At 63.8% G+C, this 57,671-nt stretch carries 21 protein-coding genes, 1 pseudogene and 2 riboswitches (1 of these 24 only partly in view); of the genes and pseudogenes, 12 read left to right on the top strand and 10 right to left on the bottom strand.

The annotated features are described in order from the left end of the window. Positions 1 to 159: 159 nt before the first annotated feature. Positions 160 to 717, top strand: a complete 558-nt coding sequence (locus ACXX81_RS12325; protein WP_209981214.1) for an NADPH-dependent FMN reductase — start codon at positions 160 to 162, stop codon at positions 715 to 717. 66 nt (positions 718 to 783) lie between these two features. Here ACXX81_RS12325 and poxB read toward each other — a convergent pair whose 3' ends face one another. From poxB to ACXX81_RS12305, 4 genes are all read right to left on the bottom strand, one after another. Continuing rightward, the gene (gene poxB, locus ACXX81_RS12320) at positions 784 to 2,508 is read right to left on the bottom strand and encodes a ubiquinone-dependent pyruvate dehydrogenase (RefSeq protein ID WP_458571761.1); all 1,725 of its coding nucleotides are present in this window, start codon (positions 2,506 to 2,508) and stop codon (positions 784 to 786) included. A 148-nt stretch (positions 2,509 to 2,656) separates the two neighbouring features. Next, the gene (locus ACXX81_RS12315) at positions 2,657 to 3,904 is read right to left on the bottom strand and encodes an MFS transporter (RefSeq protein WP_458571760.1); all 1,248 of its coding nucleotides are present in this window, start codon (positions 3,902 to 3,904) and stop codon (positions 2,657 to 2,659) included. Positions 3,905 to 4,535: 631 nt separating this feature from the next. Continuing rightward, a complete protein-coding gene (locus ACXX81_RS12310; protein ID WP_003235539.1) occupies positions 4,536 to 5,030 on the bottom strand; it encodes a DUF934 domain-containing protein in 495 nt (164 codons plus the stop codon). Then, entirely contained in the window at positions 5,014 to 6,672 is a 1,659-nt protein-coding gene (locus ACXX81_RS12305) for a nitrite/sulfite reductase (RefSeq protein WP_209981222.1), read from the bottom strand. The genes ACXX81_RS12310 and ACXX81_RS12305 overlap by 17 nt, the downstream gene beginning before the upstream one ends. Positions 6,673 to 7,096: 424 nt before the next feature. On the opposite strand from ACXX81_RS12305, the gene ACXX81_RS12300 reads away from it, so the two are divergent. Continuing rightward, complete coding sequence (locus ACXX81_RS12300) at positions 7,097 to 8,164, top strand: ABC transporter substrate-binding protein (RefSeq protein ID WP_209981224.1); 1,068 nt, start codon at positions 7,097 to 7,099, stop codon at positions 8,162 to 8,164. A 36-nt stretch (positions 8,165 to 8,200) separates the two neighbouring features. Here the strand turns inward: ACXX81_RS12300 and metH are convergent, their stop codons facing one another. Next, positions 8,201 to 11,911 carry a methionine synthase gene (metH, locus tag ACXX81_RS12295; protein WP_458571759.1) on the bottom strand — a complete coding sequence of 1,237 codons (3,711 nt, stop codon included), beginning with the start codon at positions 11,909 to 11,911 and terminating at the stop codon, positions 8,201 to 8,203. A 161-nt stretch (positions 11,912 to 12,072) separates the two neighbouring features. Here metH and ACXX81_RS12290 point away from each other — a divergent pair. Continuing rightward, a pseudogene (locus ACXX81_RS12290) lies at positions 12,073 to 12,254 on the top strand (fatty acid cis/trans isomerase); the annotation flags it as partial. 23 nt (positions 12,255 to 12,277) lie between these two features. Here ACXX81_RS12290 and ACXX81_RS12285 read toward each other — a convergent pair. Further along, the gene (locus tag ACXX81_RS12285; protein WP_458571758.1) at positions 12,278 to 16,321 is read right to left on the bottom strand and encodes a hypothetical protein; all 4,044 of its coding nucleotides are present in this window, start codon (positions 16,319 to 16,321) and stop codon (positions 12,278 to 12,280) included. A gap of 182 nt (positions 16,322 to 16,503) precedes the next feature. Here ACXX81_RS12285 and nfuA point away from each other — a divergent pair, with 182 nt between their 5' ends. Further along, a complete protein-coding gene (gene nfuA, locus ACXX81_RS12280; RefSeq protein ID WP_003190728.1) occupies positions 16,504 to 17,088 on the top strand; it encodes a Fe-S biogenesis protein NfuA in 585 nt (194 codons plus the stop codon). A gap of 145 nt (positions 17,089 to 17,233) precedes the next feature. Here nfuA and cobM read toward each other — a convergent pair whose 3' ends face one another. The 4 genes from cobM to ACXX81_RS12260 form a co-directional block, all read right to left on the bottom strand. Continuing rightward, positions 17,234 to 17,980 carry a precorrin-4 C(11)-methyltransferase gene (gene cobM / locus ACXX81_RS12275; RefSeq protein ID WP_209981229.1) on the bottom strand — a complete coding sequence of 249 codons (747 nt, stop codon included), beginning with the start codon at positions 17,978 to 17,980 and terminating at the stop codon, positions 17,234 to 17,236. Positions 17,981 to 18,047: 67 nt separating this feature from the next. After that, entirely contained in the window at positions 18,048 to 18,440 is a 393-nt protein-coding gene (locus ACXX81_RS12270; RefSeq protein WP_231421807.1) for a cobalamin biosynthesis protein, read from the bottom strand. Then, positions 18,437 to 19,129 carry a CbtA family protein gene (locus tag ACXX81_RS12265; RefSeq protein ID WP_458571757.1) on the bottom strand — a complete coding sequence of 231 codons (693 nt, stop codon included), beginning with the start codon at positions 19,127 to 19,129 and terminating at the stop codon, positions 18,437 to 18,439. The genes ACXX81_RS12270 and ACXX81_RS12265 overlap by 4 nt, the downstream gene beginning before the upstream one ends. 11 nt (positions 19,130 to 19,140) lie before the next feature. Continuing rightward, on the bottom strand, positions 19,141 to 19,329 hold the full coding sequence (locus ACXX81_RS12260) for a CbtB domain-containing protein (RefSeq protein ID WP_209981235.1): 189 nt from the start codon (positions 19,327 to 19,329) through the stop codon (positions 19,141 to 19,143). 95 nt (positions 19,330 to 19,424) lie between these two features. Beyond that, a riboswitch (cobalamin riboswitch) is annotated at positions 19,425 to 19,639 on the bottom strand. A gap of 250 nt (positions 19,640 to 19,889) precedes the next feature. On the opposite strand from ACXX81_RS12260, the gene ACXX81_RS12255 reads away from it, so the two are divergent. From ACXX81_RS12255 to macA, 8 genes are all read left to right on the top strand, one after another. Beyond that, entirely contained in the window at positions 19,890 to 21,230 is a 1,341-nt protein-coding gene (locus ACXX81_RS12255) for a M10 family metallopeptidase C-terminal domain-containing protein (protein WP_458571756.1), read from the top strand. A 51-nt stretch (positions 21,231 to 21,281) separates the two neighbouring features. Further along, a riboswitch (cobalamin riboswitch) is annotated at positions 21,282 to 21,481 on the top strand. Positions 21,482 to 21,574: 93 nt separating this feature from the next. Further along, complete coding sequence (gene cobW / locus ACXX81_RS12250) at positions 21,575 to 22,636, top strand: cobalamin biosynthesis protein CobW (RefSeq protein WP_209981239.1); 1,062 nt, start codon at positions 21,575 to 21,577, stop codon at positions 22,634 to 22,636. 3 nt (positions 22,637 to 22,639) lie between these two features. After that, complete coding sequence (gene cobN, locus ACXX81_RS12245) at positions 22,640 to 26,401, top strand: cobaltochelatase subunit CobN (protein WP_458571755.1); 3,762 nt, start codon at positions 22,640 to 22,642, stop codon at positions 26,399 to 26,401. A gap of 336 nt (positions 26,402 to 26,737) precedes the next feature. Next, positions 26,738 to 27,736, top strand: a complete 999-nt coding sequence (locus tag ACXX81_RS12240; RefSeq protein ID WP_322213360.1) for a magnesium chelatase ATPase subunit I — start codon at positions 26,738 to 26,740, stop codon at positions 27,734 to 27,736. Beyond that, on the top strand, positions 27,661 to 28,392 hold the full coding sequence (locus tag ACXX81_RS12235; protein ID WP_458571754.1) for a vWA domain-containing protein: 732 nt from the start codon (positions 27,661 to 27,663) through the stop codon (positions 28,390 to 28,392). Before ACXX81_RS12240 ends, ACXX81_RS12235 begins: the two co-directional genes overlap by 76 nt. Positions 28,393 to 29,755: 1,363 nt before the next feature. After that, a complete protein-coding gene (locus tag ACXX81_RS12230) occupies positions 29,756 to 42,670 on the top strand; it encodes a non-ribosomal peptide synthetase (RefSeq protein WP_458571753.1) in 12,915 nt (4,304 codons plus the stop codon). Next, entirely contained in the window at positions 42,667 to 57,132 is a 14,466-nt protein-coding gene (locus ACXX81_RS12225) for a non-ribosomal peptide synthetase (protein WP_458571752.1), read from the top strand. Before ACXX81_RS12230 ends, ACXX81_RS12225 begins: the two co-directional genes overlap by 4 nt. Positions 57,133 to 57,505: 373 nt before the next feature. Further along, a protein-coding gene (gene macA / locus ACXX81_RS12220) for a macrolide transporter subunit MacA (protein WP_458571751.1) crosses the window boundary here: on the top strand, positions 57,506 to 57,671 show its 5' end (the start). 986 nt of this gene lie beyond the right edge of the window; the window shows 166 of its 1,152 coding nt (coding positions 1-166); its start codon is at positions 57,506 to 57,508; the stop codon falls past the right edge of the window.

Here is a 57,671-nt window from a genome sequence, read left to right as displayed (position 1 = left end):
TACCTATGGGAAAAAAATACTATTCGCTGACGAGTTCAGCCGCTTCCTACACAAGAGTCTGCGAGGCAAACCCGGCGTGAATCGCAAAAAGCTTCTGGTGAACACGCCCCGAAGACTTTATAACTACAGGCTCCTTTAGTCAGACGTCGGGAAACCTCAATGAGCAAGGTCTACACGATTGCCGTCCTGGTTGGCAGCTTGAGAAAACAATCGATCAACCGCAAAGTCGCGCTGGCACTGGCCGAACTGGCCCCTGCCAACCTCAGGTTGAACATTGTCGAAATTGGCGATCTGCCGCTCTACAACGAGGACATTGACGGTGCATCACCGCCGGCAGCCTACAGCACTTTCCGCAGTCAGGTGGGTTCATCCGACGCGGTGCTGTTCGTCACCCCCGAATACAACCGTTCAGTGCCGGCCCCGTTGAAAAACGCGATTGACGTGGGCTCCCGCCCGTATGGCAAAAGCGCCTTCAGCGCCAAGCCCGGTGCGATCATCAGCGTGTCGCCAGGCGCCATCGGCGGCTTTGGCGCCAACCACCATCTGCGCCAGTCCCTGGTGTTTCTGGACGTGTGGTGCATGCAGCAGCCGGAAGCCTACCTCGGTGGGGCCGGGAATGTGTTTGATGAGTCGGGGAACGTGTCGGAAAAGACTCGGCCGTTCCTGCAGGCATTTATCGATGCCTTTGGCCAGTGGGTAGAAAAACACAACGGTTGAGCGACCACTGATATCCAGGGTGAGAGCACGCCTGCTCCCACCCTGGACGATGTAGTCAGCTCAGGATCAGCGCAGCAAGTTGGTCCGTGCCAGTTCAATCACCTCATCCCCACGCCCACTCATCACTGCCTTGAGCATGTACAGGCTGAATCCCTTGGCCTGTTCCAGCTTGATGGTCGGTGGCATCACCAGTTCCTGAGTGGCGGTGACCACGTCCACCAGCACCGGGCCATCGTGGGCCAGGGCGCGGCGCAGGGCCGGCTCCAGGTCTTCGGACTGCTCCACGCGAATCCCGAGGATGCCCATGGCGTTGGACATGGCGGCGAAATCCGGATTCTTCAGCTCAGTGCCCGTGTCCAGATAGCCGGCCGCTTTCATCTCCATGGCGACAAAACCCAGGGATGAGTTATCGAACACGATGACTTTCACCGGCAGGTTCAGTTGCGCCAACGAGATGAAATCCCCCATCAGCATGGCAAAACCACCGTCGCCGGACATCGAAATCACCTGCCGGCCAGGGAACGCCGCCTGTGCGCCAATCGCCTGAGGCATGGCATTGGCCATGGAGCCGTGGTTGAACGAACCGATCAGGCGGCGTTTGCCGTTCATCTTCAGGTAACGCGCAGCCCACACGGTGGGTGAGCCGACGTCGGCGGTGAAGATTGCATCGTCGTCGGCCAGTTCGCTGAGCAGGCGCGCAACGTATTGCGGGTGGATCGGCCGGTCGGCTTTTGACGGCTGTGCGAGGTCATCCAGGCCCTGGCGCGCTTTGTGGTAATGCTTCAGGGAGGTGTCGAGGAAGCTGCGATCGGATTTGCGCGTCAGGCGTGGCAGCAGCGCGGCGATGGTCTCGCCGACGTCGGCGGCGATTCCCAGGTCCAGCGTGGCACGACGGCCCAGGGCCTGCGGGTCGCGGTCGACCTGGATGATCTTCGCGTCGGTCGGGTAGAACTGGCGGTACGGAAAGTCGGTGCCGAGCATGATCAGCGTGTCGCAATCGAGCATCGCGTGGTAGCCGGAACTGAAGCCGATCAGACCGGTCATGCCCACATCGAACGGGTTGTCCCACTCCACATGCTCCTTGCCGCGCAGGGCATGCACCACCGGCGCGCCCAGCGCGTCGGCCAGCGCCACCACCTGGTCATGGGCGCCTGCACAGCCGCTGCCGCACAGCAGCGTGACTTTCTGGCTGCTCTGCAGCATCTCGGTAAGACGCTGCAGGTCTGGCTCGGCCGGCACGCTACGCGGCGCATGCAGGGCCGGCCACGGCTTGAGCTTGGCGTCTACCTCCAGCAGCGACACATCCCCCGGAATGACCACCACCGCCACGCCACGGTTGAGGATCGCCGAACGCATGGCGCGGTGCAGCACCTGGGGCATCTGTTCGGGGTTGCTGACCAGCTCGATAAAATGGCTGCACTCCTTGAACAGCTCCTGAGGATGGGTTTCCTGAAAATAGTTAAGGCCGATCTCCGACGACGGAATCTGCGCAGCGATTGCCAGCACCGGCACATGGTTGCGATGGCAGTCGAACAGGCCGTTGATCAAGTGCAGGTTGCCCGGTCCGCAACTGCCGGCGCACACCGTCAGTTCACCCGTGGCGGCGGCTTCGGCACCGGCGGCGAACGCGGCGACTTCTTCGTGGCGCACGTGCATCCACTCGATGTTGTCCATGGTGCGCAGGGCGTCGGTGAGGCCGTTGAGGCTGTCGCCGGTCAGGCCCCAGATGCGCTTGATGCCCGCCTGTTCAAGGGTGGTCGCCAATTGCTGGGCCAGGTTGATTTTCGCCATGAAGAACTCCAATCGTCAGTGAGGTAAAAAATTTCTGATCAATAGGGGACAGTTCGATCACGGCGAATGCTCCGTTTTTAACGTGAAGATTGCGTCAGGAGAGGCTCTGGCACAGCACTGGAGCGTGCCTGAAGAAGAGCGGAGCGCTTTAAATAGCCTGTTTTTTTAAATGAGTTTTTTGTCCACCTAATAGTAAGGTTGCGCTGACACCCAACAAGCCAGCAAGACAGAAAGCTGCAACGATAATCAGAGTGACGGAGAAGCCATATGTGTCCAGCAGTCCGCCGAAAACAGTATAGGAGATGCCGATAATAACTGAATTAATCAAGTTGGCGAAGGAGAGGCAAGAGGCTCGGATACGTGACTCGACATTGTCATGTATATAGGTTTCGTATGAGGTTTCATAGAGGGCAGGGAGGGACATGATGATAAGAAAGGTTGCAATAGAAGTTATTATCCCAATGTCCAATGATAAAACGAAAAGAAGAAAAGTAGCGGCGATGGTTGTAGTGAAAGCAATGAGGCCGAGCGAGAATCTGGAGCAAACAAAACCAGCCACCATGAACATGCCTGCTGAGATAGCTTCGACGGCAGCATAAATGCCAGCAATGACAGGCACTTCCAAGCCCTGCATGGAAAAAAACGGCTGTCCGTAAATAAACAAAGGGATCGTTGAAAGCTCGAATAGAGCATATCCGATAAATAAAGGTATCAGAAAGGCGCCTTTTTTGGAGCGGAAAAAATGAATGAGCGAAGTGAAGACTCCATCGGCTTCCTTATCGATGAAGTTGCTTTTCTTATGGGGAGTTGATGAGAAGGGCGGGAGTTTTATTTCGGGGATGAATGTCACGACGATGGCGCCAATAATTTTTGATATCGCAAAGAAAATATAAACGGCGTTCCACGATAACGTGTCTTGTAATATACCACCCAGCAGCATGGATAAACCCAGTGACACTGCACCAATAGCGCGGGCTCTTGATAATATCATGGGGTACTCGTCAGCTCGATGGTTGGCCAGTAAGTTGTCATATAACAGTGCTCTATCTGAACCGGAGCCCATGGCAATACTGGCGCCGAATAGACAAAATATAATTGCGAAAGGAATGAAAGATGAAAATAGCAAAAAGCCAATACCACTGAGCGATAACCCTAAAAAACCGATGATAAGAGAGAGCTTGCGTCCGTAACGATCGGCGAGTAAACCAGAAGGTAGTTCCAGTGCGACGGAGGAGAAAAATAAAAAAGATTGAAGGATGCCTATCTCGCCTTGGGTGATTCCAAGTTGCAATAGGTAAAGTACGAATAAACTTCTTTGGACGTCCAAGTTTATAAATATCGAAAGGGAGTAATATAGGTTGTCGTTTTTGTTTTTTAAAATTTTCAATGTGCTCATTTTTATTTGAGTTCTTTGCTTTTGATTTTATAGTGTGGCTGGGTATTGAAGAGGCGGTAATACTTGTGGCGGCGGTGTCTTGCTTGTCTTGTGGCGATTCAGAATATATAGGCATCGCGACTTTACAAGAAAAAATCAGTCGGACGATTCCTGCAACTTCCTACGTACGCGTCCTAAGCGAGGTTAAGTTATTGTTTTTATGGGCGAATGTATGATGCTCGTCTCTCAGGGTTTTTGGTTCTGAAATATTGAGTAATGTATTGTGATTTTCGGCTGACTCAGCGTGTGTTTTTTATCGCCGCCTCGCTGAAGCTGGACAACTTTATAAGACACAAAATGACCTTTCGATCTTAAGTCCTGAAATTTCACCCTAAGTATTGGCTGCACATAAGTCATCTCAGGCAATCTCATCCTTGTGGCGAGCAGGCTTGTCCTGCGTTGGGGTGCGAAGCGCCCCCAATCGAGCAAAACGCGGTGTACCTGATACGGCTCAGCGCCTGGCTTTGGGGCTGCTGCGCCGCCCAACGCAGGACAAGCCTGCTCGCCACAGAGGCTCAGTACGGTGGGTCATATCACCAATGAGCGCCCATAAAAAAGCCCTGGCATGCCAGGGCTTTTTCATTCGTCAGACTCAGCGTCGCCGAAACAGCGGCAGCGGTTCGTCGGTCGCGGCCTGGTACGTCACCGAAAAGTCCTTCAGGCTTTCCAGCGCTTCGTACGGGTCCTTGTCGGCGCGCAGGGCGAAGGCATCGAACCCGCAGCGGCGCAGGTAGAACAGTTGGTCGCGCAGTACGTCGCCAATCGCGCGCAGTTCGCCCTTGTAACCGTAGCGGTCACGCAGCAGGCGCGCGTTGGAGTAGTTGCGCCCGTCGGTGAAGGCCGGGAAGTTCAGGGCGATGACCTGGAAGTGTTCCACGTCGGCACCGATCTCTTCGGCTTCCTCGTCGGCGTCCAGCCACACACCCAGGCCGCCGTCGCGGGCCTTGAGGGCGTGGCCGTGTTCGCGCCACAGCGCCAGCGGCACGATCAGGTCGTCGCAGTTGGAGATGCCATCGAAGCTCGCGTCCTTGGGCAGCAGGTGCCAGGTTTCGTCGAGGACTTCGTTGTTCTTAATGATTCGCTGCATAGACGCGCTCCTTGAACAGGTCAATGCCGATGCGCTGATAGGTGTCGATGAAACGCTCATCTTCGGTGCGCTGTTCGACGTACACATCGATCAGCTTGCCGATCACTTCGGGCATGGCTTCCTGGGCGAAGGACGGGCCGAGGATCTTGCCCAGGCTCGCATCGCGGCTGGCGCTGCCGCCCAGGGACACTTGGTAGAATTCTTCGCCTTTCTTGTCCACGCCCAGGATGCCGATATGGCCGACGTGGTGGTGACCACAGGCGTTCATGCAGCCGGAGATGTTCAGGTCCAGCTCGCCGATGTCGAACAGGTAGTCCAGGTCATCGAAACGACGCTGGATCGATTCGGCAATCGGGATCGACTTGGCGTTCGCCAGGGAGCAGAAGTCGCCACCCGGGCAGCAGATGATGTCGGTCAGCAGGCCGATGTTCGGCGTGGCGAAACCGCCTTCGCGCAGCTCGCCCCACAGGGCGAACAACTGGCTCTGTTCGACGTCCGCGAGAATGATGTTCTGCTCGTGGGAGGTGCGCAGTTGGCCGAAGCTGTAGCGCTCGGCCAGGTCGGCGACGGCGTCCAGCTGCTTGTCAGTGATATCGCCCGGCGCAACGCCGGTGGGTTTGAGCGACAGGGTCACGGCCACGTAGCCCGGCTGTTTGTGCGCCAGGGTATTGCGGGTGCGCCAGCGGGCGAAACCCGGGTGCTGCTGATCGAGCGCCGCCAGCTCGGCGTCCTGATTGCTCAGGGTTTTGTAATCCGGGTCGACGAAGTGCCTGGCCACGCGATGCACTTCGGCTTCGGTCAGGGTGGTCTGGCCGCCGCGCAGGTGTTCCATCTCGGCATCGACTTTCTGCGCGAACACTTCAGGGGTCAGCGCCTTGACCAGGATCTTGATCCGGGCCTTGTACTTGTTGTCACGGCGGCCGTAGCGGTTGTAAACCCGCAGGATCGCGTCGAGGTAGCTGAGCAGGTCCTGCCACGGCAGAAACTCATTGATAAAGGCACCGACCACCGGGGTACGGCCCAGGCCGCCACCCACCAGTACGCGGAAACCCAGCTCGCCTGCGGCGTTGTGCACCGGCTCCAGGCCGATATCGTGCACCTCGATGGCGGCGCGGTCCGAGGTCGAGCCGTTGATGGCGATCTTGAACTTGCGCGGCAGGTAGGCGAATTCGGGGTGGAACGTGGTCCACTGACGCACGATCTCGCACCAGGGGCGCGGGTCGATCAGCTCATCGGCGGCCACACCGGCAAACTGGTCGGTGGTGACGTTGCGCAGGCAGTTGCCGCTGGTCTGAATGGCGTGCATCTGCACGGTGGCCAGCTCGGCAAGGATGTCCGGCACGTCTTCCAGCGCCGGCCAGTTGAACTGTACGTTCTGGCGCGTGCTGATGTGGGCGTAGCCCTTGTCGAAGTCGCGGGCAATCTTGGCCATCATGCGCGTCTGGCGCGAGGTCAGTTGGCCGTAGGGCACAGCCACCCGCAGCATCGGCGCAAAGCGCTGAACGTAAAGGCCATTTTGCAGGCGCAGAGGGCGGAACTCTTCTTCGCTCAGTTCGCCTGCCAGATAGCGTCGGGTCTGATCACGGAACTGCTTGACGCGGTCCTCGATGATGCGCTGATCGTATTCGTCGTATACGTACATATAGGTCCTGTTCTCGGCAAATCTGCGCGCACGGCCGCGCACTCCCAACGGAGCCGGCGCACGATAACAGGTTGCGTTTATGCGCAAAAGTGATGTTTGAGTATATGCAAATAACCAAAATGACTAATGCGAACCGTTATCGCGATACCCACATTTGTCATATGGGCAAGCATGAACTTTACTGTGCTCGAGTCTTGATGCAATCACCTATAAAACCGACAAGAGGCGATGCGATGAGCAATTCTACAAAAGTCCGTAAACCCGGCATTACCGTGGATGCCTGGGCCATTCTGTTCCTGGTTGTGCTGGTGGTGGGCACAGCGCTTTTCTGGGTTGGGCATCCATAACGACCTTTTCGCTGGTGTCTCGATTGCCTGTCGTATTGCCACTATGATGGCGGTCAATATTCAAGGCTTGGACAACCATGTTGAAAGTTCTGATTGCGTGTGTATGGCTGCTCGGCTCGACATGCGCGGCGATGGTCCAGGCGTCGTCCGTGGTGTTTCTCAATCCGGGTATGTCGACGGAAGCCTTCTGGGTCAACTACGCGCAATTCATGCAGGCTGCCGCCACTGACCTCGGCCTGGATTTGCGCGTGCGCTATTCCGAGCGCGTTTCCGACACTACCTTGGCCCAGGCCCGTGAAGCGCTGCTGGGCAGTGCGCGGCCGGATTACCTGGTATTGGTGAATGAGCAGTACATCGCCCCGCAGATCCTGCGCATGGCCGAGGGCAGCGGGGTCAAGTTGCTGATCGTGAACAACGCGCTGACGGCCGATCAGGCTCAACTGCTGGGCACCCACCAGCATCCCGACTGGATTGCCAGCCTGGTGGCCGATGACGAGCAGGCCGGCTACCTGATGCTCATCGATCTGTTGCGCCAGTACGGCCCGCTGGCGCCCGGGGCGTCCATCGACCTGCTGGCATTTTCCGGCAGCAAGACCACCCCGGCTGCGCAGTTGCGTGAGCGCGGCCTGCACCGCGCCCTGGCCGAGCATCCCGAAGTGCGTCTGCGCCAACTGGTCTATGGCGAATGGAACCGCCAGCGGGCCTTTGAGCAGGCCACGCAGTTGTTCAAACGCAACCCGCAGACGGCGTTGGTGTGGGCTGCCAACGATGAGATGGCGCTGGGCGCGATGCAGGCCGTGCAAGCGAGCGGGCGAATGCCGGGCAAGGATGTGCTCTTCAGTGCCGTTAACAGCTCGCCGGAAATTCTGCAGGCGCGGCTGGACGGACGGCTGACCACCCTGGTGGCCGGGCATTTCACGCTGGGAGGCTGGGCCATGGTGTTGATCAATGATCACGCCAAGGGCGTAGACCTCGACGCCCACGGCGGCCGCGATCGCCAGGCAGCCTTGTTCCAATTGATCGATGCCAACCAGGCCCGGCATTTACTCGGGCCGCCGACCGCAGTGGACTTTCGCGCATTGTCGGCGGTGGGCAAGCCCGCGTCCTACCGTTACCCGTTCAGCCTGCAACTGCTGCTTCGCTAAACGCGGGTCGCGAGCAGCACGACTGGCCTGACAATCCTAGTTGTCATAGCCCAGGTTCGGCGCCAGCCAGCGCTCGGTCACGGCCAGATCCTGGCCCTTGCGTGCGGTGTAGCTGTTTACCTGATCCTTGTCGACCTTGCCCACGGCAAAGTACTGGGCCTGCGGGTGGGCAAAGTACCAGCCGCTGACCGCCGCCGCCGGGAACATCGCGTAGTGCTCGGTGAGGAACACGCCGCTGCGCCCGGCGTGCAGTTCGCGTGCTTCGGGGTCCAGCAACTGGAACAACTGGGCTTTCTCGGTGTGGTCCGGGCACGCCGGGTAGCCCGGGGCAGGGCGGATGCCGCTGTACTGCTCCTTGATCAACGCTTCGTTGTCCAGCGCTTCGTCCTGGGCATAACCCCAATGCTCTTTACGCACCTGCTGGTGCAGCCACTCGGCGCAGGCCTCGGCCAGGCGGTCGGCCAGGGCCTTGACCATGATCGAATTGTAGTCGTCGCCCGCGTCCTGGTAGGCCTTGGCCACTTCCTCGGCGCCGATGCCGGCGGTGGTGATGAAGCCGCCAATATAGTCGGTTACACCGCTGGCCTTGGGCGCCACAAAGTCGGCCAGCGAGAAGTTCGGCTTGCCGTCGGTCTTGATGATCTGCTGGCGCAGGTGGTGCAGCCGGGCAATCGGCTGGCCATCGTCGCCGTAGACTTCCAGGTCATCGTCCTGTACCTGGTTGGTCGGCCAGAAACCGAACACCGCGCGGGCACTGATGAGTTTTTCGTCGATGAGCTTGTTGAGCATTTCCTGGGCATCGGCGTACAGCGCAGTGGCGGCTTCACCGACCACTTCGTCTTCAAGGATACGCGGGAACTTGCCGGCCAGGTCCCAGGAGATAAAGAACGGCGTCCAGTCGATGTATTCGGCCAGCACCCTGAGATCGATATTGTCCAGCACCCTGGCGCCGGTAAACGTCGGTTTGACCGGCGTGTAGCTGCTCCAGTCGAACTGCGGCTTCTTGGCGATGGCGGCGGGGTAGCTCAGGCGCTCGGTGCGCGCGCTGCGGTTGGCGGTGCGCTCGCGTACGTCGATGTATTCCAGGCGGGTTTTTTCGACAAAACCGGCCTTCAGTTCCTTGGACAGCAACTGCGTGGCCACACCCACGGCGCGCGAGGCGTCGGTGACGTAAATCACCGCGTCGTTGCTGTACTTGGGCTCGATTTTCACCGCGGTGTGCGCCTTGGAGGTGGTCGCGCCGCCGATCATCAAGGGCAGGTGGAAGTCCTGGCGCTGCATCTCGCGGGCCACGTGCACCATTTCATCGAGGGACGGCGTGATCAGGCCGGAGAGGCCGATGATGTCGCACTTCTGTTCCTTGGCCACCTGCAGGATTTTCTCCGCAGGCACCATGACACCCAGGTCGACGATGTCATAGCCATTGCAACCGAGCACCACGCCGACAATGTTCTTGCCGATGTCATGCACGTCGCCCTTGACCGTGGCCATCAGGATTTTGCCCTTGGCTTCCGGCTTGTCGCCTTTTTCCAGCTCGATGAACGGAATCAAGTGCGCCACGGCCTGCTTCATCACACGGGCGGATTTCACCACCTGGGGCAGGAACATCTTGCCGGCGCCAAACAGGTCGCCAACGATGTTCATGCCCGACATCAGCGGGCCTTCGATCACTTCGATCGGGCGCGCGAACGACTGGCGCGATTCTTCGGTGTCTTCAACGATGTGGGTGGTGATGCCCTTGACCAGCGCGTGCTCCAGGCGCTTGTTCACCGGCCAGCCGCGCCATTCTTCGGTCTCGGCCTCTTTTACGCTGCCGTCGCCCTTGTATTTATCGGCGATGGCCAGCAGGGCGTCGGTGCCTTCCGGGGTGCGGTTGAGCACCACGTCTTCCACGGCATCGCGCAGCTCGGCGGGAATCTGGTCGTAAATCTCCAGTTGACCGGCGTTGACGATGCCCATGGTCAGGCCGTTGCGGATCGCATACAGCAGGAACACCGAGTGGATCGCCTCACGCACCGGGTTGTTGCCGCGGAACGAGAACGACACGTTGGACACGCCGCCGGAGGTCAGCGCATACGGCAGCTCGTCGCGGATATAGGCACAGGCGTTGATGAAGTCGACGGCATAGTTGTTGTGCTCTTCGATGCCGGTGGCGACCGCGAAGATGTTCGGGTCGAAGATGATGTCTTCCGGCGGGAAGCCGACTTCATTCACCAGAATGTCGTAGGATCGTTTGCAGATTTCCTTCTTGCGCGCTTCGGTGTCGGCCTGGCCGGCTTCGTCGAAGGCCATCACCACCACGGCGGCGCCATAGCGCTTGCACAGTTTGGCGTGATGAATGAACTGCTCCACGCCTTCCTTCATGCTGATGGAGTTGACGATGCCCTTGCCCTGGATGCACTTGAGGCCGGCTTCGATCACTTCCCACTTGGAGGAGTCGATCATGATCGGCACGCGGGAGATGTCCGGCTCGCCGGCAATCAGATTGAGGAAGGTCACCATGGCCTTCTTCGAATCGAGCATGCCCTCGTCCATGTTGATGTCGATCACCTGCGCGCCGGCTTCCACCTGCTGCAGGGCAACTTCCAGGGCTTCGGTGTAGTTGTCTTCACGGATCAGCCGGGCAAAGCGTGCGGAACCGGTGATGTTGGTGCGCTCGCCGACGTTGACGAACAGCGAGCTGCGATCAATGGTGAACGGCTCCAGCCCCGACAGTCGGCAGGCTTTGGCAATGTCCGGGATCGCACGCGGCGCATAGCCGGCCACCGCGTTGGCGATGGCTTCAATGTGGCCGGGCGTGGTGCCGCAGCAGCCGCCGACGATATTGAGGAAGCCACTTTGGGCGAACTCTTCGATGACCTTGGCCGTTTCCGATGGCAGTTCATCGTACTCGCCGAATTCGTTGGGCAGGCCGGCATTGGGGTGCGCAGACACATGGGTGTTGGCCTTGTTCGACAGCTCTTCCAGGTAAGGGCGCAGGTCGCTGGCGCCGAGGGCGCAGTTCAGGCCTACGGAAATCGGTTTGGCGTGGGCCACGGAGTTCCAGAACGCTTCGGTGGTCTGGCCCGAGAGGGTGCGGCCGGAGGCGTCGGTGATGGTGCCGGAAATCATGATCGGCAGTTCGACATCCAGTTCCTCGAACACACCCTGCACGGCGAAGATCGCAGCCTTGGCGTTGAGGGTGTCGAAGATGGTCTCGATCAGGATCAGGTCGGCGCCGCCTTCGATCAGGCCCTTGGTGGCCTCGGTGTAGTTTTCCACCAACTCATCGAAGGTCACGTTGCGGTAGCCGGGGTTGTTCACGTCCGGCGACAGTGAGCAGGTGCGACTGGTAGGCCCGAGCACGCCAGCGACGAAGCGCGGCTTGGCCGGGTTTTCGAGGGTCTTGGCGTCGGCCACCTGGCGCGCCAGGCGTGCGCCTTCAACGTTCAGTTCATAGGCCAGTGCTTCCATGCCGTAGTCGGCCATGGAGATGCGCGTGGCGTTGAAGGTGTTGGTTTCCAGAATGTCGGCGCCGGCGTCCAGGTAGGCTTTTTCGATGCCGCCGATGACGTCCGGACGGGTGATCACCAGCAGGTCGTTGTTACCCTTGACGTCGCTTGGCCAGTCAGCGAAGCGCTTGCCGCGATAATCCTGTTCTTCGAGCTTGTAGCTCTGGATCATCGTGCCCATGCCGCCGTCAAGGATCAGGATACGGTCCTTGAGGGCTTGGTGAAGGGCTTGCAGGCGAGCGCTACGATCGGACATGGGACTACTCTGGGTCAGGCATTACGGAGGGCGTGAATCATAGCAAACTTGTGCGCATTTGGAGCATGAGAGGGTTTTGCATGAATGTTGCTCATGTTGGCGAGCCTCCTGTCCCAGTAGCATTGCCCTCACTTCAATTGCACGCGTTGAATCGGCGCAGAACGACGCTGTGGGCAGGCAATGACAATGCGCTGCCGAGCATCTGGCGCCACTTCGACGGCGCCTCGGTGACCAAAGGCCTATCGGCGAAGTGCCGCAGACGATGTGGCTGTTCGACTACCCGTTGTGGGAGCGCATCTATGACCAGTTGGCGGTGAGTTTCGATGTGTTCGGCAACGTGACCTCTAGGGACAAACGGTCCAAGTCTCAAACCTCGATCATTCCCAGTTCATCGATCAAGGCTTCGGTCAATGCATCAAGGTCGGCGAAGCGTCGATGGCTGACCGCGCCGAACGGCGCATGATTGACATACGCCTGGGAGCCGTCGGCGAGTACCGCAACTTCCACCGCTGCGTGCTGTGCGTTGATGTAAAGCAACAGAGCCTGGTTGGTGGGCGCCATGACGGTGGTGAAAGTGAACGGGCTGTGTAGGCGAAGGGCCAGTTCATGATCGTTTACGGTGCTGCGCAGGCAAACCTGCAAATCACATCTGTAAAGAAACCGTCCGGAGGGCGCGCGGTAATCGATCAACCTGCCAGGATCATGGGTCACCCGTGTCATCGGCTGGGTGGCAACACGTGTGGTCATTCGGATGCCGATTGCGTCGGTCAACTCGGCCAGCCCGGGAATGTCCTGCATGGTGTTGCAATGACCGACCCCGACGAGGGCTACCCAGCGATGCGGTCCAATGGATGATTGATCGAAATTGATTCTCTTGTAGGCAAAGAAGTTGAACATGGTCACGCGATCAAGGTACTCGGCGAGGGTCAGCGGGTGTGGCAGTTCGAGATCACCTGCTCTATAGAGGTAGCTGGCAGTGGTATCCAGCGCATGGATCGGAATGCCCTGGGCGTGTACCGCTTCGACCAATCGAACGTAGTCGAATGGCGATTGTCCGGCCGCTGGTTCGCCCATGCGTTCAATCCTGCTTCTCAGTAATTGAGGCAATTGATTGTTGGGTGAAGCGTTGTACAGCCTCAGTGCAGCCTGATGCATATCTGTATTGAACACCTCCATGTAGAACGCTGCGACCCCCGCGCGGCTCAGGCTGACTGCGTGTCTGGTCAAATACTGCCGTGTGAGCGGGAACGAATGGTGTTCACCGAAAATCAAGCCTCTACGTTGGCTGAACAACTGATTTAACAAATCATCGGTCGACAGACGCGGGGGCGGCAGGGCGATCGACCTTGAAGGCGCAACGAACGCCCGGTAATAACTTCTGGCATGGCGACGCAATCTTGCCTGAATGCCAAACACATGAAATATCGCTGCGCAATTATCGGTAACAGGGATCACCGGGGGCAGCTTTTCCAGGTTGAAAGACCCTGGCCTCGCCTGATTGACATTCGGTAGCGCGGCGAGGTCGGCGGGTGATAATTCATAGTCCCGATAAGTCGTTTGCAGCGCCGATCTTTCGACAGGAACCATGCCGCCAGGCAATCGGGGCTTCGGTTCGACCTGCCAATGCTTGAGGGAGGCATCCAGTGTCAGTGGATAGCGCAGGGTTTTTCCGGCTGCACCTTCGGGGTGGAGAAAGCGTTGCCCCTGAGCAATGTCGGTCAGGTAGTGCTTGCCGTTGACCCGCACATATTGCTGAACCGACGTCGCGCTCTGGTAGAGGTTGCCGCGGATTCGCTCAAGGGTCAGCGGGTCGACCGCCACGTCCAGCCCGGAAAGATCCGGCGTCGGTCGAAGCGCGGGGACGGCATCAAAACGGGGGGCCAGGAGCGGGCGGCTGCGGGCCCCGGTGATGGACCACAGCGCGCGCGCGGCAGACTTGGAGCGCCCCATCTGTTTGAGCAGCATGAGGGTCCGCGTGATATTGCGTACCGCATTGAAAGCGCTGGTGATGGGTAAAAAGCCGATCAGGTCGATTGCCAAATCGATGCCGAAGGTGACCTTGTTCCACAGCGATTCGCGTTCGACTTCAGCGTTGCTGGTCGACGCCACGTCGGCGTTGTGTCGCAGGGTCCAGACCTGCTGCTCGTACAGTGCATCGCAGACCGGTGCGTTGATCGTCTCGAAGTAAAGGTTATCGAACGGGTTGTAGATGCGGTTCTTGCGCTCCGTGACGCGTGCCTTGCCGAGTTCTGTCAAGTGCTGGAGGACGTAGTCGCGCCATTCGCTGGAGGTGTCCCACTGCAATTGGAGAAACTGCTGCATCGCGGCACTGTCGGTAAATTCCTGAATATCGTGCTCGGCGGGGCACGAGGGAGTGAAAAGGATCACGTTGGGCACGGAGCGGCGATTTTCCACGCTGATTATGAGGCTGTCATTGAGTGAGTAGCCGTTGGCCGTTGCCGGGGAGTTGGCGATAATCAGCGCGCTTGCCACGACCTTGTGCCCACTGACAGTGGTATAGGCGTTGAGCAAAAAGGTCTCGATAATCGCGTTGACCCATTTATAGCCCCTGTTCTCACGGTCTTTCAGGAAGCTGCCGCTGAGCAGCCTGGCGGTCAGTGCCTGGGTTTTCAGGCTGGCGAGATAAGCGCCGCTCCAGGCCTGGCGCAGGGGCTGGCCCTGATCGAGCAGGCGTAACTGCAACAACCGGTCGTAACCTGCGCCCACGTCGAGCTTTTTAATCAGCGATTTGAGGTACGCGTCATCCAGGGTTATAGGCCTGCCGGACGTCGCCTTGCCCTCGGCTGACATCGAAGTGCGTTTACCGATGAGCAACTGGTACACGCTGACATCCCACGGCGTGTTGTTCTTCAGTGCCAGTTGGGTCAGTGTCAAGACCGCCGCACTGCTGGGCCGTGTGGCCGGGTCATCGGTCTGGGGCACATGGTCCACGCCCGCGCCGCCCCCCATGCTGGCGGGGTTGAAGGAGGTGGTGATGTGGACCTGAACCTTATCCGGGACCGTGTCCCAGTCGGGATAATCGCGTTGCAATTGCTGCGTGAGTTGACTGCTGGCGAACGCGTGCAGAGTGGGGATCGCCGCGGTGCGAAATTGGCCGGCCAGGCGTTTATTGGCCTCCAGTTCGGCATGGGCTCGCTGTTTGAGCGCCTGTTTGTGTGTCTTGCTTGCCGCCTGATACCACGCTGGCAAGGCGGCTTCGAGGTAGCGCCGACTGCGCGCAACCATCAGTTCGCGCAGATCCAGGAAAGTGCCGAGATGCGCCAGGCGATTGAATTGTTCATACACCTGCTGACCATTCGAACCCTGTTGGCGTGCCTGCTGCCAAGCATATTCGATATCGGCTTTCTGCAATCTGAGCAGCCGCTCCACGCGATGTTGGAACAGATGCTCGTCGATGGCGGTGTAAACGAAGGCGGGGGCACTTTTCAGGTACCGGCGTGCGCGTGCCTGGTCTTGCCAACAGGCTAGGCTCAGCAGCTGTTCGCGGGCCGTACCCTGTGCCATCTGCATGCGCAGCGACTGGTCGAGGGCTTGCAGCGAGGCATGCGTCTCAATGCCCTGGTGAGGGGTGAACAGCACAACAGCGCCGATATCGGTGCTTGCCGAGACGTTGGCCGCCGGGGTTTTGCCGGCAATTACAAACACCTCCACCAGCGCGATATCGGGTTTGTTGGCGCGGCCCTTGAGCCTCACGGCGAAGGCTGCGGGGCGTTGGTCTGGCGGCAGGCCCGCGCGAGCCTGGCTGCAGGGCCGCTCGACGAGCTGGCCGATGAGGATTTTGCAGGCGGTGTCGAGCGTGCCGTCCTCTACGCGCAGCGCCGCTTCGGCCTGCAGGGTTTTGCCCAACTGGTTGGCAAGCCATTGACGCCGGGTTGTCGATTCGCCTGGTGCGAACGGGCCCCGCCAATACTCATCCAGTAACTGTTGAAAACACTGGTCCGGCTGGCGGATCAACGTGTCCAGAAAGGTTTCGAATGTTGGGGTGCCACCACTTGTGGCACTGACGCGGTGTCCAGGCTGGAGCTGATAGGTGGACGTGGCGTGGTAGCGGTAGCGCCGGTTGGGCGCGTTATGGTTTTCGCCGCCCCAGGGCGTGTCAGTGAATAGCGCAGACAATGGGCGAGCCGGTGTGTCCGTTGACACCAGGGTGTGCGTGCCAGGGCGGGTGCACAGTTGGATATCTTCGTCGTAACTCACAGCTTTCAGTGCAATAGGCAACGGCAATCCGGGGAATCCCGACTGGATTTTTGCCAGGAGTAGTGCGCTGAGGGATCTGGCGGCCTCGGGCTGTTGGTTCAGCAATTGCTCCATGGCCCTTTGTTGTTCCAGCAACTGCTTGAGATAGACGGACTGGCTGGCTTCGATCCCAGCGGGGGACGGGTTCATCATGATCGCCTCTCAAAGGAGGCAAGTGTGGCGAGGCGCTCCCTCTGGGCGGCGGTGCCTATCTATCGCTTTGAAAGAAAGCCCGGCGTGGCGCACCGATCAATGCTTTTCCGACAAAAATACTAGGACTTTGTACCTGCGTATTATTTTGGCGTAAACTGCCGGCAAGCCTGTGAGGAGTTTCCATGACTGCCATAACCATTACCGACGCCGCCCACGATTATCTGGCTGACCTGCTGTCCAAGCAGAACACCCCGGGTATCGGCATCCGCGTCTTCATCACCCAGCCCGGCACCCAGTACGCCGAGACGTGCATTGCCTACTGCAAGCCTGGCGAAGAGAAACCTGAAGACACCGCGCTGGGGCTCAAAAGCTTCACCGCCTACATCGACGCCTTCAGCGAAGCCTTCCTGGACGATGCTGTGGTCGACTACGCCACCGACCGCATGGGCGGCCAGTTGACGATCAAGGCACCCAACGCGAAGGTGCCGAATGTCAACGCCGACAGCCCGGTCAACGAGCGTATCAACTACTACCTGCAAACCGAGATCAACCCGGGGCTGGCCAGCCACGGCGGTCAGGTCAGCCTGATCGACGTGGTAGATGACGGTATCGCCGTCCTCAAGTTCGGCGGCGGCTGCCAAGGTTGCGGCCAGGCAGACGTGACCCTGCGCGAAGGCATCGAGCGCACCTTGCTTGAGCGCATTCCGGAGCTCAAGGGCGTTCGCGATGTGACCGACCACACGCAGAAAGAAAACGCCTACTACTGAGTAAGGCGTTCACTGCGAACAAAAAACGGCGCCCGTGAGCGCCGTTTTTTTTCCTTGAATTCAGAAGCTTACACCCGCTATCCAACTAATCAGATCAAATGTGGGAGGGGACTTGCTCGCCTCCCACCGTTTTGCCCGCGTTCCTTCAAGGGCGGTAGAGGTGAGCATGACCCGCGCGATACAGCGATGAATCACCAAAGCTGTCACTGGCCAGCACCCTGCCCACCACGATCAACGCCGTACGCCGAAAGCCCTTGGCCGCGACTTTTTCAGCAATATCACTGAGCGTGCCCACTGCCCAGTCCTGATCCGGCCACGTTGCCCGGTGCACCACGGCGATCGGGCAGTCGGCGCCATAGTGCGGCAGCAGTTGGGCAACGATCTTTTCCAGGTGATTGACCCCCAGATGAATCGCCATTGTGGTGCCATGGCGCGCCAAGCTGTCGAAGTCTTCGCCATCGGGCATGCGGGTTTTGTCGGCGTAGCGGGTCAGGATCACGCTCTGGGCGATATCCGGCAGGGTCAGTTCGGTTTCCAGCAGTGCGGCGCAGGCGGCTATCGCCGTGACGCCCGGGATGATCTGGAACGGAATGCCCAGCTCGCGCAAATGACGGATCTGTTCGCCAATCGCCCCGTACAGGCTCGGATCGCCGGAGTGCACGCGGGCCACATCCTGGCCGCTGGCGTGGGCGACCTTGATCAACGCGATGATCTGTTCCAGATGCAGTTCAGCGCTGTTGACCACCTGATGCGCCTGATGGCCCTCCAGTACCGCCGCCGGCACCAGCGAACCGGCGTAGATGATCACCGGACAGCTGCGGATCAGCCGCTGGCCTTTGACGGTGATCAATTCCGGGTCGCCGGGGCCTGCGCCGATAAAGTAAACGGTCATGGGAGTTCCTGTGGAAGGGGGCGAGCATGAAAAATGCTCATGATCGATCAGGGTGATTATCGAGGTTTCAGTCGGCGCAGGCCAACGCAAAGGTAGCCTTGGCGTTGTTTTTGCGGCGGATCAACAGGCGGGCAGGGGCGCCCGACAACTGTTCTGCCAGTGCGAGTGCGGCACTTTCAGCAATACCATGGCAACCGGTGTGGGCAAAGGCGACGGCTGACTTGTGGCTCAGGCGGTCCTCATAAACCGCCAGTTGCGCAGCGCTGAAACACTGCAATGGCAATTGCAGCCGCTGGGCCAGGGCGATCAGCCCCGGCTCATCCTGTTTGCGATCGATGCTGGCCAGCGCGGTGACACGCTGGCGCTCGATTCCCGCCTCGGCAAGGGCGCCGTCAAGCAGAGCCAGCAGGGTGTCAACATCACAACCGCGCTGACAACCCAGGCCCACCGCCAGAATCATGCCGAGTATTGACCGTCGCGGTTGCGTCGGAACAGCCAGGCGCTGATCAGGCCCAGGGCCAGCCAGAATGCGATGTTGGTCAATTGCGACGCGATCTTGAACTGCGCTTCGAGGGCCTCCGGGGCCAGCATTGCATGCACTTCGGGCTGCGGCGCGCCGATCACATGGGGCACCGCGAGGATCGCCACGCCGAGGACCTTAAGCAGCCAGTTGCGGCCAAACACAATCAGCGCAATACCGGCGGCCGTGGAGGCGGCGGTGCCGATCCACCAGGTTTGGCGCAGTGCCAGGTCGGCGGCGGCAGTGCCCGGCAATTCGGGCGGCAGGCCCAGGGTGGGCGCCAGCACAAAAGTCGCGTAACCGGCCAGGCCCCATAGCAAACCCTGGGCCGTGCGGGTTGGGGCGCGCAGGGTATAGAGACCCGCCAGCATCAGCGCGAAACCCACTGCCACCACCAAATTGCCGCCGGTGGTGGACAGCACGCGCTGCCAGCCATCCTCCGGCTCCCAGGCTTCGGCGTCGTGGCTATGGGCAGTGTGCTCATGCGTCACCTCGGTTGCAGCCGGCGCCTTCTCGAAGGTTTCGGCCTGCAGAATCAACGGGGCGACCCAGAAGCTTTGCAGCAGCGTCAGCAGCAGGGCGGCCAGCAGGCCGGTAAAGCCGGCGGTTTGCGCAATACGCTTGATCATGTCGGCAGGCCTCAGTGGCACGGGAACGCGGCGCTGTGGCGGGTATCGTGGGCCGCGTTGTGCACCGCCTCGATATGCGAGAACCCGGCAAAATACACCAGGCAGGCGCCGAGAACCGACGCGCCGATGGCGGCAGTGAGGCGTTGGCTCAGGGTGGCGGTGTGGCTGGCGGCGGGTGAGGTGCTGCTGATGATCGACATGGCGCGTCCCTATCAAGTGTCTGGGCGAAACGAGCGCATGAAAACCCCGCGAGCCGGGCACGCGAGGTTCGAACAGCGCCCGCCCACCGCGGGTTTGTTATCTGATTTTTCGGGCCGGTCTCCGGGCTTGCGAGGGACGCTGGGTCAAAAAGCATCACCTTCCCATGCCGGCTGGCACAGTGGATCTGACGCTTCACTCGCTTACCGTTGCGGGGGCAGCACCGGACTCGTCATACCCTGGCATTGCAGGCCATGACTCACCGGTTTCCCGTTTCACCCTGTGAAGGGCACCCGAAACAAGATGTACAGGAAAACACGAGCATGACCGGGGCGTCAATTGAAGCCGATTCTGATTAAGAATCGCGGCGTAAAAGGCGTAATGGCATTTTTACCAAGTAATATCTCCTATTATTTTGCGGGTCTGATGCACTTTTTTTCCGTGAGTGGATATCGGAAGGTAGGCGCGCTGAAGTTGATGTTATCCATTAAGTTGATAAGGCCTTTTTATGTCTGTTATATCGCGCGCCAGTTTAAATCCTCCGATTGTCAGTCAAGATATTATGAATTCGCACGTTGAAGCCGCCGGCCCGCACTACAAGGCACAGGATGCTCGCAACCCGCACTATCATGCGGTCTCCAGCAAGCCGTCCTGGTCCACCGGTCAAGCCGCCAGCCAAATAGATCGAAGGCAGCGCCGATGGCAGGACCGTAATAACGATAAAGTAGTGCGGGTGGGTTATACGTTTCGTGAAGTTGCACCAGAGGAAACTCGGTTTAATCAAACCCAGCAATCGCAGGCCCGTCTTTCAATGCGGTCCTGGGCAGATGTAGCGAATATCGAGTTCGAGGAAGACGCCGTTACGCCCGACGCCCTGTTACGTTTCGTCAATAGCGCGAGGCCAAGTGTCGCCGATGCCATGCGTTCCGGCAATTCTGGGCGAGTGCGCCTCAACTCCAGCCACTCGTTCAATCACGCGCCCACCGTAAATGGCTTTGGACGCCAAACGCTAACCCACGAAATCGGCCATTGGCTGGGCGCTGCCCACCCCGGAAACTATGAAGCGTTAAAGGGCCCGATCAAGTACGGCACGCATGCCATTTTCGCCGAGGACAGCCGGGCCTACTCGGTCATGAGCTATTTCGAAGCGAGCGATACAGGTCATGATCACAAGGGCGAGTACGCCTCGGCACCGTTGATGACCGACATTGCCTGGGCCCAAAAGGTCTACGGCGCCAATTACACGACCCGTAACACGGATACCACCTACGGCTTCAATTCCAATACCCGGCGAGACGATCTTTCACTGGTGTCCCCGTGGGACGGCGCCGTCTTTTGCGTCTGGGACGGCGGTGGTAACGATACGCTGGATTTCTCTCGCTATTACCAGAACCAGGTGATCAACCTGAACGCTGAAACCTTCTCCAATGTTGGTGGGAAGACGGGGAATGTCTCCATCGCCAGGGACGTTACCGTGGAGAACGCCATCGGCGGTTCCGGCAATGATGTGTTGATCGGCAACGCCGCCGACAACCGGCTCAAAGGCGGTGGCGGTGTCGATCGTCTGTACGGCGGCGCAGGCCGCGATACCTTCGTGTACGACACCGCCACCGATTCGACGTTACGCAGCCCTGACGTGTTGACGGACTTCGTCACCGGTCAGGACAAAATCGATATTTCTGGATTGCTGCGCAAGCATGGCCTCCACGACCTCACCTTCGTCAACCGGCTTTCCGGCCGACCCGGGGAGGCGGGGCTGGGCTACAATCCGCAAAATAACGAGTCGTGGCTGGTGCTTGACCTGACAGGCAACGGCGAAATTGATTTCTACCTTGAAGGCCAGGGGCGCATAGCGCTCGCCGACATCGTGATGAATGTGCCCATCAAACACCGCTATGTGTAGAGCGGCGTCCGGGTCCCGGGTTTCCGACATTGACCGCTTGCCATGCACTGCGTAGCCTTGCGCCTTCGAGGTTCTTCGGCCCAGGTCGAAGCTAAGAAGGGAACGCGGTTCAAGCCGCGGCTGCCCCCGCAACTGTGAAGGGTTCTGTTGACTGCCACGCCACTGCCGATCCGGCGGGAAGGCGCAGTCGGCGCCGGTCGCATGACCCGCAAGCCCCAAGCCAGGAGACCTGCCTCGCAACCGATTTTCCAATTCAACCGGGCGGGGTGATCCGGTGACGAAATCCGCTGCTGCGCGCCGTCGCAGGGCCTATCGTCCCGTATGCCCGCCCCAAAGGGCATCCGATGAAAACACTGGCCAAACTTCCCGTCACCATCGTCACCGGCTTCCTCGGCTCGGGCAAGACCACCCTGTTGCGCCATATGCTGGACAACGCCCAGGGCCGCCGCATCGCGGTGATCGTCAACGAGTTCGGCGAGCTGGGCATCGACGGTGAAATCCTCAAGCAGTGCTCCATCGGTTGCACCGAGGAAGAAGCCAACGGCCGCGTGTATGAACTGGCCAACGGCTGCCTGTGCTGCACCGTGCAGGAAGAGTTCTTCCCGGTGATGCGCGAACTGGTGGCCCGTCGCGGCGACCTTGACCATATCCTTATTGAAACCTCGGGCCTGGCCCTGCCAAAACCCTTGGTGCAGGCCTTCCAGTGGCCGGAAATCCGCAGCGCCTGCACCGTGGATGCGGTGATCACCGTGGTCGACAGCCCGGCCGTGGCCGCCGGCACCTTTGCCGCCTTCCCGGACCAGGTCGACGCCCAGCGCAAGCTCGACCCGAACCTGGACCACGAATCGCCGCTGCACGAACTGTTCGCCGACCAACTGGCCAGCGCCGACCTGGTGATCCTCAACAAGGCCGACCTGATCAGCCCCGAAGACCTGGCCCGCGTGCGTCTGGAAGTCGCCGAAGAGCTGCCGCCGGCGGTCAAGGTCATCGAAGCCAGCAGCGGCCGTGTGCCGTTGGACGTACTGATCGGCCTTGGCGCCGGCTCCGAAGAACACATCGACGCGCGCCACAGCCATCACGATGCGCACCACGAAGGTGAAGACGACCACGATCACGACGCCTTCGACTCCATCTCCATCGACCTGCCGCAAGCCGACGAAGCGCTGCTGCTCGATGCGCTCGCCCAACTGGTAGTGCAGCACGGCATCCTGCGTATCAAGGGTTTTGCCGCCATTCCCAACAAACCGATGCGCCTGTTGATCCAGGGCGTAGGCACCCGCTTTGACAAGCACTTCGACCGCGCCTGGGGTGCCGACGAAGCGCGCATCACGCGCCTGGTGCTGATCGGCCAGGAGCTGGACGCCGCTGGCCTCGAAGCGCAACTGCGCGCCGCGCTCAGCGTTTAAGCCATGCACCTGCTCAGGACCCAGCCCGGTGGTTTCGTCTCGGACGACAATATTGCCGACCTTGGACAGACCCCCGCTGAACTGGTGATTCTGTGCAGCGGTGACTCGAGCCTGGCGCTGCTGGCCGAAGCGGCCCGGCAGTTGCCCGACGACTATCCCAGCCTGCGCCTGGCCAACCCGATGCAGGTGCAGAACCATGCCTCGGTCGACCTCTACGTGGACCAGGTGCTGCGCCACGCCAAGGTGATCCTGATCTCGCTGCATGGCGGCATCGGCTATTGGCGCTATGGCGTCGAGCGTCTGGTGGCATTGGCCGAGCGCGGCGTGCAGCTGATTCTGGTGCCGGGGTGCGACCGCCCGGACCCGGAGCTGGGCAGCCTGAGCACCGTCGGGGCGCAGGAGCGCGACCGTCTGTGGCACTTCCTGCGCCAGGGCGGTTTGGGCAATGCGCTGAATTTCTATCGCTGTCTGGCCTCGGGCTATCTGGGCCGCGACTATGCGTGGGCCGAGCCGCAGACCCTGCCGCGGACTGCCATTTATCACCCGCATAACGCCAATGCCACACTGCAGGACTGGCAGGCGGCGTGGCGCGCTGATCTGCCGGTCGCAGCGGTACTGTTCTACCGCTCGCATTTGCAGGCGGCCAACACCGGTTTTATCGACGTGTTCTGTCAACGCTTGCAGGCGGCGGGCCTCAACCCGCTGCCGATGGCGGTGGCCAGCCTCAAAGAGCCCGGCTGCCTCACGGTGGTCGAGGACCTGCTCGACGAGGTACAGGCGGCGGTGATCCTCAACACCACCGGGTTTGCCCAGTCCAGCCCCGAAGCTCCGCATCTGCGCCCGTTTCGCCGCAATATCCCGGTGATCCAGGCGATCTGCGCGCAAGACAACCAGCCCGGCTGGGAAGCCAGCGCACAAGGTCTCGGCCCGCGCGATCTGGCGATGCACATCGCCTTGCCGGAGCTGGACGGGCGCATCATCAGCCGGCCCATCAGCTTCAAGGACCTGGCCTGGCGCAGCGAGCGCAGCCAGTCGGACGTGGTGTGCTACCGCGCCGCGCCCGAGCGCATGGACTTCGTCGCCGAGCTGGCGCGACGCTGGGTCGAACTGGCGCGGGTGCCCAACGGCGACAAACGCATCGCGCTGATCCTCGCCAACTACCCAACCCGCGACGGCCGCATCGGCAACGGCGTGGGCCTGGACACCCCGGCCGCCGCGCTGAATATCCTGCGTGCCTTGCAGGCCGAAGGTTATCCGCTGCCGGACGCGTTGCCGGAAAGCGGCACGGCGCTGATCCACGAGCTGCTCGGCGGCGTCACCAACGACCTCGACAGCCTCGACCTGCGGCCCTGCCACCAGAGCCTGGGCCTGGACGACTACGCGGCGATGTTTGCGCGCCTGCCCGCCGCCAATCAACAGGCGGTGCTCGAGCGCTGGGGCGCGCCGCAGAATGATCCGATGTGCCGCGATGGCCGCCTGATGATCGCCGGGTTGCGCCTGGGCCTGACCTTCGTCGGCATCCAGCCGGCGCGGGGTTATCAGGTGGACGCCAGCGCCGTGTACCACGACCCCGACCTGGTGCCGCCCCATGGCTACCTGGCGTTCTACTTCTGGCTGCGCCACACCTACGGCGCTCAGGGTGTGATTCACGTTGGCAAGCACGGCAACCTCGAATGGCTGCCGGGCAAGGGCGTGGGCCTGTCGGAGAACTGCTGGCCGGACGCATTGCTCGGGCCGTTGCCGAATATCTATCCGTTCATCGTCAACGATCCGGGTGAGGGCGCCCAGGCCAAGCGGCGTACTCAGGCGGTGATCATCGACCACCTGATGCCGCCGCTGACCCGCGCCGAAACCTACGGCCCGCTGCGCAACCTCGAGCTGCTGGCGGACGAATATTACGAAGCGCAGTTGCTCGACCCGCGGCGCGCGCTGGCGCTGCAAAAGGACATCCTCGCGCTGGTGCGCGAAACCCGGATCGACCAGGAGCTGGCGCTGGACAGCGACGCCGAGGCGTCCGTGTGGCTGCCGCGCCTTGACACCTACCTGTGCGATCTCAAGGAGTCGCAGATCCGCGACGGCCTGCATATCTTTGGTGAGTCGCCCCAAGGCCGCCTGCGCATCGACACGTTGCTGGCGTTGCTGCGCATTCCGCGTGACGACGGTCGCGGCGCGCAATCGAGTCTGCTGCGCGTGTTGGCCAAGGCATTCGCGCTGGGCTTCGACCCGCTGGACTGCGCGTTGGCCGAGCCGTGGAGCGGCCCGCGCCCCGACGTATTGCAGCGCATCGATCCACAGCGTTGGCGCACCGCCGGTGACACCCGCGAACGTCTGGAACTGTACGCGGCGCGCTTGATCGAGCAGGCGCTCGAAGGCCCGCTGGAGCAGCTTGAGGCGCCGGGCTGGGAGGACGTGAAAGCGGTGATCGAGCATTTGCGCATCATCGTCGCGCCGCGGCTGGACGCCTGCGGCCCGGCGGAAATGCGCGGTTTGCTGGATGCCTTGAGTGGCCGCTTCGTCCCGGCGGGTCCCAGCGGCGCGCCAAGCCGTGGGCGCCTCGACGTGCTGCCCACCGGGCGTAACTTTTTCAGCGTGGACGTACGCAACCTGCCGACCACCACCGCCTGGCGCATCGGTTTCCAGTCGGCCAACCTGATCCTCGAGCGGCACTTGCAGGACCACGGCGACCACCTGCGCCAGCTCGGCCTGTCGGTGTGGGGCACCGCCACCATGCGCACCGGCGGCGATGACATCGCCCAGGCCATGGCACTGATGGGCGTGCGCCCGGTGTGGGCCACCGGCAGCCAGCGCGTGGACGACTTCGAGATCCTGCCGATCAGCCTGCTCGACCGCCCGCGCGTGGACGTGACGCTGCGTGTGTCCGGGTTCTTCCGCGACGCCTTCGCCAACCTGATCCGCCTGTTCGATGCGGCGGTGCAGGCGGTGGCAGCGCTCGATGAGCCGGACGACATGAACCCGCTGGCGGCCAAGGTGCGCAGTGAGCGCGAGGCTCTGCGCATGGCCGGCCTGGACGAAGACGCGGCGGCGAAACAGGCGGGCTGGCGCATCTTCGGCGCCAAACCGGGCGCCTACGGTGCCGGTGTGCAGGGCGCGATTGACGGGCGCCTGTGGCAGAGCCGCGAGGACCTGGCCGAGGTCTACCTTAATTGGGGCGGCTACGCCTACGGCGGTGCCGATGAAGGCACCGAGGCCCGCGAGCCTTTCGCGCGGCGCCTGAGCCAGGTGCAGGCGGTAGTGCAGAACCAGGACAATCGCGAGCACGACCTGCTTGACTCCAACGACTACTACCAGTTCCAGGGCGGCATGCTCGCCGCCGTGGAAACCCTCAGCGGCGACAAGGCCGCCAGCTACCATGGCGACCACAGCCAGCCGGACCTGCCGAAAATCCGCACGCTGAAGGAAGAACTCAACCGGGTGATTCGCTCCCGTGCGGCCAACCCCAAGTGGATCGACGGCGTGAAGCGCCATGGCTACAAAGGCGCGTTCGAGATGGCCGCCACCGTGGACAACCTGTTCGCCTTCGACGCCACCACCGAGCTGATCGACGATCACCAATACGCCTTGCTCGCCGACGCCTACCTGCTCGACCCGGACACCCGCGCCTTCGTGCAGCAGCACAACCCGGCGGCGTTGCGTGACATGACCGAACGCATGCTCGAAGCCCAGCAACGCGGCCAGTGGCAAGCGCCGGGCGCCTACCGTGAAGCGCTGGAAAACCTGTTGCTCGATATAGAAGAAGACAGCTGATGAGTGAGCGTACCAACACTGTGGCGAGCGGGCTTGCCCCGCGTTGGGGTGCGAAGCGCCCCCCATCGAGCAAAACGCGGTGTACCTGATACGGCTCAGCGCCTGGCTTTGGGGCTGCTGCGCAGCCCAACGCAGGACAAGCCTGCTCGCCACAGGGAATCTGCGCTTAACTGAACGGCATTCGGGCTTGCCCCGCGTTGGGGTGCGTAGCAGCCCCAATAAGTTCAACCTGGTCTTCCTGAAAGAACGTGGCGTTTGGTTTTAGGGCTGCTGCGCAGCCCAGCGCGGGGCAAGCCCGCTCGCCACAATAAGTAGCAGAATTTAAAGAGAACCGGCATGACCGATATTCCACATTTCCCGCTGTCCGCCGTCGTCGGCGCCGACGACCTGAAACTGGCGCTGTGCCTGGCCGCCATCGACCCGAAGATCGGCGGTGTGCTGATCGAAGGTCCGCGCGGTATGGCCAAGTCCACCCTGGCCCGTGGCCTGGCGGACCTGCTCGCCAGCGGGCAGTTCGTCACCTTGCCCCTGGGCGCCACCGAAGAACGGCTGGTCGGCACCCTCGACCTCGACGCGGCGCTGGGCGAAGGCCGCGCGCAGTTTTCCGCCGGCGTGTTGGCCAAGGCCGATGGCGGCGTGCTGTATGTGGATGAAGTCAACCTGCTGCCCGACCACCTGGTCGACCTGCTGCTGGACGTTGCCGCCAGCGGCACCAACCTGATCGAGCGCGATGGCATCTCCCACCGGCATGCGGCCCGCTTCGTGCTGATCGGCACCATGAACCCGGAGGAGGGGGAGTTGCGCCCGCAGCTGCTCGATCGCTTCGGGTTCAACGTGGCGTTGAGCGGCTACACCTTGCCGGCCGAGCGTGGGCAGATCATCCGCCGCCGCCTGGATTTCGACAGCGACCCCGCTGCCTTCTGCGCGCAATGGGCCGAGCCCCAGGCCGCCTTGCGCGCGCGTTGCACCCAGGCGCGTGAGCGGCTGGAGCGTATTGCCCTGGATGATGAGGCGCTGGCGCAGATCACCGAGCGCTGTTTCGCCGCCGGTGTCGACGGCCTGCGCGCCGACCTGGTCTGGTTGCGCGGCGCCCGTGCCCATGCAGCCTGGCGCGGCGCCGATGCCATCGCCGAGGAAGACATCCAGGCCGTGGCCGAGTTTGCCTTGCGTCATCGCCGTCAGCAGCAATCCCCACCGGCGAGCCCGCCCGGTCAAGGCCAGTCTGCGCAGCCGTCGGACACCTCGCCGGGCCAGGGCCAGTGGGGCGACCTGCCCGCACCGGCACTGCCCACCGGCGCGCGCCGCGAAGTGCCCACCTGGCCAAAAAAGCCCTAGGCATCCGCCCTCGACCTGACCCGGGGGCGGATGCACGGCCCCGAGCGGGCAGAGTCACCAGCGGCAGGCACGGCAAGGCGCGCGACGCCGAGCAGGGCACGATCAACTGGTCGGGCACCCTGCTCGGCGGTCGCCCGCATTCGCGTGAGGATTTACGCTTCCAGCAGCGCAATCGAGCGACCCATGAGCTGTGGCTGGTCATCGTCGACGCCTCGGCCTCCACCCGACGGCACAGCGCACTGACCGATGCCAAGGGCCTGCTCGCGCAGCTGTTCGATGACGCTTACCGGCAACGGGCGCGCATGGCCTTGCTGACCGCCAGCGGGCCATCGCCGCAGTGGCAGGTACAAGGCCTGAAAGCTGCCAAGGGCCTGGCCGACTGGCTTGCGCAACTGGGCGCCGGCGGCGGCACGCCCTTGCTCGCGGCATTGAGCGAGGCCGCGCAGTGGCTGCAGGTGCGGCGCAAACGTCATCCCACTGAGCAGCAACGCCTGTTGATCATCACGGATGGCCGACTCAAGGCCATCGATCAACTGCCCCAACTCGACTGTCCGGGCTTGCTGGTGGATATCGAACGCGGTCCGATCCGGCTGGGAAGGGCGCAACAGCTGGCAGACGGATTGAACCTGGACTATCAGCATATCGACGCCAGGTAGCGCTGCAGAGCATCCTGTGTAAGCCGTTTCAATCTGTGGCGAGCGGGTCCTGTGGGTGCGGGGCTTGCCCTAATGCCAGTCAGTTAAGCGCAGGTCCCCCTGTGGGAGCGGGCTTGCCCACGAAGGCGATTTTTCGGTGTACATATCCGTTTCTGCGGTAACGGCGACTTAAGGTTCCGCTCTTACAGCGGGTCACTTTTGTAAAGGCACAAAAGTAACCAAAAAGCCTTCGCCCCAACACTCGGCACCTCGCTAATGCTCGGTGTGCCCGAACGCAGGCTTGAATCCGTGGGCCGCCGCAATGGGCCATCCCTGGCCCAGTTCGGCTAACCCGGCGTCCTGCCGGGTTACCCACGGATTCAAGCCTGCGCTCGGCCAGCGTGTTTGACGGGGCGCTTCCAGATCAAAAGCAAAAGCGCGGCGGCCCGATAGCCGACCGAAATGGTCTGCCGAACGAGGTACAACATGTGGGAGCGGGCTTGCCCGCGAAAGCTGTGGGTCAGCCAGCGTCAATGTTTGCTTGGCCAACGCCTTCGCGGGCAAGCCCGCTCCCACATTTGATCTGCGTCGCTATGAGCATAGCGCTCGCTTAACTGACTGGCATCAGGGCTTGCCCTAATGCCGTTCAGTTAAGCGCAGCTCCCCTGTGGGAGCGGCAGTGCGACGATTCGACTTGCCCGCGAAAGCGGTGGGTCTTCAACATCAATGTTTGCTGGGCCGACGCCATCGGGAGCAAGCCCCCTCCCACATTTTGTACAGCGTTCGGGCACACCGAGCCTGGGCGAGGTGCCGAGTGTTGGGGCAAGAGCCCTTTTGGTTACTTTTGGCTGGGCCGGCATTCCGGGCTCTTTTCCAAAAGTGACCCGCCGTCAGGGCGGAACCCTAAGTCGCCGTTACCGCACAAACCGATATGTACACCGAAAAGTCGCACGGCTCGTTGCTTCGAGCATCACGTTGGCTTAACTGAACGGCATTAGGGCTTGCCCCGCGTTGGGGTGCGAAGCGCCCCCAATCCAGCAAAACGCGGTGTACCTGATACGGCTCAGCGCCTGATTTTGGGGCTGCTGCGCAGCCCAACGCAGGACAAGCCTGCTCGCCACAGGGAATCTGCGCTTAACTGACTGGCATCAGGGCAAGCTCGCTCTCCACAATAAGCCTCAAGTGAAACCTTTTCCCATTCCGCTTGTCCCCGCTTCCCATGTCACCTCCCGCCTGCCAAATCCCTTAATTTTCCAAGCCTGCCGGAAGCCTCTTCAGGTCCCCGGCTGCGCCCGCTATTTCAAGGCGCCCAGCACGCCCGATTCAAACGGCAGCTGAAAACGGACTTTCTTCTCCCCCGTGACTTATCAGGCAGGTTACCCCCATGCAGTTCAGCGAATTATTGACAGCGATTTCCACCCACGCGATCCGTCTGCAACTGGAAGAAGGCGACCTGATCATCCTCGGTGACGACGAGGCCCTGGATGACGCGCTATGGGATCAACTCATCGCCCACAAACCTCAGCTTCTCGAGCTGGTGGCCGAGCATGGTGGCGACTGGCTCAGTCCCGCCTACCGCATTACCCCGGACATGCTGGCGCTGGTCAGCCTCGACCAGGACGCCATCGACCGCATCGTCGCGGCCATCCCCGGCGGCGCAGCGAACGTGCAGGACATCTATCCACTGGCGCCACTGCAGGAAGGCATGCTCTACCACCACCTCTCGGCGCAGCAGGGCGACCCCTACGTGCTGCACGCGCAATTCGTGTTCGACAGCCGCACCCGCCTGGACGCTTTCGCCCAGGCGCTGCAATGGGTGATCGACCGCCACGACATCCTGCGCACCTCGCTGGTGTGGGAGCGTCTCGACGAGCCGCTGCAAGTGGTGTGGCGCAAGGCAACCCTGGCCTGCGAAGAAGCCCGCTTCACCGGTGGTGACGTCTTCGCGCAACTCGGCGCGCGCCACGACCCGCGCAGCTATCGCATGGACCTGGGTCAGGCGCCGCTGCTGCGCCTGGTGTTCGCCAACGACCCGGCCAACCAGCGTGTGGTGGCGATGCTGCTGTTCCACCACACCATTCTCGATCACACCGCCCTCGACGTGGTGCGTCATGAAGTCCAGTTGTACATGGCCGGCCAGCAGGCACTGGCGAGTGAGCCGGTGGCGTTTCGCAGCTACATCGCCCATGTGCGCCATGGCGTCAGCGAGCAGGCCCATGAAGCGTTCTTTCGCACGATGCTGGCGGATATCGATGAGCCAACGCTGCCGTTCGGCCTGCAGGATGTGCAGGGCGACGGCCAGGGCATCGACGAGGCGCGCATCCCCGTCGACAGCGACCTCAGCCGCCGCCTGCGCAGCCTGGCACGCCCACTGGGGGTGAGCGCGGCAAGCCTGATGCACGTGGCCTTTGCGCGTGTGCTGGGCGTAGTGTCCGGTCGCGATGCGGTGGTGTTCGGCACCGTGATGCTGGGGCGCATGGGCGCCGGTGAAGGCGGTGAACGTGCGCTGGGCATGTTCATCAACACCCTGCCGTTGCGCGTGGATGTGGGCGGGCAGGGCGTGCGCGCCGAGGTCAAGGCGACCCATGCGCGCCTGACCGCCTTGCTCGACCATGAGCACGCGTCCCTGGCCCTGGCCCAACGTTGCAGCGGCGTGATGGCGCCCACGCCGTTGTTCAGCGCGATGCTCAATTACCGCCACAGCGCGGCGACGGACATGGCCCAGGTGATCGACATCGCCGAAGGCATCCAGGTGCTTGGCGCCGAAGAGCGCACCAACTACCCGCTGACGGTCAACGTCGACGACCTGGGCGAAGACTTTGCGCTGACGGTGATGGTCGACGCGTCCATCGGCGCGCAGCGCGTAGCCGACTACCTGCATGTCGCCCTGCACAGCCTGGCCGACGCCCTGCACGAGCGACCGGACATGCCGCTCTGCGGCCTGAACATCCTGCCTGACACCGAACGCCAGCACCTGCTGCACACGCTTAACCACAGCCCCACGTCTTATGCCGACACTGCGTTGATCCACCAGCAGGTCGAAGCCCACGCCGCCGCCCATCCCGACGCCATCGCATTGCGCTACGACCAGCAGCGCGTGACCTACCGCCAGCTCAACGAACGCGCCAACCAGGTCGCCCACCGGCTGCTTGCCCAGGGCATCCGTGCAGACGACCGCGTGGCGATCTGCGTAGAGCGCGGCGCCGAAATGATCATCGGCCTGCTCGGCATTCTCAAGGCCGGCGCCGGCTATGTGCCAATCGACCCGGCCTACCCGCAGGAACGCATCGCCTACACCCTGGCCGACAGCGCACCGCTGGCCGTGCTGGTGCAGGCCAATACCCGCCATCGGGTGGGCGACCTGGCACAGATCGACTTGAACGACCTGCGCGGTGAGTCCATCGTCAACCCGCGCGTGCCGCTCAGCGCGGCCAACCTCGCCTATGTGATCTACACCTCGGGTTCCACCGGCCTGCCCAAGGGCGTGATGATCGAGCATCGCCAAGTCGCGCGCTTGTTCAGTGCCACCGAGCACTGGTTCGGTTTCAATCACACCGATGTGTGGGCGCTGTTCCACTCGTTCGCGTTCGACTTTTCCGTGTGGGAAATCTGGGGCGCGTTGATGCACGGCGGCCAGTTGCTGATTGTGCCGCAACTGGTCAGCCGTTCGCCGGATGCGTGCTATGCGCTGCTCTGCGAAGCCGGCGTGAGCATCCTCAACCAGACGCCGAGCGCGTTTCGCCAACTGATTGCGGCCCAGGGCCACAGCAGCGAAGCGCACTCCCTGCGCCAGGTGATTTTCGGCGGTGAAGCGCTGGAACCAGGCATGCTCAAACCCTGGTATGCCCGCGCGATCAACGCCGGCACGCAGTTGGTGAACATGTATGGCATCACCGAAACCACCGTGCACGTGACCTACCGCGCCCTCGAGGCGGCGGACGCGCGTCTGGTGGGCGTCAGTCCGATTGGCGTGCGCATTCCCGACCTGCAACTCTACGTGCTGGACGCCCAGCGCCAGCCACTGCCCATGGGCGTGGTCGGCGAGCTGTACGTGGGCGGCGCCGGCGTTGCGCGCGGCTACCTGAACCGCGATGAACTGAACGCCGAACGCTTCCTGGCCGACCCGGCCACCGGCCTGCGCATGTACCGCACCGGCGACCTCGGCCGCCTGCTGGCCGATGGCAACGTCGAGTACCTGGGGCGCAACGATGACCAGGTGAAGATCCGCGGCTTCCGCATCGAACTGGGCGAAATCCACGCGCGCCTGGCCACCGCGCCGGGCGTGCGTGACGCGGTGGTTGTCGTGCGCGAAGACGAGCCGGGCGACAAACGCCTGGTGGCCTACGTGATTGCCGACGGCACGCCCGATATCGCTGCACTGCGCGACCACCTGCAACTGAGCCTGGCCGAACACATGGTGCCGGCCGCCTTCGTGCTGCTCGACCAGTTCCCGCTGACCACCAACGGCAAGCTCGACCGCAAGGCCTTGCCCGCACCCGACGCCGATGCCGTGGCCCGGCGCGGCTACGCGGCCCCTCAGGGCGCAGTGGAAAGCACCCTCGCGGGCATCTGGCAGGAGCTGCTCAAGCTCGACCGGGTGGGCCGCGACGACAACTTCTTCGAGCTGGGCGGGCATTCTTTGCTGGCGGTCAAGCTGATCGAGCGCATGCGCCAGGTCGACCTCAGCGCCGATGTGCGCGTGCTGTTCGGTCAACCCACATTGGCGGCATTGGCCGCGGCGGTGGGCGGGCAGCACGAAGTGCAGGTGCCGGCCAACCTGATCAGCGCCGGCAGCGAGCGCATCACCCCGGACATGCTGCCGCTGATCGACCTCGACCAGGCGGCCATCGACCACATCCTGCACAGCGTGCCCGTGGCCAATGTGCAGGACATCTATGCGCTGGCGCCGTTGCAGGCCGGCATTCTCTACCATCACTTGGCAACCACCGAGGGCGATCCCTACGTGTTGCAGGTGCAGTTGCGCTTCGAACACCAGGCAGCGCTGGACGCCTTCGTTGACGCGCTGCACAGCGTGATCGAGCGCAATGACATTCTGCGCACCGCGATCCTCTGGGAAGGCCTGGATGAGCCGGTGCAGGTGGTCCTGCGCCAGGCGCCGCTGACGGTGGAGCGCATTGAGCATCCGGGCGGCGATGGACTGGCGCGACTGCAAAAGCGCTTCGACCCACGTCACTATCGCCTCGACCTGTCCCGCGCTTCGCTGATGCGCCTGGCCTACGCCGAGGAGCGGGGTGGCTTCGTCGGCATCCTGCTGTTGCACCACATCCTGCTCGACCACACCGCGCTGCACGTGCTGGTGGAAGAAATGAGCGCCAGCCTGTGCGGTCGCAGCGCACAGCTGCCCGACGCGGTGCAGTACCGCAACTACGTGGCCCAGGCGCGCCTGGGGGTCAGCCAGGCCCAGCACGAAACGTTTTTCAGCGAGATGCTCGGCGATATCGACGAGCCGACGTTGGCCTTCGGTCTGCAGGATGTGAACGGCGACGGCAGCGGCATCAACGAGGTTCATTTGCCGCTGGAGCCGGCACTGAGCCTGGGCCTGCGCGAACAGGCGCGACAGCTGGGCGTGAGCCCGGCCAGCCTGATACACCTGGCCTGGGCGCAGGTATTGGGCCAGGTGTCCGGCCAACAGGACGTGGTGTTCGGCACCGTGTTGCTGGGGCGCATGCAGGGCGGCGAGGGCGCCGACCGCGCGCTGGGCATGTTCATCAACACCTTGCCGCTGCGGGTCAGCCTCGGCACCGTTGGCGTGCAGGCCGGCGTGCGCGCCACCCACGCACGCCTGGCGCAATTGCTTGGCCATGAGCACGCTTCACTGTCCCTGGCCCAGCGTTGCAGCGGCGTGCCGGCTTCGCTGCCGTTGTTCAGCACCTTGCTCAACTACCGCCACAGCGCACCGGACGAGGCGCCGGGCGCCAGTCCGTTCGCGGGCTTTGGCATCGATATCCTCAGTTCCCAAGAGCGCAGCAACTACCCGCTGGTGCTGAGTGTCGATGACCTGGGCACGGGCTTCGCGCTGGCGGTGCAGGGCGTCGCCGAGGTCAACGTGCAGCGTGTGGGCGACTACATGCTGACCGCATTGCGCAACCTGCTGATCGCGCTGCAACAGGCGCCGACCACGGCGTTGCAGGCGGTGTCGATTCTGCCGCCGGGCGAATGCGACACGCTGCTGCGTGAGTTCAATGCCACCGCCCGGGATTTCCCGCGCGGCCAGACCCTGCATGGCGCCTTCGAAGTCCAGGCCGAGCGCCAACCCCAGGCGGTTGCCGTGCAGCAGGACGGCGAATCACTGACCTATCAGCAACTCAATCAACGCGCCAACCAACTGGCTCATCACCTGCTGACACTGGGCGTGCAACCGGACGACCGCGTGGCGATCTGCTGCCGTCGAGGCCCGCAGATGCTGGTGGGCCTGCTCGGTATTCTCAAGGCGGGCGCCGGCTACGTGCCCGTTGACCCGGCGTACCCGGCCGAACGCATCGCCTACCTGCTGCAGGACAGCGCGCCGGTGGCGGTGCTGGCCGAAGCCAGCACCCGTGCGCTGCTGGGCGAAGTCAACAGCGTCGACCTGCATGACCCGCGCTGGCAGCAGCATCCCGTCAGCAATCCACAACTGCCCAACCTGACCCCGGAGCACCTGGCCTACGTCATCTACACCTCCGGCTCCACCGGCCAGCCCAAGGGCGTGATGGTGGAACACCACAGCGTGGAAAACCTCGTGCACTGGCACTGCGACGCGTTCGACCTGCACGCTTCCGGGCACACCAGCAGCCTGGCCGGCTTCGGCTTTGACGCGATGGCCTGGGAAGTCTGGCCGGCGCTGTGCGTGGGCGCGACCCTGCACCTGCCACCCGCTCACGTGGGCAATGAAAACATCGACGAACTGCTGGACTGGTGGCTGGCGCAACCTTTGGATGTGAGCTTTCTGCCCACGCCGGTGGCCGAATACGCGTTCAGCCGGCAACTGCAACACCCGAGCCTGCGCACGCTGCTGATCGGCGGTGATCGCCTGCGCCAGTTCAGCCAGGCGCAGCGCTTTGCGGTGATCAACAACTACGGTCCCACCGAAGCGACGGTGGTCGCCACCTCCGGGCGCATGCAGGTGGGGCAGCCGCTGCATATCGGTCGGCCCGTCGCGAATGCCTGCGTGTACGTGCTCGACGCGCACTTGCGCCCGGTTCCGCTGGGCGTGGTGGGCGAGCTGTATGTGGGCGGCAGCGGTGTGGCGCGGGGTTACCTGAACCGGCCGGAGATGACCGCCGAACGCTTCCTGCAAGACCCGTTCAACGAAGGCCGCATGTACCGCACCGGCGACCTGGTGCGCTGGCTGCCCGATGGCAATCTCGACTACCTGGGCCGCAACGACGACCAGGTCAAAGTGCGCGGTGTGCGCGTGGAACTGGGCGAGATCGAAAGCCGCCTGGCGGCCCTGGACGGCGTCGGCGAAGCGGTGGTGCTGGTGCGCGAAGGGCGTCTGGTGGCGTGGTTTACCGAACATCGCCCCCTTGCCATCGGTACCCTGCGCGCGCAACTGCAACAGCAGTTGCCCGAGGTGCTGGTGCCGGTGGCCTACGTGAAACTCGACGTCATGCCGCTGACCGCCAACGGCAAGCTGGACCGTAAGGCGCTGCCCGAGCCGGATCAATCCGCCATGCTCAGCCACGTGTACGAAGCTCCCCAGGGTGACGTCGAAACCACCCTGGCGCGCATCTGGGCCGAGGTGTTGCAGGTGGAGCAAGTCGGTCGCCATGACCACTTCTTCGAGCTGGGCGGGCATTCGCTGCTGGCCGTGAGCCTGATCGAGCGCATGCGCCAGGTCGGCCTGAGCGCCGATGTGCGTGTGCTGTTCAGCCAGCCGACCCTGGCCGCGCTGGCTGCCGCCGTGGGCAGCGGGCGGGAGGTTGTGGTGCCGGCCAATGGCATCGCGGCGGGCTGCACGCACATCACCCCATCGATGTTGAGCCTGGTGCAGCTCGACGCGGCGGCCATCGAGCGCATCGTCGCGACCGTGCCCGGTGGCGCGGCCAATGTGCAGGATATCTACCCGCTGGCGCCGTTGCAGGAAGGCATCCTCTACCACCACATCAGCGCCGAGCAGGGCGATCCGTACCTGCTGCAATCGCGCATGGCGTTCGACAGTCTTGAGCGTTTGCACAGCTTCATGGGCGCGCTGCAACACGTGGTTGCGCGCCACGATATCCTGCGCACCGGGGTGGTCTGGGAAGGTCTCGACAGCCCGGTGCAAGTGGTATGGCGCAAGGCGCAGTTGGTGGTGCAAGCCATTGGCCTGGACCCGGCGGATGGCGACATCATCGAGCAGTTGCACGGCCGTTTCGATGCGCGGCATTACCGCCTGGACATTACCCAGGCGCCGCTGTTGCGCATGGTCTACGCCGAGGATCCGGCCAATAACCGCATGGCGGCGATCCTGCTGTTCCATCACCTGGCGCTGGACCACACCGCCATGGAGGTGGTGAGCCAGGAAATGCGTGCGTTCCTGTTCGACCAGGCCGATGCGTTGCCCGAGCCTGCGCCGTTTCGCAACTACGTGGCCCAGGCGCGCCTGGGGGTGAGCACCGCCGAGCATGAGCAGTTCTTCCGCGAAATGCTCGCAGACATTGATGAACCGACGCTGCCGTTTGGCGTGCAGGACGTGCAGGGCGACGGGCGCGCTATCGAAGAGGCCGAGTTGCCCCTCGACACCGCGCTGGCTCAGCGCGTACGTGAGCAGTCGCGGCAGTTGGGCGTGAGTGCCGCCAGCCTGATGCACCTGGCGTGGGCGCAGGTGCTGGGGCTGGTATCCGGGCGCGACGACGTGGTGTTCGGCACTGTATTGATGGGCCGCATGCAGGCCGGCGACGGCGCCGACCGCGCGCTGGGCATGTTCATCAACACCCTGCCATTGCGCGTCGATGTGGCCGCCAGTGCGGCGGTGGCGGTCAAGGCCACCCACACGCGCTTGAGCGCGTTGCTGGGCCATGAGCACGCGTCGCTGGCGCTGGCCCAGCGTTGCAGTGGCGTGGCGAACTCAACGCCGCTGTTCAGCGCCTTGCTCAATTACCGTCACAGCACCCCCGGCGAAATGGCCCGCGATGGCCAGGGTATCTGGGAAGGTGTGCAACTGCTCGGCGGCGAAGAACGCAGCAACTACCCGCTGGTGTTGAGCGTCGATGACCTGGGTGCAGGCTTTGGCCTGAGCGTGCTGGCCGTGCCGCAGATCGGCGCGCAGCGGCTGTGTGGCTACATGCACAACGCCGTGGAGCAACTGGTCGGCGCCCTGGAAAACAGCCCGAGAACCGCGCTCAACCAGTTGCACATTCTGCCGCCGGCCGAGCGCGACACCCTGCTGCGTGACTTCAATGCCACCGCCCGGGATTTCCCGCGCGGCCAGACCCTGCATGGCGCCTTCGAAGTCCAGGCCGAGCGCCAACCCCACGCGGTTGCCGTGCAGCAGGACGGCGAATCACTGACCTATCAGCAACTCAATCAACGCGCCAACCAACTGGCCCATCACCTGCTGACACTGGGCGTGCAACCGGACGACCGCGTGGCGATCTGCTGCCGTCGAGGCCCGCAGATGCTGGTAGGCCTGCTCGGTATTCTCAAGGCCGGCGCCGGCTACGTGCCCATCGACCCGGCGTACCCGGCCGAACGCATCGCCTACCTGCTGCAGGACAGCGCGCCGGTGGCGGTACTGGCCGAAGCCAGCACCCGTGCGCTGCTGGGCGAAGTCAACAGCGTCGACCTGCATGACCCGCGCTGGCAGCAGCATCCCGTCAGCAATCCACAATTGCCCAACCTGACCCCGGCGCACCTGGCCTACGTCATCTACACCTCCGGCTCCACCGGCCAGCCCAAGGGTGTGATGGTGGAACACCGCAGTGTCGAGAATCTGCTGCATTGGCACTGCGCGGCCTTCGGCTTGAAAGCTTCAGGACATACCAGCAGCGTAGCCGGCTTCGGCTTCGATGCGATGGCCTGGGAAGTCTGGCCGGCGCTGTGCGTGGGCGCGACCCTGCACCTGCCGCCCGCTTACGTAGGCAATGAAAACATCGACGAACTGCTGGCCTGGTGGCTGGCGCAACCGCTGGACGTGAGCTTTCTGCCCACGCCAGTGGCCGAATACGCGTTCGGGCAGCCGCTGCAGCACCCGACCTTGCGCACGCTGCTGATCGGCGGCGATCGCCTGCGCCAGTTCACCCACGAGCAGCGCTTTGCGGTGATCAACAACTACGGCCCCACCGAAGCCACGGTGGTCGCGACCTCCGGCCGCATGCGCGCCGGGCAGGTCCTGCACATCGGCCGGCCCGTGGCCAACGCCACCAGCTACGTGCTGGATGCCCAACTGCGCCCGGTGCCGGTGGGCGTGGCCGGTGAGTTGTACGTGGGCGGCAGCGGCGTGGCGCGCGGTTACCTGAACCGCCCGGACCTGACCGCCGAACGCTTCCTGCAAGACCCGTTCAACGAGGGCCGTATGTACCGCACCGGCGACCTGGTGCGCTGGCTGCCCGACGGCAACCTGGAATACCTGGGCCGCAACGACGATCAGGTGAAAGTGCGCGGCATGCGCGTGGAACTCGGTGAAATCGAAAGCCGCCTGGCGGCCCTGGATGGCATTCGCGAAGCGGTGGTGCTGGTGCGCGAAGGCCGCCTGCTGGCCTGGTTCACCGAGCAGCGCGCGCTGGATATCGAGAGCCTGCGCGCGCACCTGCAGGCGCAGTTGCCCGAGGCGCTGGTGCCGGTCGCCTATATGCGCCTGGATGCGTTGCCGCTGACCGCCAACGGCAAGCTGGACCGCAAGGCGCTGCCGGAGCCGGATCAATCCGCCTTGCTCAGCCGCGCGTACGAAGCCCCGCAGGGTGACGTCGAAACCACCCTGGCGCGCATCTGGGCCGAGGTGTTGCAGGTGGAGCAAGTCGGTCGCCATGACCACTTCTTCGAGCTGGGCGGGCATTCGTTGCTGGCCGTGAGCCTGATCGAGCGCATGCGTCAGGTCGGCCTGAGCGCCGATGTGCGCGTGCTGTTCAGCCAGCCGACCCTGGCTGCGCTGGCCGCTGCCGTGGGCAGCGGGCGCGAAGTGCAGGTGCCGGCCAACCGTATTGCGGCCGATTGCCAACGCATCACGCCGGACATGCTGGCGCTGGTCAGCCTCGACCAATCGACGATCGATCAGGTGGTCGCGCAGGTACCGGGTGGCGCCGCCAATGTGCAGGATATTTACCCGCTGGCGCCGTTGCAGGAGGGCATCCTTTACCACCACATCAGCGCCGGGCAAGGCGACCCGTACCTGCTGCAATCGCACCTGGCCTTCGACAGCCTCGAGCGTCTGGACGCCTTTGCAGCGGCGTTGCAACAGGTGATCGACCGTCACGATATCTTGCGTACCGGCGTGGTGTGGGAAGGCCTGGCGCAACCCCTGCAAGTGGTGTGGCGCGAAGCCCGATTGAGCATGATGGAACTGCACCTGCAAGGCGACGTACTGGCAGGGCTGCATGAACGCTTCGATGCGCGGCGCTTTCGTCTGGACATCAGCCAGGCGCCGCTGATCCGCGTGAACTATGCCCAGGATCCGGCCAACGGGCGCGTAGCGGTGGTGTTGCTCTATCACCATATCGCCCTGGACCACACGGCATTCGATGTGGTGCTGCGCGAAATGCAGGGCCATCTGCTCGGCCACGGCGCGCCCACGGCAGCGCCGATGCCGTATCGCAACTATGTGGCCCAGGCGCTGTTGGGCGTCAGCGAGCAGGAGCACGAAGCATTTTTCCGCGACATGCTCGGCGACATTGACGAGCCGACGTTGCCGTTCGGTTGGCAGGACGTGCGCGGCGACGGCCATCAAATCGAAGAATACAGCCTGCGTCTGGACGCCCAATTGAATCGCGGCCTGCGTGCCCAGGCTCGTTTACTGGGGGTGAGCACCGCGAGCCTGTTCCATTTGGCCTGGGCCCAAGTGCTGGCCGCGACATCCGGTCGCCACAACGTGGTATTCGGCACCGTGCTGGTGGGCCGCCTGCAAGGTGGCGAAGGCGCCGACCGTGCGTTGGGGGTGTTTATCAATACCTTGCCGTTGCGTCTGGATATCGACGCTCAGGGCGTCAAGACGGCGGTGCGCGCCACCCATGATCGACTCAGCGCATTGCTTGGGCATGAGCATGCCTCCCTGGCGCTGGCCCAGCGTTGCAGTGGCGTGGCGGTCCCGGCGCCGCTGTTCAGTTCAATGCTCAACTACCGCCATCGCGGCATGGCCACGCGCTCGGCTGGAGCACAGCAGGCCTGGCAAGGCATGCAGACCCTGGCCAACGACGGGCGCACCAACTACCCGCTGAGCCTGAATGTGGACGACCTGGGCGACGGTTACGATGTCACTGCTCTGGCCCGCCTGGACGCGCAACGGGTGTGCGGCTACATGCAGACGGCTTTGGCCCGCCTGGTCGAAGCGCTGGAGCAGGCGCCGCAGCAGCCGATCAATCGCCTGTCGATCCTCGGCGAGCAGGAACGTCGGCAAGTGCTGCAGGGCTTCAACGCCACCGAGGTGGCTTACAACCTCGACCAGACCCTGCACGGCCTGTTCGAAGCGCAAGTGGTGCGTACGCCGCACGCGGTGGCGGTGAAGGCTGATCATCAACAGCTGACCTACCAGCAACTCAACGAGCGCGCCAACCGTTTGGCCCATCACCTGCGTGACCTCGGCGTGCAGCCGGATACGCGGGTGGGCATTTGCGTGGAGCGTGGCCTGGACATGGTGGTGGGCCTGTTCGCGATCCTCAAGGCCGGCGGCGGTTATGTGCCGCTCGACCCGGCCTATCCCCAGGAGCGCATCGCCTACATGCTGCACGACAGCGCGCCGGTGGTGGTGCTGGCCCAATCCGCCACGCGTGCACTGCTGGGGAATGTGCCGGTGATCGACCTCGACCACGGCACCTGGCAGCACCAGCGCGCCACCAACCCCGAGGTGCCGGCGCTGACCGCACGGCACCAGGCCTACGTGATCTACACCTCCGGCTCCACCGGCCAGCCCAAGGGCGTGATCAACGAGCATGCGGGCGTGGTCAACCGCCTGCTGTGGATGCAGGACGCCTATGGCCTCAACGCCGACGATGCGGTGTTGCAGAAAACCCCGTTCAGCTTCGACGTGTCGGTGTGGGAGTTCTTCTGGCCGCTGTTTACCGGCGCACGCCTGGTGATGGCGCGTCCGGGCGGGCACAAGGAGCCGGCGTACCTGTGCGAGGTGATCCAGGCCGAGCGCATCACCACGCTGCACTTTGTGCCGTCGATGCTCGATGTGTTCCTCGCCCATGGCGATGTCAGCCAGGCGGCGGCGCTGCGGCAGGTGATGTGCAGCGGCGAGGCATTGCCGGGCAGCCTGGTGCGACGCTTCAAGCAGCAGTTGCCGGACATCGGCCTGTACAACCTGTATGGCCCGACCGAGGCGGCGGTGGACGTCACCGCGTGGAATTGTGCGCGTGCGGACGTACCGGACAACACGCCCATCGGCAAACCCATCGCCAACACCCGCATGTACGTGCTGGATGCGCAGTTGCAGCCAGTGCCTCTGGGGGTGGTGGGTGAGCTGTTCATTGGCGGGGTGCAGGTGGCACGCGGTTATCTCAACCGCGCGGACCTCAGCGCCGAACGCTTCCTCGATGACCCGTTCAACGGCGGCCGTATGTACCGCACCGGCGACATCGGCCGCCACTTGCCCGACGGTAATATCGAGTACCTGGGGCGCAACGATGACCAGGTGAAGATCCGTGGCCTGCGCATCGAGCTGGGCGAGATCCAGGCGCGGCTGATCGAGCATCCGGCGGTCAAGGATGCAGTGGTGATGGCCCGTGACGAACGCCTGGTCGCCTATTACACCGGCGCACCGGCCGAGATCGACAGCCTGCGTGCGCACCTGCTGCAGCACCTGCCGGACTTCATGGTGCCCGCGCTGTTCGTGCACCTGGACGCCTTGCCCCTGAGCCCCAACGGCAAGCTCGACCGCAAGGCGCTGCCCGAACCCGGCCTGCAGGCGATGAGTGTGCGTGAGTACGCAACGCCCGAAGGCGCCACCGAAACCCTGATGGCCGCGCTGTGGGCCGAGCTGCTCAAGGTGGAGCGGGTAGGGCGACATGACAATTTCTTTGAACTGGGTGGGCATTCGCTGCTCGCCGTGAGCTTGATCGGGCGCTTGCGCCAGGAAGGCATGGAAGCCGATGTGCGGGCGCTGTTCGAACAGCCAACCCTGGCCGGCTACGCCGCTATAACCGAACGAATGGAGATCGTCCTATGAGCCTCAATCAACTGCTGGCGACGCTGAAAACCAAGGACATCCAACTGGCCCTCAAGGGCGAACAGTTGTCGGTGCAAGGCAACAAACAGGCATTGAGCGAGCCGGCGATACTCGCCGCGCTGCGCGAGCACAAACCGGCGCTGATCGAGTTGATCAAGGCCGGCGACTACACAGCGACCAAGGCCGGTGAGGTACCGGTGCCGGCCAATGGCATCCCCGCTGGCGCAACGCGCATCACCCCGGACATGCTGACCCTGTCCACCCTGAGCCAGGAAGAGATCGAGCGCATTGTCGCCAGCGTCGACGGCGGCGTGGCGAATATCCAGGACATTTACCCGCTGGCGCCGCTGCAGGAAGGCATTCTGTTTCACCACGTCAGCGCCGAACAGGGCGACCCCTATGTGATGCAGTCGCAGTTCGCCTTCGACAGCCTTGAGCGTTTCGAGGCGTTTGCCCAGGCGCTGCAAAGTGTCATGGACCGGCACGATATTCTGCGCACCGGCGTGGTGTGGGACGGTCTGCAACAGCCCTCGCAAGTGGTGTGGCGCCAGGCGCGCCTGCCGGTGCAGGCCCTTGAGCTGGACCCGGCCGACGGCGATATCGCCGCGCAACTGCACGCGCGCTTCGACGCCCGGCACTACCGGCTGGATGTGACGCAGGCGCCGCTGCTGCGCCTGGTATACGCCGAGGACCTGGCCAACCAGCGCCTCGTCGCTACCTTGCTGTTCCATCACATGGCCCTGGATCACAGCGCCCTTGACGTGGTGTGCCACGAAATGCAGGCCTGCCTGTTGGGGCAGGGCGCGGTGCTGGGCCAGGCCGTGCCGTTTCGCAACTATGTGGCGCAGGCCCGTCTGGGCATCAGCGAGCAGGAACACGAAAGCTTCTTCCGGCAGATGCTTGGCGACATCAGTGAGCCGACGCTGCCATTTGGCCTGCAGGATGTGCAGGGCGATGCGCGCGGCATTGCCGAGGTCAGCCTGCCGCTGGCGGCCGAGTTGTGCCAGCGCCTGCGCACGCAGGCGCGGTTATTGGGGGTGAGCGCCGCGAGCCTGTTTCACATGGGCTGGGGCCAGGTGTTGGGCGCACTGGCCGGCAAGCAACAGGTGGTGTTCGGCACCGTGCTGATGGGGCGTATGCAGGGCAGCCATGCCACGGACCGCGCCTTGGGTATTTTCATCAATACCCTGCCGTTTCGCGTCGACGTCGACGGTCAGGCGGTACGCGCCGGGGTCAAGGCCACCCACGCGCGGCTGACCACCTTGATGCGCCATGAGCATGCAGCGCTGGCCCTGGCCCAGCGTTGCAGCGGCGTGACCGCGCCCACGCCGTTGTTCAGCGCGTTGCTCAACTATCGCCACAGTGCCCCGGCGGCGAGTGCCGAAGCGGTTGCGGCCTGGCAGGGCATCTCGGCACTGCGCGCCGAGGAACGCACCAATTACCCGCTGACCCTTAGCGTCGATGACCTGGGCGACGGTTTCGGCCTGAGCTTGCTGGCCAGCACCCAGGTCGACCCGCAACGCGTCTGCGCCTATCTGCAAACCGCCCTGGAAAACCTGGTGACGGCCCTGGAGCAGGCACCGCACACCGCGCTCGATCAACTGCCGGTGGTGCCCGCGGCCGAGCAACACCTGCTGCTGGAAACACTCAACGCGACCGCCGCCGATTTCCCCCAGGGCACCACCCTGCATGGGCGCATCGAAATCCAGGCTGCGCTGACGCCGGATGCCATCGCCGCCGTGCATCAAGGCCGCCAGTTGACCTATGCCGAGTTGAACCAGCAGGCCAACCTGCTGGCCCATCACCTGCTGGCGCTGGGCGTGAAACCGGATGACCGCGTCGCCATCGTCGCCCGCCGCGGCCTGGACACCCTGGCCGGCTTGCTGGCGATCCTCAAGTCCGGCGCCTGCTACGTGCCCGTCGACCCCTCGCACCCGGCCGAACGCCTGGCCTACCTGCTCAGCGACAGCGCACCGGTGGCGGTACTCACTCAGCATGCGTTGCTCGAGCGCCTGCCCGCGCTGGACGTGCCGGTGATCAATCTGGACCGCTACACCTGGCAGCATCACTCGGCAAGCAATCCGCAGGTCGCGGTTATGCCGTCGAACCTTGCGTATGTGATCTACACCTCCGGTTCCACCGGCCTGCCCAAGGGCGTGATGGTCGAGCACCACACCGTGGCCAACCTGGTGGACTGGCATTGCCGCGCCTTCGACCTGCGCGCCGGACGCCACACCGCCAGCGTCGCCGGTTTCGGCTTTGACGCGATGGCCTGGGAAGTCTGGCCGGCGCTGTGCGTGGGCGCGACCCTGCACCTGCCGCCGGCCAGTGACGGCGCCGAAGACATCGACGCGCTGCTGGGCTGGTGGTGCGCGCAACCTCTGGACGTGTGCTTTTTGCCCACGCCGGTGGCCGAGTACGCCTTCAGCCAGCAGATCGACCACCCGACCCTGCGCACCCTGCTGATCGGCGGCGACCGCCTGCGCGCGTTCAACCGTGGGCAAACCTTCGAGGTGATCAACAACTACGGGCCCACCGAAGCCACGGTGGTCGCCACCTCCGGCAAGGTCGAGGCGGGCCGTGCCTTGCACATCGGCAAACCCATCGCCAATGCGCGGGTCTACCTGCTCGACGCACAACAGCGTCCGGTGCCGTTGGGCGTGGCCGGGGAGTTGTATGTGGGCGGCAGCGGTGTGGCGCGCGGTTACCTCAACCGGCCCGAAATGACCGCCGAACGCTTCCTGCAGGACCCGTTCAGCCAGGGCCGCATGTACCGCACCGGCGACCTGGCGCGCTGGTTGCCCGACGGTAATATCGAGTACCTGGGACGCAACGACGACCAGGTGAAGATTCGCGGCATGCGCATCGAACTCGGCGAAATCGAAACCTGGCTCAACCAGTTGCCAGGCATTCAGGAAGCCGTGGTGCTGGTGCGTGAAGAGCGGCTGGTGGCGTATTTTACCGAGAACCCGCAACTCGAACCCCAGGATGTCGGCACCCTCCGAGCGCACCTGGTGGCGCATTTGCCGGACTACATGGTCCCGGTCGCCTACATGAAACTCGACGCGCTGCCGCTGACCGCCAACGGCAAACTCGACCGCAAGGCCCTGCCGGCACCGGACAGCGCCGCCGTGTTCAGCCGTGACTACGAGGCCCCCGAGGGCGACATCGAGACGCTGCTGGCGCAGATCTGGGCCGATGTCTTGCAGGTGGAGCGCGTGGGCCGACGCGATCATTTCTTTGAATTGGGCGGGCATTCGTTGCTGGCGATGCGCATGGTCTCGCAGATTCGCCAGCGCCTGGGGGTCGAGCTGCTGCTGGCCGATCTATTTGCCAATGCCGAACTGGCGGCGGTCGCTCAGGTGCTGGCCGAGGCCGGGCGCAGCACCTTGCCGGATATTCTGCCGATCAGCGGCAACAGCGACGTGCCGCTGTCGTTCGCCCAGCAGCGCCTGTGGTTTTTGGCGCGCATGGACGGCGGCAACAGTGCCTACAACATTCCCATCGCCCTGGGCATGCGCGGGCCGTTGCAGGCAGATGCCTTGCAACAGGCGCTGGCGCGTATTGTGGTGCGCCATCACACCCTGCGCAGCCGGTTTGTCCAGTACGGCGACGATACCCAGGTGCTGACCGTGCCGGTGGAGGAGGGGGCGCTGCTGCACGTGCAGGACCTGCGCCATCACGCCGAACCGCAACACGCCCTGCAGGCCCTGATTCACCAGGACGCCTCGGCGCCGTTCGACCTGGAACACGGCCCGCTGCTGCGCGGGCGTCTGGTGGTACTGGCCGACGATCATCATGTGCTGCTGCTGACCCTGCACCACATTGTCTCCGATGGTTGGTCCATGGGCGTGCTCACCCGCGAGCTGATGGCGCTGTACCAGGCGTTCAGCCACGGTCAACCCGACCCGCTGCCGCCGCTGGCGATCCAGTACGCCGACTTTGCCGTGTGGCAACGCCTGTGGTTGAGCGGCGAGGTTCTGCAGCGTCAGAGCGATTATTGGCAGCAGGCCCTGGCCGGTGCGCCGGCCTTGCTCACCTTGCCCACTGACCGCGCGCGTCCGGCGCAGCAGGACTACACTGGCGGCAGCGTCGAGGTGCGCCTTGACGAACGCTTGACCGCCGGCCTCAAGGCCTTGAGTCAGCGCCATGGCGTGACGCTGTACATGACGTTGATGGGTGCCTGGGCGGCGTTGCTGGCGCGCTTGTCCGGTCAGCACGACCTGGTGATCGGTTCGCCGGTGGCCAACCGCACGCGCAGTGAAGTCGAGGGGCTGATCGGCCTGTTCGTCAACACCCTGGCGGTGCGCATCGACACGTCCGGCGAGCCCAGCACTGAAGCGCTGCTGGCGCGGGTCAAGGCGCAGAGCCTGGCGGCCCAGGCCCATCAGGACCTGCCGTTCGAACAGGTGGTGGAGATCACCCGGCCGGTGCGCAGCCTGGCCCATACGCCGGTGTTCCAGACCTTGCTGGCGTGGCAGGACAGCAGCGCGCCAGCACTGTCGCTGGGCGACCTGACCCTGGAAAACGTTGCCCAACAGAACCTGTTTGCCAAGTTCGAACTGACCCTGGACCTGTGCGAAGTGCAGGGCCGCATCAGTGGCGCGTTGCAATACGCCGTGGCGCTGTTCGATGAATCGACAGTGCGCCGCTACGTCGGTTACTTCACCCGCGTGCTGCAGGCGATGGTCGCGGACGATCAGGCGGTGCTGGCCCAAGTGCCGTTGCTGGATGAGCACGAGCATCAGCAGGTGCTGGTGGACTTCAACGCGACGGCGATGCCAGCTCGCGACGAGCAAACCCTGCACGGCCGGTTCGTTGCCCAGGCGGCGCGCACGCCCCACGCGATTGCGGCGCAGGCGGGTGAGCGGCAGCTGACCTACGCCGAATTCGACCGCCATGCCAATGGCCTGGCTCATCACTTGCTGGGCCTGGGCGTAGAGCCCGACGACCGCGTGGCCATCGTTGCCCGGCGCGGCCTCGACACCCTGGTCGGGTTGCTGGCGATTCTCAAGGCCGGCGCCTGTTATGTGCCGGTCGACCCGTCGCACCCGGCCGAGCGCCTGGCTTATCTGCTCAGCGATTGCGCGCCGGTAGCGGTGCTCACCCAGCATGCGTTGCTCGAGCGCCTGCCCGCCGTGGACGTGCCGGTGATCGAACTCGATGGCAGTGCCTGGGATCAGCCTGTGCATCCGGCGGTTGCGGTCGCGCCGTCGAACCTGGCTTACGTGATCTACACCTCCGGCTCCACCGGCCTGCCCAAAGGCGTGATGGTGGAACACCACAGCGTGGTCAACCTGGTGGACTGGCATTGCCACGCCTTCGACCTGTGCGCCGGGTGCCACACCGCCAGCGTTGCCGGTTTCGGCTTTGACGCGATGGCCTGGGAAGTCTGGCCGGCACTGTGCGTGGGCGCGACCCTGCACCTGCCGCCGGCCCACGACGGCGCCGAAGACATCGACGCGCTGCTGGCCTGGTGGTGCGCGCAACCCTTGGACGTGTGCTTTCTGCCCACGCCGGTGGCCGAATACGCCTTCAGTCAGCACATCGAACACCCGACCCTGCGCACCCTGCTGATCGGCGGCGACCGCCTGCGCCAGTTCAGCCATGCGCAGTCCTTTGCGCTAGTCAATAACTACGGCCCTACCGAAGCCACGGTGGTCGCCACCTCCGGCCTGCTCGAAGTCGGTCGGCCGCTGCATATCGGCAAGCCGGTGGCCAATGCCCAGGTGTATTTGCTGGACGAACAGCAATGCCCGGTGCCTCTGGGCGTGGCCGGTGAGTTGTACGTGGGCGGCACCGGCGTGGCGCGTGGCTACCTGAACCGCCCGGACCTGACCGCCGAACGCTTCCTGCGCGACCCCTTCAACCACGGGCGCATGTACCGTACCGGCGACCTGGCGCGCTGGTTGCCCGATGGCACCCTTGAATACCTGGGCCGCAACGACGATCAGGTGAAAATCCGTGGCGTGCGTATCGAACTCGGCGAAATCGAGACCCGGCTCAACCAACTGCCGGGCATCCAGGAAGCCGTGGTGCTGGTGTGTGACGAGCGGCTGGTGGCGTATTTCACCGAGCATCCGTCGGCTGGCAGCCTGACTGCCGGCGAGATTCGCGCCCACCTCGTCGCGCACCTGCCGGACTACATGGTCCCGGCCGCTTACGTGCGCCTTGATGCGCTGCCGCTGACCGCCAACGGCAAGCTGGACCGCAAGGCTTTGCCCGCGCCGGACCTGGCTGCGCTGTTCATCCGCGACTACGAGGCGCCGCAGGGTGAGATTGAAAGCGTGCTCGCGCAGATCTGGGCGGAGGTGCTGCAGGTGGCGCAGGTGGGGCGTCGCGATCACTTTTTCGAGCTGGGCGGGCACTCACTGCTGGCCATGCGCATGGTGTCCCAGGTGCGTCAGCGCCTGGGGGTCGAGCTGCTGCTGTCCGACCTGTTTGCCAACCCCGAGCTGGCGGCGGTCGCCCAGGTGCTGGCCCTGGCGGGGCGCAGCGTGTTGCCGGACATTCTGCCGGCCAACCGGGATAACGAGGTGCCGCTGTCGTTCGCTCAGCAGCGCCTGTGGTTCCTGGCGCTGCTGGAAGGCGCCAACACCGCCTACAACATTCCGATTGGCCTGCGCTTGCGTGGTCAGTTGCATGTGCAGGCGCTGCAACGTGCCCTCGCGCGCATCGTCGCGCGGCACGAAACCCTGCGCAGTCGTTTCGCCCAGCACGGTGACGACGCCCAGGTGCTGATCGCAGCGCCGGAAGATGTGCTGCCGCTGCAGGTGCAGGACCTGCGTCGCCATCCGCAGCCGCAGCAGGCGCTGGACGCGTTGATCCACGGTGAAGCCTCGGCGCCGTTCGACCTGGAGCGCGGCCCGCTGCTGCGTGGGCGCCTGGTGATACTGGCCGACGATCATCATGTGCTGCTGCTGACCCTGCACCACATTGTCTCCGATGGCTGGTCCATGGGCGTGTTGACCCGTGAGCTGATGGCGCTGTACCAGGCGTTCAGTCACGGTCAGCCCGACCCGCTGCCACCACTGGCGATCCAGTACGCCGACTTTGCCGTGTGGCAACGCCTGTGGTTGAGCGGCGAAGTGCTGCACCGTCAAAGCACTTATTGGCAGCAGGCCCTGGCCGGTGCGCCGCCGTTGCTGACGCTGCCCACCGACCGCCCGCGCCCGGCGCAGCAGAACTATGCCGGCAATACCGTCGAAGTGCGCCTGGACGATCGCCTGAGCGCCGGGCTCAAGGCCTTGAGTCAGCGTCACGGCGTGACGTTGTACATGACCGTGATGAGTGCCTGGGCCTCATTGCTGGCGCGCTTGTCCGGCCAGCAGGATCTGGTGATCGGTTCGCCGGTGGCCAACCGCACGCGCAGCGAAGTGGAAGGGCTGATCGGCCTGTTCGTCAACACCCTGGCGGTGCGCATCGACACCAGCGGCGAGCCGAGCGCCGAGGCGCTGCTGGCGCGGGTCAGGGCGGTGACTCTGGCCGCCCAGTCGCACCAGGACCTGCCGTTCGAAAAAGTCGTGGAAATCGTGCGGCCGCCGCGCAGCCTCTCTCACAGCCCGATCTTCCAGACGCTGCTCACCTGGCAGGACAGCAGCGCGCCGGCCCTGCGTCTGGGCGACCTGACGCTGGAAGCGATTGTCGAGGAGAGTCACTTTGCCAAGTTCGATCTGGCCCTGAGCCTGGGCGAAGTCGGCGGCAGCATTCTCGGCACGCTGGAATACGCGGTGGCCTTGTTCGACGAGGCGACGGCGCAGCGTTACGTCGGTTACCTCACCCGCGTGCTGCAGGCGATGGTCGATGACGACCAGGCAGTGCTCGAACACGTGCCGCTGGTGGGCGCGCGCGAGCGTCAGCAGTTGCTGTTCGAATTCAACGCGACCAGCGTCGACTACAACCTCGAGCAGACCGTGCACGGCCTGTTCGAAGCGCAGGTCGAGCGCACGCCTCATGCGCTGGCGGTCAAGGCCGGCACCCGGCAACTGACCTACGCCGAACTCAATGCCCGGGCCAACCAGTTGGCCCATCACCTGCTGGCGCTGGGTGTGCAACCGGATGCGCGAGTGGCGGTGTGCGCCGAGCGCGGCCTGGACATGGTCATCGCCCTGTACGCAGTGCTCAAGGCCGGTGCTGCCTACGTGCCGTTGGACCCGGCGTATCCCCGCGAACGCATTGCCTACATGCTGCAGGACAGCGCACCACAGGTGGTGCTGGCCCAGGTCGCCACCCGTGGTTTGCTCGGCGAAGTCCCGGTGGTCGAGCTGGATGTGCCGTGCTGGCAGCACCTGCCGGTCGCTAACCCGAACGTGGTCGCGGCCAGTGCCTATGTGATCTACACCTCCGGTTCCACCGGCCAGCCCAAGGGCGTGATCAACGACCACAGTGGGGTGGTCAACCGTCTGCTGTGGATGCAGGACGAATATGCCCTGACGGCCGCTGACGCGGTGCTGCAGAAAACCCCGTTCAGCTTCGACGTGTCGGTGTGGGAGTTCTTCTGGCCGCTGTTTACCGGTGCGCGACTGGTGATGGCGCGTCCCGGCGGGCACAAGGACCCGGCCTACCTGTGCGAGGTCATCGAAGCCGAAGCGATCACCACCTTGCACTTTGTGCCGTCGATGCTCGATGTGTTCCTCGCCCACGGCGATGTCGGCCAGGCGGCGGGGCTGCGGCAGGTGATGTGCAGCGGTGAAGCGCTGCCGGGCAGCCTGGTGCGACGCTTCAAACAGCAACTGCCGGGGATCGGCCTGTACAACCTGTACGGCCCCACCGAAGCGGCGGTGGATGTGACGGCATGGCGCTGCATACGCGCCGAGATGCCGGATAACACACCGATCGGCAAACCGATCGCCAATACCCGCATGTATGTGCTGGATGCGCAGATGCAGCCGGTGCCCCTCGGCGTGGTCGGCGAGCTGTACATCGGCGGCGTGCAGGTGGCGCGCGGTTACCTGAACCGGCCCGAGCTTTGCGCCGAGCGCTTCCTCGACGATCCATTTACCGGTGGGCGCCTTTACCGCACCGGCGATGTCGGTCGTTACCTGGCCGACGGCACCCTCGAATACCTGGGGCGCAATGATGACCAGGTGAAGATCCACGGCCTGCGTATCGAACTGGGGGAAATCCAGGCGCGGCTGACCGAACATCCGGCAGTCAACGAAGCCGTGGTGCTGGCCCGCGAACAGCGCCTGATTGCTTACTACACCGGCGAGCAGAGCGACATCGATGTGCTGCGCAATCATCTGGCGCAGCACCTGCCGGCGTTCATGGTACCGGCCGCGTTTGTGCACCTGGACGCGCTGCCGCTGAGCCCCAACGGCAAGCTCGACCGCAAGGCCCTGCCGGCGCCGGGCGCCGAATCGGTGATGGCGCGCGACTATGAGGCGCCCGAGGGGGATACCGAAATCGCCCTGGCCAGCCTGTGGGCCGAGCTTCTGGAGGTGGAGCGCGTAGGGCGTCACGACAACTTCTTCGAACTGGGTGGGCATTCGCTGATGGCCGTCAGCCTGATGGGGCGCCTGCGGCACCTTGGCTTGTCGGCGGATGTGAACGTGTTGTTCAGCCAGCCGACGCTGGCAGCGCTGGCGGCAACCCTGGGCGGCAGTCGCGAAGTGGCCGTGCCGGCCAACGGCATCGCCGCCGATTGCCGCGCGATCACCCCGGACATGCTGACCCTGGTGACGCTGGACCAGCCGGCCATCGACCGGGTGGTTGCGGCCATCCCCGGCGGTGCAGCGAATGTGCAGGACATCTACCCGCTGGCGCCCCTGCAAGCGGGGATTCTCTATCACCACCGCGCAGTGCAGCAGGGTGATGTGTATGTGTTGCAGGCGCAATTTGCGTTCGACAACGTTGTGCGGCTGCAGGCCTTTGCCGAGGCGTTGCAGGCGGTAATCCAGCGCCATGACATCCTGCGCTCGTCGTTCCACTGGGAAGGCCTTGAGGAACCGGTGCAAGTGGTGTGGCGTAGCGCCGCGCTGCGCGTTGAAAGCGGGCCGTTGCCGCAGCGCCTGGACCTGACTCAGGCGCCGGTGATGCGCCTGGTCTACACCGAGCAGGCACAAGGCGTGGTCGCGACCCTGCTGTTTCACCACCTGGTGATGGACCACGTCACCCTGGAAATCCTCAAGCACGATATGCAGGCGTTGCTGAGCGGCGAGGGCGCAGCACTGGGAACGGCGGTGCCTTATCGCAACTACGTGGCGCAGACCCGGCTGGGCATGACCGAGCAGGAGCACGAAGCGTTCTTTTGCGACATGCTGGGTCAGGTCGACGAGCCGACCCTGCTCTGTGTGCCGGGCGCGGATGAAAAAGCGCAACGCCTGCTCGACAGCGCGCTGAGCCAGCGCCTGCGTGCCCAGGCCCGCCGCGCGGGTGTGAGTGCCGCCAGCCTGATGCACCTGGGCTGGGCGCAGGTGATGGGCAAGGTGGCCGGTCGCGACACCGTGGTGTTCGGCAGCGTGATGCTGGGCCGCCTGCAGGGTGGCGAAGGCGCCGAGCGCGCGATGGGGGTGTTCATCAACACCTTGCCGCTGCGCGTCGACCTCGGTGAACACTCGGTGCGCAGTGCGCTGCGCGACACCCATGCGCGCCTGTCGCGCCTGCTCCGTCATGAGCACGCGTCGCTGGCCCTGGCCCAACGCTGCAGCAGCGTGCCGGCGAACACGCCGTTGTTCAACGTGCTGTTCAACTATCGCCACAGTGCCGGGGCGGCGGCAGCGATGAGCGCCGAGGCCGCCATGGCGTGGCAGGGTATTCATCTGCTCGAGGCCGAGGAACGTTCCAGCTACGGCCTGTCGATGAGCGTCGACGACCTGGGCGACGGTTTCAGCCTGACGGCCGCAGGGCAGGGCGCGCAGCGTTTGTGCGATTACCTGCAGACGGCGCTGGAGCACCTGGTGGAGGCATTGGAGCATAACGTCGACAGCGCCATCAGTGCGGTGTCGATCCTGCCAGCCGTCGAGCGCCGGCAAGTGATCGAGACATTCAATGCCACGGACCGGGAATTCCCCCGTGCGCACACGGTGCAACGTCTGTTCGAGGCCCAGGCGCAGGCGCGTCCCGGTGCGTTGGCGGTGGTGCACGGCGAGCAGCGCTTGAGCTACGGCGAGCTGAACACCCGCGCCAACCGTCTGGCCCATTACCTGCTTGGCCTGGGCGTGTGTGCCGGCGACAGCGTGGCGATCCTGCTGCCGCGCGGCATTGACTTGATTGTCGGCCAGTTGGCCGTATTGAAATGTGCCGCCGCCTATGTGCCGCTGGACATCAACGCGCCCGCCGAACGCCAGGGTTTCATGGTGCAGGACAGCGGCGCGGTGCGGCTGCTGACCCGCAGCGACATCGCCGTCGACTACACGGTTGCGCGCCTGGACCTCGACACCGAGGTGTTCGATCCGCAACCGGCGCACAACCCCGACCTGTCGCAGGCGTCGGACAGTGTGGCCTACGTGATGTACACCTCGGGCTCCACCGGTACGCCGAAGGGCGTGCTGGTGCCCCACCGTGGCATCACCCGGCTGGTCATCAACAATGGCTACGCCGACTTCAACGCCGGTGACCGCGTGGCGTTCGCCTCCAACCCGGCGTTCGACGCCAGCACCATGGATGTGTGGGGGCCGCTGCTCAACGGCGGGCAGGTGCAGGTCATCGATCACGCCACCTTGCTCGACCCGGCCGCCTTTGGCGCGGCGCTGGAGGGGGCGACGGTGCTGTTCGTCACCACGGCCTTGTTCAACCAGTACGTGCAGTTGATACCCGATGCGCTGGCGGGGTTGCGCATTCTGTTGTGCGGCGGCGAGCGTGCCGACCCGGCGGCGTTCCGCAGCCTGTTGGCGCGGGCACCGGCGCTGCGCCTGGTGCATTGCTACGGGCCGACGGAAACCACCACCTACGCGACCACTTATGAAGTGCGCGCACTGGCCGAGGACGCCGACAGCGTGCCGATTGGCCGGCCGATTTCCAATACCCGGGTCTATGTGCTGGATGCGCAGTTGCAGCCGGTACCGGTGGGCGTGAGCGGAGAAATCTGCATTGGCGGCGACGGCGTGGCCCTGGGCTATCTGAACCGTGCGCAATTGAGCGCCGAACAGTTCGTGCAAAACCCGTTCAATGTCGGGTCACTAATGTACCGCACCGGGGATCTGGGCCGCTGGACGGCGGACGGGCTGCTGGAGTGCATCGGGCGCAACGACGATCAGGTGAAGATTCGCGGCTTCCGCATCGAGTTGGGCGAGATCGAAGCGCGCCTGGCGACCCACGCCGCACTGCAGGACGTGGTGGTGCTGGCCCGTGAAGACGTGCCGGGTGACAAGCGGTTGGTGGCCTATTTCACCTGGGCGGGCGAACCCGTCGGCAGCGACAGCCTGCGCGCCCATCTGCAGGCGCAACTGCCGGACTACATGGTGCCGTCGGCCTACCTGCCACTGGCGCGGCTGCCGCTGACCGGCAACGGCAAGATCGACCGCAAGGCCTTACCGGTTCCCGCTGTGCAGGCCCTGGCCGGGGCCGTGTTCGAAGCACCGCGCGATGCTCTGGAGCAGACCCTGGCGCACCTGTGGGCCGAGGTACTCAAGCTGGAGCAGGTGGGGCGCGATGACAGTTTCTTCGAACTGGGCGGGCATTCATTGCTCGCGATCCGTCTGGTCAGCCTGATGGAGGACGCAGGGCTTGCGGTGAGCCTGGCCGAACTGTTCGAGCACGCCAGCGTGGCGAACGTGGCATCGATGCTGCGCCAGCGCAATGCGCAGACGGTGCGCGACACCACGGTGATCACCGTGCGCAGCAGCGGCACGCAGCCGCCGTTGTTTCTGGTGCACGAGTTCAGCGGCATGGACGTGTATTTCCCGGCGCTGGGCCAGCATCTGGCCGGTGACTACCCGATCTACGGCTTGCCGGGCCTGGCGCTGGGCGAGTCGCACCTGAACACCATGGAAGGCCTGGCGGCGCGCATGGTCGGCCTGATCCGCGAGATTCAGCCGCACGGACCTTACCGGGTCGCGGGCTGGTCGTTTGGCGGCGTGCTCGCTTATGAAGTGGCGATGCAGTTGCTGGGGCTGGATGAGCCGGTGGCGTTCCTCGGCTTGATCGACAGCTTCGTGCCGCGCATGACCGACCAGGGCAAGGCGCGCTGGGAAGGACCGCAGGCGCTCAAGCGGCATCTGCTACTGCAGTGCACTGCACATTGGACCGTACAAGGAGGTGTTGATGAAGTGGCAAGACTGGCGCAACTGGAAGCAGACACTCAACAGCTGGACCTTGCTGGCTTGCTGCAATGTTGTCGCGATGAAGGTTTGCTGCACCCGCAAATGGCGGCGGCCGAAGACGCCGATTTGATCAGCTTCATCGAACGCGAGGTCGGCCACGGGCACGCGCTGGCCCATTACAGCCTGTTCCCGCTGCCGGTGGCGGTGCATTTGTTCAGCGCGCAGGAGCGGCTCACCGAGCTGTCGCGGCGCAGTGATTCCCTGGGCTGGAGCGACGCGCTGGCGCCGGGGCAACTGCGCCAGATCGAAGTGCCTGGCACGCATCAGAGCATGATGAAGGCGCCGCATATCCGCGAGCTGGGGGCTGCGATGTCGGCTGCCCTGGCAGCCTCGTTACCGGTGACGCAGGCGGCCCATCAGCCGCTGCTGCGTATCCAGAGCGGCCGACCGGGGTTTGCGCCGGTGTTCTGCGTACCGGGGGCGGGCGACAGCGTCACCGGGTTCGTCGGCTTGGGCGAAGCGCTCGGGCGTGACTGGCCGCTGTTCGGCCTGCAGCCGCGCGGGCTGGACGGCGAGGCGGTGCCTCACAGCCAGGTCGAGGCGGCGGCGCAGTGTTACCTCACGGCGCTGGAACAGGAATGCCCGCATGGGCCGGTGCATCTGCTCGGGCATTCGTTCGGCGGCTGGGTGGCGCTGGAGATGGCGCTGCGCTTGCAGGCGGCCGGGCGCGAGGTGGCGTCGTTGACGGTGATCGACAGTGAAGCGCCGGGCGGCAATGGCGTGGTGGGACGGCCGTATACATCGACGGCGGCGTTATTGCGGTTGATCGAGGCGATGCAGTTGTCGGCCGGCCGGCCGCTGGGGATTGATCCGGTGGAATTTGCCGGCCGCGATGAGGTGACGCAGCGGCTCGCGTTGCATACGGGGATGGTGGCGGTCGGATTGCTGCCCGCGCGGGCGGCGGTGGAGGCGATGGTGGGGCCGGCGCGTACGTATGCGGCGGCGTTGCGCACGGTGTATCGGCCTGGGCGGCGGTATGGCGGGGTGGTGAGGTTGGTGTTGGCGCAGGATCCTGCGCTGGATGCGGTGGGCAATCTGCGGGAGCAGGGGGCGATGATTGAGGGGTGGCGTGGGCAGGGGGATGGCTTTGAGGTTTGGTATGGCGGGGGGAATCACTTCACGTTGCTCAAGGCGCCCAATGTTTCTGGGTTGGCCAAGTGGTGGCTTGAGTCGTTGGTGGTTGGGGAGGTGGTGTCGTGACGGGTGTATGCCGCTCAAAACGTGGGAGGGGGCTTGCTCCCGATGAGGGTGGGTCAGTCAGCTTATTGGTAGCTGACACACTGCCATCGGGAGCAAGCCCCCTCCCACCTTTGGATCGCCATCTTTCAGGAGAGTATCAATCTGCTTGGCTCTGCGTTGGCTTTGGCTTTGGCCTTTGATCTTGCTTCTGATCTCGGGCACACCGAGCCCGGGCGAGGTGCCGAGTGTTGGGGCAAGAGCCCTTTGGTTACTTTGGGCTGGGCCGGCATTCCGGCTTTTCCAAAGTGGCCCGCCGTAAGGGCGGAACCCTAAGCAACCGTAACCGCAGCAACGGATATACCCCCAAAAACCTCATCATCTTTTATGGGCATTTATGCAAACGTCTAAATTCCGCAAAATCGGCTTATTCACCCTGTTGGCCATCGCCATAGGCCTGATCATTTACACCCTACAGACCCCCGCCGACACCCCCCAATACCTGACGGCCACCGCCGAACGCGGCGATATCGAAAACGCCGTCCTGGCCACCGGCCTGCTCG

This window comes from Pseudomonas sp. GNP013 (assembly GCF_054343995.1).
This window is presented reverse-complemented; position numbering and strand designations above follow the sequence as displayed.

Coding starts and splice junctions, on each gene's coding strand:
- cobN (WP_458571755.1), top strand. CDS start 22,640: ATGCACCTGCTCAGGACCCAGCCCGGTGGTTTCGTCTCGGACGACAAT.
- cobW (WP_209981239.1), top strand. CDS start 21,575: ATGAAAACACTGGCCAAACTTCCCGTCACCATCGTCACCGGCTTCCTC.
- ACXX81_RS12260 (WP_209981235.1), bottom strand. CDS start 19,329: ATGTCGATCATCAGCAGCACCTCACCCGCCGCCAGCCACACCGCCACC.
- poxB (WP_458571761.1), bottom strand. CDS start 2,508: ATGGCGAAAATCAACCTGGCCCAGCAATTGGCGACCACCCTTGAACAG.
- ACXX81_RS12265 (WP_458571757.1), bottom strand. CDS start 19,129: ATGATCAAGCGTATTGCGCAAACCGCCGGCTTTACCGGCCTGCTGGCC.
- ACXX81_RS12325 (WP_209981214.1), top strand. CDS start 160: ATGAGCAAGGTCTACACGATTGCCGTCCTGGTTGGCAGCTTGAGAAAA.
- ACXX81_RS12315 (WP_458571760.1), bottom strand. CDS start 3,904: ATGAGCACATTGAAAATTTTAAAAAACAAAAACGACAACCTATATTAC.
- ACXX81_RS12305 (WP_209981222.1), bottom strand. CDS start 6,672: ATGTACGTATACGACGAATACGATCAGCGCATCATCGAGGACCGCGTC.
- ACXX81_RS12240 (WP_322213360.1), top strand. CDS start 26,738: ATGACCGATATTCCACATTTCCCGCTGTCCGCCGTCGTCGGCGCCGAC.
- ACXX81_RS12270 (WP_231421807.1), bottom strand. CDS start 18,440: ATGATTCTGGCGGTGGGCCTGGGTTGTCAGCGCGGTTGTGATGTTGAC.
- ACXX81_RS12285 (WP_458571758.1), bottom strand. CDS start 16,321: ATGATGAACCCGTCCCCCGCTGGGATCGAAGCCAGCCAGTCCGTCTAT.
- cobM (WP_209981229.1), bottom strand. CDS start 17,980: ATGACCGTTTACTTTATCGGCGCAGGCCCCGGCGACCCGGAATTGATC.
- ACXX81_RS12300 (WP_209981224.1), top strand. CDS start 7,097: ATGTTGAAAGTTCTGATTGCGTGTGTATGGCTGCTCGGCTCGACATGC.
- metH (WP_458571759.1), bottom strand. CDS start 11,911: ATGTCCGATCGTAGCGCTCGCCTGCAAGCCCTTCACCAAGCCCTCAAG.
- ACXX81_RS12310 (WP_003235539.1), bottom strand. CDS start 5,030: ATGCAGCGAATCATTAAGAACAACGAAGTCCTCGACGAAACCTGGCAC.
- ACXX81_RS12255 (WP_458571756.1), top strand. CDS start 19,890: ATGAATTCGCACGTTGAAGCCGCCGGCCCGCACTACAAGGCACAGGAT.
- nfuA (WP_003190728.1), top strand. CDS start 16,504: ATGACTGCCATAACCATTACCGACGCCGCCCACGATTATCTGGCTGAC.
- ACXX81_RS12230 (WP_458571753.1), top strand. CDS start 29,756: ATGCAGTTCAGCGAATTATTGACAGCGATTTCCACCCACGCGATCCGT.
- ACXX81_RS12225 (WP_458571752.1), top strand. CDS start 42,667: ATGAGCCTCAATCAACTGCTGGCGACGCTGAAAACCAAGGACATCCAA.